The following is a 56587-nucleotide window of genomic DNA, read 5'->3' on the forward strand; positions in this document are numbered from 1 at the left end:
GCTTGACGAAGGCCGTCCCGACGATGACCCCGTCCGCGAACTGCGCGACCTCCGCGGCCTGTTCGGCGTTGGAGACGCCGAGGCCGACGCAGACCGGCAGGTCGGTGGTGGCCCGGGTGCGCCCGACCAGCCCCTGCGCCTCGCGGCCGACCGACTCACGGGTGCCGGTGACCCCCATCAGCGAGGCCGCGTACACGAAGCCGCTGCCCGCCTCGGTGATCTTCGCGAGGCGTTCGTCCCGGCTGCTCGGCGCGACCACGAACACGGTGGCCAGGCCGTGCTGTTCGGCTGCCGCGCGCCATACCCCGGACTCCTCGACCGGCAGGTCGGGCAGGATGCAGCCGGCCCCGCCCACGGCGGCCAGGTCGGCGGCGAAGCGCTCGACGCCGTACGCGTCCACCGGGTTCCAGTACGTCATGCACAGCACCGGCGCGCCGGTCGCCGCGTGCGCCTCGCCGACCGTGCGGATGACGTCCTTGATCTTGACGCCGCCGCGCAGCGCGATGTCGTCGGCGGTCTGGATGACCGGGCCGTCCAGGACCGGGTCGCTGTGCGGCAGCCCGACCTCGACCACGTCGCAGCCGCCCTCGATCATCGCGGTGACGGCCCGTACCCCGCCGTCCACGGTCGGGAAGCCGGCCGGCAGGTAGCCGACCAGGGCGGCCCGGTTCTCCTCCTTGGCCGCGGCCAGGGTGCTGCTGAGCAGCCCGACGTTGCCCGCCATCACTTGCTCCCCTCGTCGTGCGCGCCGAGCGCGGTGTCGGTGGCGTCGGTGTCATCGGCCTCCACCGTGTCGTCGGCGGGCGCCCCGTACAGCCCGAAGTAGCGGGCCGCGGTATCCATGTCCTTGTCGCCGCGCCCGGACAGGTTGACCAGGATCAGCCCGTCCGTGCCCAGGTCACGGCCGATCTCCAGGGCGCCCGCCAGCGCGTGGGCGCTCTCGATGGCCGGGATGATGCCCTCGGTCTGCGACAGCAGCCGCAGTGCCTGCATGGCCGCGTCGTCGGTGACGGCGCGGTATTCGCCGCGTCCGGAGTCCTTCAGGTAGGAGTGCTCCGGGCCGATGCCCGGGTAGTCCAGCCCGGCGGAGATCGAGTACGGCTCGGTGATCTGTCCGTCCTCGTCCTGGAGGACGTAGGAGCGGGAGCCGTGCAGGATGCCGGGGGTGCCCTCGGTGAGGGTGGCGGCGTGCTCGCCGGTCTCGACGCCGTGACCGCCCGGTTCGCAGCCGACGAGGCGTACGGAGGCGTCCTGGAGGAACGCGTGGAACAGGCCGATGGCGTTGGAGCCGCCGCCGACGCAGGCCACCGCGGCGTCCGGGAGGCGCCCGGCGCGCTCCAGGATCTGGCGGCGGGCCTCGACGCCGATGACCCGGTGGAAGTCGCGGACCAGGGCCGGGAAGGGGTGCGGCCCGGCGACCGTGCCGAAGAGGTAGTGGGTGCGGTCGACGTTGGCGACCCAGTCCCGGAACGCCTCGTTGATGGCGTCCTTGAGGGTACGGCTGCCGGACTTCACGGCGATGACCTCGGCGCCGAGCATCCGCATCCGGGCGACGTTCAGGGCCTGCCGCTCGGTGTCGATCTCCCCCATGTAGACGGTGCATTCGAGGCCGAAGAGGGCGCAGGCGGTGGCGGTGGCCACGCCGTGCTGGCCGGCGCCGGTCTCGGCGATGACGCGGGTCTTGCCCATGCGCCGGGTGAGCAGCGCCTGGCCCAGCACGTTGTTGATCTTGTGCGAGCCGGTGTGGTTCAGGTCCTCGCGCTTGAGGAAGATCCGGGCGCCGCCGGCGTGCTCGGCGAACCGCGGCACCTCGGTCAGGGCGCTGGGCCGCCCGGTGTAGTTGACCATGAGGTCGTTCAGCTCGGCGGCGAAGGCCGGGTCGGCCTTGGCCTTCTCGTACTCGGCGGCCACCTCGTCCACCGCGGCGACCAGCGCCTCGGGGATGAACTTGCCGCCGAAGTCACCGAAGTAGCCCCCGGCGTTCGGGACCTGGCCCTCCGGGTCCGGGATGAAGAAGTCAGAAGACATCCGTCGTACTCCTTGATCGGGGCAACTGCCCCGGAAGTATGGATATGCGGGCATCACGGTATGCGGCGCGCCCGCGCCCGATGCGCTCTCTCGCGCGCGGCGTCGCGGAACGGCGCACGGACACGAGGTGGAGGCGGAAAGGCGGAGACGGGACCGCGGGAACGCTGCGCACGCCACGGTCTGCGGGCACACGGCCCGTCCGGGACAGCCCGCCGGACAGGCAGGGAGCAGCGGGACGGGCAATACGGCACACAGACCGAAGGGCGACATGGCGCGAACGAGCGGGCGCCGGGGACGAGGCCCCATAGAGGGACCAATCACCCACGCCCGGCAACGAGCGGCTACGGCGCGCCGTTACGACGCCATCGCCTGCCGTTGATCTGGCCCGGCTCCGCGCCGATGTGATACCTGACGCGCCGCCCGCGCACCCGGCGGGCCGGCGCCCGGCAGCCTCGCGGCCGGCACCCGCGCCCCAGCGCCGCGTGCGGATCGCGCGCGGCACCGGCCGCGGCGAGCACGCCGGCCGGTCCCGGGAGGGTTCCCGGGCCGGGGCGGTGGAGGCGGGCGGTGGCCACGGTGGGCGTCAGCCCCGTCCGTGCCGGATGGCGGGGTGAGAGCCGGCCGCGACCAGGTCGGCGACGGCGGTCTTCGGGTCCTTGCCGGTGACCAGCGACTCGCCCACCAGTACGGCGTCGGCGCCCTCGTTGGCGTAGGCGATCAGGTCGTGCGGCCCGCGCACACCCGACTCGGCGATCTTGACGATGTGGTCCGGGATCTCCGGCGCGATCCGCGCGAAGTTCCCGCGGTCGACCTCAAGGGTCTTCAGGTTGCGGGCGTTGACCCCGATGATCCGCGCACCGGCGTCCACGGCCCGCTGGGCCTCTTCCTCGTCGTGCGCCTCGACCAGCGGCGTCAGGCCGATCGACTCGGCGCGCTCGATCAGCGAGACCAGCGCCTCCTGCTCCAGCGCGGCGACGATCAGCAGCGCCAGGTCGGCGCCGTACGCACGGGCCTCCCACAACTGGTAGGCGGTGACGATGAAGTCCTTGCGCAGGACGGGGATGTCGACCCGGGCCCGTACGGCCTCCAGGTCGGCGAGCGAACCGCCGAACTTCCGCTGCTCCGTCAGTACGGAGATGACCGCCGCGCCGCCCGCCTCGTAGTCGGCGGCGAGGCCGGCCGGGTCGGCGATGGCGGCGAGCGCGCCCTTGGACGGGCTGGAGCGCTTGACCTCGCAGATCACCGTAACGCTGTCGCCCTTGAGGGCCGCCACTCCGTCCTTGGCCGGGCGCGCCTTGAGGGCCCGCTCCTTGAGCTCGTCGAGGCCGACGCGCGCCTGCCGCTCGGCAAGGTCGGCGCGGACTCCCTCGATGATCTCGTCGAGCACACTCACGCGAGCGGCCTCCTTCTTGAGCGGTGGAGGGTGACAGTCGCCCTCCGGGCCAGTGTCACCCCGTCAGGCTCTCCGATGGTATCCGGCGAGGGGCAAAGGTCTCACATCCGGTTGACGGCAGTCCCACCAGGTGGACGGAGGCGCCTCACCGCGGACGGGAAAACAGCAGGTCGGGCGAGCTTTCGGCGCTGCGAGGCAAGGATCTCGCGACCTTGATCCAGATGCCGTGCCGGGCTTCCCGTACCGCGTCCGGAGGCGGTACGGAAACGGAGGGAAACCCTCCTGCCCACCCCGCCCCGGCCCCCGGGCGGCCCCGGTCCGTCAGGGAGTCAGCCCCTCCCCCACCGGAAGATTCCGTACGACTGTGAAGACGAGGAGCAGCCCGGCCAGCGCCCACCAGTGCGCCGCTCCGGGCCGTGGGCCCGCCGTCGGGAGCCCGCGTGCCGCCCGTATGGTCCAGGCCGCCCAGAAGAGCACGAAAGCCGCGTAACCGGCGACTGCCAGCACGTTGGCGCCGGCGGCCGTGGCGAAGTCGCCGTGCGCGACGGCGTGCGCGCTGCGCAGTCCGCCGCAGGCCGGGCAAAAGATGCCGGTGAGGGCGAGGAGGGGGCAGGCCGGGTAATGACCGGGCTCGTTGGGGTCGACGAGCCCCACGAAGGCGAAGGAGGCGACGACGGCCGCCATGGCGCCGAGCGGCGCAGCCAGCCGCCGGACGGGGCCACGCCGCCCGTGCGGGCGGGCGGAGCCCTGGCGGGCGGCTTCCAGGTGCGCAGGCCCCGGACGGCCGGGCCAAGACACGGAGCCCGGCCCGCCGGCCGGTGCCACGGGTTCACTCACGTGGCGATTGTGCGGCCGTACCGGCGGGGACGCAGCGCGGCGGCCGCCGTACGGGCGACCGTCCAGACCGTCCCGACCGCCCCGACGCCGCCGGACAGGCGAACGGCGCGGTCCCGGGCCGCCGCACGGGTGGCGCCACCGGGGCACCTCTCCGTACGGGCCACGAGGCCGCGCCGTCGCAGGATCCGCTGTCGCCGGGCCAGGCCCGGCGGGGACTCAGCCCTCCTGGGGCCGGACCCTGGCCTGACCGTGGGCGGTCGAGCCCTTCTTGCCGCCCTGGCCCATCCCGGCCAGGCGCATCACACCGCCCACGACGGCACCGAGGCCGATCAGGACCATGCCCGCCCAGAAGCCGGGCACGTTCGCCAGCACGATGAAGGCGCCGGCGACGCAGAAGCCGATGAACGAGATGATGACGCCGGTCCAGGCGGCGGGAGTGTGTCCGTGGCCACTGCTCGACATGAGTGCTCCTCGTAGCTTTTTCGCGCCTGAGTCGGGGCGCGGTGATCCCTCGCGGTCCATTGTCCCCGATGGCCGGGGTGCGGCCACTACCGGGTCGGGTCCTCGCCCCGGTCCAGGGACTTCCACATCTCTTCCGGGCGGTCCGGGTCGGCGGCGGCGGAGCGGCGCGGGCCGCGGGGAGCCGCGCCGGCGCGCTCGTAGCGCGCGGACATCGCGGGCCAGTGGCGCCCGTACAGCAGCGCCAGCACCCCCGCGACCAGCAGCAGGAGGCCGCCGGCGACCGCCACCCAGGGCCAGAAGGTGTGCGAGACGTCCTGCACGCCGGCGTCGGACAGTCCGGTCGCGGTGGCCGCCTTCTCGCGGAGCGCGGCGGTGTCGGAGATACCGAGGTACGCGCCGACGACGGTGCCCAGGCCGCTGAGGGCGAGCAGCACGGCGACCGCCGTCCGGCCCGCGCCGCGGACGGCGAAGAGGGCGACCAGGGCGGCGAGCCCGACGATGGCGAGCGCCCCGGGCACGCCCGTGACGTCCTGCCCCGACGCGGTCTGCGGCAGTTGCCCCTGGGCGACGACGGCGGTGGCCTTCGCCCAGGTGCGGCCGGAGGCCAGCAGCACGACGGCGGCGCCGGCCGCGCCGGCGATCAGCGCGAGGGCCAAGCTCCTGCCGCTGCGTGCGGGCTTGGGCGGCGAGGACGACAAGGACGACGAGGACACTGTCGCGCCGGTACGGGAAGGGTCTACGGCAGTCACACCCACCACTGTACGGAGGCGGCGCGCCCGCTTCCTCCGCGCGGTCCCCCCACCCCGTGCGGGCCCTGCTCAGGCACCGGTCCGAAGACCCTTGCCCATGACCCGCTCAGGCCCCCAGTCCGTTGGCCGTGTGCACGGCCCGCAGCACGGCGGCCGCCTTGTTGCGGCACTCCGTGTCCTCCGCCACCGGGTCGGAGTCCGCGACGACGCCCGCGCCGGCCTGGACGTACGCGGTGCCGTCCCGCAGCAGCGCGGTACGGATCGCGATGGCGGTGTCGGAGTCGCCGGCGAAGTCCAGGTAGCCGACGCAGCCGCCGTACAGGCCGCGCCGGGTCGGCTCCAGCTCCTCGATGATCTGCATCGCGCGCGGCTTGGGGGCGCCGGAGAGGGTGCCCGCGGGGAAGCAGGCGGTGAGCACGTCGAAGGCGGTACGGCCGGGCGCCAGCCGCCCGGTCACGGTGGAGACGATGTGCATGACATGGCTGTAGCGCTCGACGGACATGAAGTCGACGACCTCGACGCTGCCGGGCTCGCAGACCCGGCCCAGGTCGTTGCGGCCGAGGTCGACGAGCATCAGGTGCTCGGCGCGTTCCTTGGGGTCGGCCATCAGCTCGTCGGCGAGGGCCTGGTCCTCGGGGACGGTCGCGCCGCGCGGCCGGGTGCCCGCGATGGGGTGCAGCGTGGCCTGCCCGTTCTCGACCTTGACCAGCGCCTCGGGGCTGGAGCCGACGATGTCGATGCCGTCCTCGAAGCGGAGCAGGTACATGTACGGGCTGGGGTTGGTGGCCCGCAGCACCCGGTAGACGTCCAACGCGGAGGCGGTGCAGGCGGTTTCGAAGCGCTGCGAGGGCACGACCTGGAAGGCGTCGCCCGCGCGGATGCGCTCCTTCACGTCCTCGACCGCCTCCTGGTAGGCGGGGCCGCCCCACTGCGCGGTGTACGGGGGCAGTTCGGAGGGCGGCAGGGCCGCGGCGCTCGCGGGGGCCGGGCGGGCCAGGTCGTAGGCCATCGCGTCCAGCCGGGCCACGGCGTCCGCGTACGCCTCGTCCACGCCGGTGTCCAGGTCGTTGTGGTTGATGGCGTTGGCGATCAGCAGGACCGTGCCGTTCCAGTGGTCCAGTACGGCCAGGTCGGAGGTGAGCAGCATGGTCAGCTCGGGCAGGCCGAGGTCGTCCGCGGTGCTGTCGCCGATCTTCTCCAGCCGGCGCACGATGTCGTAGCCGAGGTAGCCGACCATGCCGCCGGTGAAGGGCGGCAGGCCCTGGCCCTCGATCAGGTCGCGCGGGGTGTGCAGCGCCTCGACGGTGGTGCGGAGCGCGGCGAGCGGGTCGCCGCCGGCGGGCATGCCGACCGGCGGGGTGCCCAGCCAGTGGGCCTGCCCGCCGCGCACGGTCAGGGTGGCGGCGCTGCGGACGCCGATGAAGGAATACCGGGACCAGGTGCGGCCGTTCTCGGCCGATTCGAGCAGGAAGGTGCCCGGACGTTCGGCGGCCAGTTTGCGGTAGAGGCCCACCGGGGTGTCGCCGTCGGCGAGCAGGCGCCGGGTGACGGGGATGACCCGCCGGTCCTTGGCGAGCGTACGGAAGTTCTCCAGGTCTGGCGTGGCGGTGCCGGTGGTTCCCGAGGTCATGGCGCGGAGCCTACTGCCCTTCGGTGAGCACATCCTCATCGAAGCAGGTACGGGCTCCGGTGTGACAGGCCGCGCCGACCTGGTCGACCTTGACCAGGACCGTGTCCGCGTCGCAGTCCAGGGCGACGGACTTCACGTGCTGGACGTGGCCGGAAGTGTCGCCCTTGACCCAGTATTCCTGGCGGCTGCGGCTCCAGTACGTGCAGCGGCCGGTGGTGAGGGTGCGGTGCAGCGCCTCGTCGTCCATCCAGCCGAGCATCAGCACCTCGCCGGTGTCGTACTGCTGGGCGATGGCGGGGACCAGACCGTCGGCGTCGCGCTTGAGGCGGGCGGCGACGGCCGGGTCGAGCTGGGAGTTCAGGACGCGGCTGCTCATACGTCCATTGTGCCGTGCGCCGGCGGCGCGCGGTGCGGGTGGCGTACGGCATCCTGCCTCCATGACCCGCCAACCGCCGCCTCCGGACGCCGACCGCACGGCGAAGGTCGCGTCGGCGGTGCTGTTCGCGATCTTCGCCGCCGGGCTGCTGGTCACGGTCGTCCTGCTGCTGCGGGGCTGACGCCGTACGGCCGGGACGCGGGGCCGGCACCGTACGGTGGGCCGGTGTCCGGCCGCGCATCCGGACAAACCCGGCGCCGTGTCCGGAGCGCGGCGCCGTGGCACCCGCCGCGCCCCGGTCGTAGGGTGGGCGTATGTCGACCCATGCGAAGCGCGAACGGCTGCTGCTTGCCGACCTGTTGGAGAGCGCCGGGCCCGAGGCGCCGACGCTGTGCGAGGGCTGGACCGCACGGGACCTCGCCGCACACGTCGTGGTGCGCGAGCGGCGTGCGGACGCCGCCGGCGGCCTGGTCCTCAAACCGCTGGCGAGCCGCCTGGAGCGGGTGCAGCGGGAGTTCGCCGCCAAGCCGTTCGAGGAGTTGCTGCAACTGATCAGGACCGGTCCGCCCAAGCTGTCGCCGTTCTCGCTCAAGCAGCTCGACGAGGCGTCCAACACGGTCGAGTTCTTCATCCACTCCGAGGACGTACGGCGGGCGCGGCCCGACTGGACGCCGCGTGAGCTGGACCCGGTCTTCTCGGACGCCCTGTGGTCCCGCCTGGAGAAGATGGCGCGGCTGCTGGGGCGCAAGTCGCCGGTGGGGCTGGTGCTGCGGCGGCCGGACGGCCGGACCGCAGTGGCCCACCGGGGCACGCCGGTCGTCACGGCCACCGGCGAGCCGGGCGAGCTGCTGCTGTTCACGTTCGGACGGCAGACGGTGGCCGATGTGCAGTTGGACGGGGACAAGGACGCGGTGGCCAAGGTTCTGGAGGCCGGGCTCGGCCTGTAGGCAGGCGGGCCCGGGGGCCGCTCCGACGGCCCCCGGGCACCGCGTTCACCGTTCCCTGTCGACCTCGTAGAGCCCGCCCGTCTCCTGGAGTTCCAGCGCGCGCAGCCGCCGGTAGTCGGTCTCGATCTGCCGCTCGTCCTCGTGCAGGAGGTAGCAGACGCCGGGTGACGTCGCCGAGTCCACCGTGGGGCTGAGGAAGTCGCCGGCCCGGACGCCGAGGTGGTGGTCGGCGTACGACGGCAGCTCGCGCAGCCGCTCGAAGCCGTCCAGGGACGTCAGCCGCCCCGCGAACGGGGAGATCAGCGAGACGTAGCGCAGTCCGGTGCGCGGCTCGGCCGGGACGGCGGTGCGGGCGGCGAAGGCCGCCGGGTCGCTGCCGGCCAGGGCGGTCAGTTCCACGTGGTTGGTGCCGAAGCAGCGGCTGACCACGTGCGGCAGGATGCTGCCGGCCAGCCGGGCGCCGGTCTCGATCAGGACGGGCCCCTCGTCGGTCAGCATGACCTCCGAGTGTGCGGGCCCCCACCGCACGCCGAGCGCGTCCAGGACGCCCAGCAGGTACGGGGCGAGGGCGGCGGCAGCGGGGTCGTGCGCGGTCAGCGGCTCCTCGTAGTCGTAGATCGCCGCCCCGCTGCGGCCGCGCCGCTTGTGGTAGCGCCAGATCTCGGCGATGTGGTGGCGGCCGTCGGCACTGACGGTGTTGGCGAAGTACTCGGTGCCCGTCAGGTGTTCCTGGAGGACGACGGTCCTGTTGCGGTTGCCCTGGATGTTGGACGAGCTGAGGATGTGGCCGAAGGAGGTGCACAGTTCGACCGGGTCGGCGCAGAAGAAGACGTTGTCGGTGCCCGCGCTGTCGGCGGGCTTGACGACCAGCGGCCAGCGGCCGTGGGCCCGTGCCCAGCCGAGGGCGGTGTCGAAGCGGGAGGTGCGCAGGGTGTCGGGGGCGCGCAGCCCGTGGGCCCGGACGGCCATCGCCATGTCGTACTTGTCACGCCGTACCCGCCGCTCGTCCGGGGCGTTGCCGGGCAGGCCGAGGCGGCGGGCGAGGGTGTCGGCGAGGTCGACGCCGCTCTCGTTGCCGGGCAGGACGAAGGCGGGGGCGGCCGGGCGCACCGCGTCCAGCAGCGCCTCCAGGTCGCCGTCGTGCACCAGGCATTCGGTGAAGGCGCCCTGCGGGAAGGTCCGCAGGAGGTGGGCGGGAAGGGCCGGGGTGCTCTGCACGTGGACGCACTTGACGCCGTGTCCGGCGAGGGCGGCGGGCAGGAAGCGGCCGGTGGAGTAGGCGTCAACGATCAGACACTGCATGGGTCCTGCTTTCCTGCGCCACCGCGGCCGGGGGCGCGCCCCGGCGGGCCAGCAGCCCGATCGCGATGAAGACGGTGATCACGGCGATGCCGAGGGTCGACGGCACCGAGAACGTCAGCCGGGAGTCGGCCAGCTGGACGAGGAGGGTCATGGCGGGGGCGAGCGCGCAGATCATGGAGGCGGTCATCGGCGTCACCTTCCGCACCCCGATCTGCACCAGATAGGCGGGGATCGAGACGCCGATGACGGCCACCACCGCGCCGGGCACCAGCGCCCGGCCCAGTTGCTCGGCCCCGGAGAAGGACGCCAGCGTCCAGCCGACCGCCGCCACCAGGCCGAACCGCAGCCCCATGACGGTCGGTACGTCCACCCCGGCCGCGCCCAGGCGGGCGGAGAAGACGACGTTGGCGGCCCCGCCGGCGCCGGAGGCGACCGCGGCGCACAGGCCCAGCGTCATGGCCAGGGCGGCCCGGTCGCCGACGCCGCTGCGGCCGTCCAGCGACGCCCAGACCAGCCCGGCCAGGGTGAGCAGGATGCCGATCGCGGACAGCAGCTCGCCGGGCAGGACGCGGTCCCGCTTCCACCACAGGGCCTGGAGGAGGACGGTGAAGGCGGGGCCGATGGCGATGGACACGACGTTGGTGACGGCCGGCTCCATGAGCTTGAGGGCGTACAGGAGCGTCAGCCAGGTCACGGCGGTGGTGATGTTGAGGACGAGGAGGTCGACGGCGTGCGCCCGGACGACGGCCAGCAGCCGGGCCGGGCGCAGCCGGACGGCGGTGAGCAGGCAGAAGAACGCCCCGGTCAGGGTGAAGGCGACCGCGGCCACACTCCCCGGGTCCACGTGCTGCAGGCGTTCGGAGGCGAAGACGTCCACCAGGGCGGAGAACAGGCTGAAGACGAACAGCGCGGTCACGGCACCTCCTCAGTACCGCGGGCGCGGCCCGAAGACCGCCTCGCCGACCCGCACCGTGGTCGCGCCCTCGGCCACCGCGGTCTCGAAGTCGGCGCTCATCCCCATGCTGAGCTGCCGCAGGCCCGACGCGGCCGCCAGCGCGCGCAGCGTCCTGAAGTGCGGGCGGGGGTCGCTCCCGTAGGGCGGGATGCACATCAGGCCGACGACGGGCAGGCCGTAGGTGTCCACACACTCCGTGACGAACGCGTCCGCCTCGGCTACGGGCACGCCGCTCTTGTGCGGTTCACCGCCGGTGTTGACCTGGACGAAGCAGTCCGGGCGGCGCCCGGTGCGGTCCATGGCGGCGGCCAGGGCCGCGGCCAGGCGCGGCCGGTCCACACTGTGCAGCACGTCGAACGCGCGGACGGCCGCCGCGGCCTTGTTGGTCTGCAACGGGCCGATGAGGTGGAGCAGGGTGCCGGGGTGGCGCTCGCGCAGCGGCGGCCACTTGCCCTGCGCCTCCTGCACCCGGCTCTCGCCGAAGTGCCGGTGCCCGGCCTCCAGAGCAGCGGCGATCGCGGGCGCGCCGTGGAACTTGCTGACGGCGACGAACCGTACGTCCCGGGGCGGCACCCCGGCCCGCGTACAGGCCAGGTCCAGCCGGGCGGTGACGGCGGCCAGGCGCGCCGCGAGGTCCGGTTCCGCCGTGGAGAGCTGCTCGGCGCTCATGAGTCCGTCCCCGCCCCGTACTGCTCGTAGCGGCCGTCCCAGATGCTGAGGTACTTCCAGGCGGAGTCGAACAGCACGGTGAGCACGATCTCTTCGGGCGGCAGGGTCCTGGCCAGCCGCTGGGCGGCGAAGATGTTGCCGCCCGCGGTGGGCCCGACGGGCAGCCCTTCCTCGGAGATGAGGCGTTTCATGGTGTTCCAGCCGTCGTCGCCGGTGATCAGTTCGACCTCGTCGACGAGTTCCTCGCGCAGGTTGGCCGGTACCTTGCCCGGTCCCAGGCCCATCAGGTTGTGGCTGTGGTGCTCGAAGGGCAGGCCGTGGCGCTTGGCGTACAGGGCGGCCGAGCGGTCCACCTCGACGGCCCGGGTCCGCAGGGCGGGGTACGTGCTCTTGAGGACGTCGGCGATGCCGGTGAAGGTGCCGCCGGTGCCGACGGAGCAGACGAAGTGGCCGGGAGTCCCGCCCGCCGCGCGCAGGTCGGCGACGAGTTCGCGGCCGCAGGAGCGCCAGGCGCGCCAGTTGAGCTGGTTGGTGGACTGGTCGAGGAAGTGGCTGCCGAGATGTTCGGCCACGTACCGCCGGGCGGTCTCCTCGCCCTCCAGCAGGAAGCCGTCGGCGGAGGTCTCCACGACCGTCCCGCCCCAGGACGCGATCTGTTTCCTGCGTTCTTCGGTCATGCCTTCCGGCATGATGATGACAATGCGGTATCCGCGTTGGGCGCCGACCCGGGAGAGGGCGGCGCCGCCATTTCCGGTCGAACATTCGACCAAGGTCATTCCGGGGCTGATCGTCCCGGCCCGCTCCAGTTCATCGATCATGTAGGAGAAGACCCGGTCCTTGTGACTTCCGGTGGGATTACGGAATTCGCATTTGGCGAATATGCGGGCGGCTCCGGGCTCGGCGATGTGGCGTAGTTCGTACAGCGGCGTGCGGCCGGTCTCGGCGCCGGGGCTGGTCGTGCTCACACGAAACTCCTCGGGCGGGTGTGAACGGTGGTGTTCCGGCATACGTGCGGAAAGCGGGGACACGCGGCGCACGGGCGTACGGCGGCTGCCCCGCGCGGCGTCCTCCGTGCGGCGTCCTCCGTGCGGTGTTCAGCCCAGGACGGCCACGCGTCCGGACTCCGGGTCGACCGCGATGCGGATGACCGAGCGGACCTCGACGCCGAAGCGCTCGGCGACCCGCTGCCGGCCGCCGTTCTCCGGTTTCTCCACCGCCACCAGGACTTCCTCCACCCGGGCACCGGCCGCCCGGACGGCCTCGATCAGGGCGATCAGGGTGCCGCCGGTGCTGATGGTGTCGTCGACGATCGTCACCCGGTCGCCCGGCTCGACACCGTTGACGTAGAGCGTGCCCGCGAAGTACTCGCTGTCCAGGGGCACCGAGATGCCGTGCCCGCTCAGGTCGTAGGTGTACCAGCGGGCGACGGCGAGCGGCAGCCCGACGGCCAGCGACACCGCGCTGCCGAGAATCGCGCCCTTGTCCTCCTCGACCAGGATCTTCCCGGTCTCGAAACTGCCCAGTTCGATCAGTCGGCTGGTCGCCTCCGCGAGTACTTCCGGGCGGAGTGCGGGTGACTGGTCGGTGAATTCGTTGACCGTGGTGAGATGCCGCCCCGATTTGACGGTCGGCGCGCCCGCGTAAACCTCTTCCAGCAACATCGGCTGTCCTGTGCCTTTCCCCCGTGGCGCCCATTGCTGTGCCGTTGTTCGGCAAGTGCAGCTTTTTTACCGCCGCAAACGTAGAAAGGGCAATGGTCGCCCTGGATTGTGCCCGGAAACAGCCTGTTCTCGCTGGGACCACTGTGCCGCGCGCCGGTTCGCGCCCCCTGCCACCTGGGCAGCACCCCGGGTGGGGGCGCGTATTTTCTCGGCCGCATGGCTGAAAAGCGCTCTGCGCCCGGGCCCCGGCGGGGCCGGCGGCACGCCATGACACGTCGTGGCACGTCAGCCACCCGGCCGCGCCAGCCCCAACTGCGTCAGCAGGATGCGCCGCAGTTCCCGGGCGGCCCGCGGCGGTGAGACGTCCCCCCGGTGTGCCACCGAGATCACCCGGTGCATGCCCGGCGTCGCGAAGCGGGTGACGTGCAGCCCCGAGCGTTCGGCGACCATGCTGGGCACGACCGCGACGCCCAGCCCGGCCCGTACGAAGCCCAGTACCGCGTCCATCTCGCCGCCCTCCACGGTGAAGACCGGCTCGAAGCCGGCCGCCCGGCACGCTGCCGTGGTGAATTCCCGCAGGTCGTAGCCGCGCCGGAACATCGCCAGCGGCCGGTCCCGCAGATCCTCGACGCGCATCCGGCGGCGGCCGCCCACCGGGGCCGGGCGGTCCGGCGCGGAGACCACGACCAGTTCCTCGCGCAGCAGTTCGGCGGTGGCCAGCGCCGGGGCCTGTTCCGGCAGGGGCGTGATGATGAGGGCGAGGTCCAGCTCGCCGGCCGCCAGGACCCGGACGAGATCCTGCGAACCGTCCTCGTGGACGACCAGTTCCACGCCCGGATAGGCGGTGTGGAAGACGCTCAGCACGTCCGGGACCAGGCTCGCGCACAGGCTGGGCGGCGCGCCGAGCCGCAGCCGGCCGCGCCTGAGCTGCGCGACCTCCTGCACCTCGCGCCGGGCGGTCTCGGTGTCGGCGAGGATGCGCCGGGCCAGCGGCAGCAGGGTGCGGCCCGCGTCGGTGAGGGTGATGTGGCCGCGCGCCCGGTGGAACAGATCGGCGCCCAGTTCCCGCTCCAGGGCCTTGATCTGCTGCGAGAGAGAGGGCTGAGCGACGTGCTCGCGCTCGGCGGCGCGGGTGAAGTGGCGGGTGTCGGCGACCGCCACGAAGTAGCGGAGCTGCTGCGGCTGCATACGGCCGATGATAGGCGGCGATAGAGAGAGCCTATGGAGATGAGCCGGACCATGTCTTGGACTGATGGGCCGACCGGTCCTTACCGTCGGGACTCATGGCACTGGACACCCGGACGGAACGACGGCCGTCCTTCGCGGGCCTACTGTGGCGCTCGACCGTCGGCAAGAAGACCGCGATGGCGGTCAGCGGCATGGTGATGCTGCTGTACCTGGTCGCGCACATGCTGAGCAACCTCAAGATTTTCTTCGGGCCCGACGAGCTCAACGGCTACGCGCACTGGCTGCGGACCGTCGGCGAACCCTTCCTGCACCACGAGTGGTTCCTGTGGATCGCCCGGGTGGTGCTGCTGGCCGCCGTCGTGACGCACGGCGTGGCCGCCTTCCAGCTCAGCCGCCGCGACATCAGGGCGCGACCGAGCACGTACGTGCACAAGAAGCCGCGGCAGAGCTACGCCACCCGCACCATGCGCTGGGGCGGCGTCATCCTCGCCCTGTTCATCGTCTGGCACATCCTGGACCTGACGACGCTGACGGTGAACCCGCGGGCCGAGGCCGGACACCCGTACCAGAACCTGATCGCCTCCTTCGACCGCTGGCCCGTCACCACGCTCTACATCGTGGCGATGCTCGCCCTCGGCCTGCACGTACGGCACGGGTTCTGGAGCGCCGCGCAGACGCTGGGCGTCGGCAGCGCCGCCCGCGACCGGGTGCTCAAGACCGTCGCCAACCTCCTCGCCCTGGTGCTGACGGCGGGTTTCGTCGCCGTACCGGTGGCCGTCGTGACCGGAGCAGTGAGCTGACCATGACCACGTACACCGATTACCGGACCGGGGAGCCGGTCGCCGACACCAAGGCGCCCGAGGGCCCGGTCGCCGACCGCTGGGACACCCGCCGCTTCCAGGCCAAGCTGGTCAACCCGGCCAACCGCCGCAAGCACACCGTCATCGTCGTCGGCACCGGCCTCGCGGGCGGCTCGGCAGGCGCCACCCTCGCCGAACAGGGCTACCACGTGGTCCAGTTCTGCTACCAGGACTCGCCGCGCCGCGCCCACTCGATCGCCGCGCAGGGCGGCATCAACGCCGCGAAGAACTACCGCAACGACGGCGACTCCGTGCACCGCCTGTTCTACGACACCGTCAAGGGCGGCGACTTCCGGGCCCGCGAGTCCAATGTGCACCGCCTGGCGCAGATCTCCGTGGAGATCATCGACCAGTGCGTGGCCCAGGGCGTGCCCTTCGCGCGGGAGTACGGCGGCCTGCTCGACACCCGCTCCTTCGGCGGTGTCCAGGTCTCCCGTACGTTCTACGCCCGCGGCCAGACCGGCCAGCAGCTCCTGCTCGGCGCCTACCAGGCGCTCTCCCGGCAGATCGCCGCCGGAAACGTCGAGATGCACCCGCGTACGGAGATGCTGGACCTGATCGTCGTCGACGGCCGGGCCCGCGGCATCGTGGCCCGCGACCTGATCACCGGCCGGATCGACACGTACTTCGCGGACGCCGTGGTCCTCGCCACCGGCGGCTACGGCAACGTCTTCTACCTGTCGACCAACGCCATGAACTCCAACGCCACCGCGATCTGGCGCGCCCACCGGCGCGGCGCGTACTTCGCCAACCCCTGCTTCACCCAGATCCACCCCACCTGCATCCCGCGCACCGGCGACCACCAGTCCAAGCTGACGCTGATGAGCGAGTCGCTGCGCAACGACGGCCGCATCTGGGTGCCGAAGACCAAGGGGGACGACCGCCCGCCCCACAAGATCCCCGAGGCGGAACGCGACTACTACCTGGAGCGGATCTACCCCTCCTTCGGCAACCTCGTCCCCCGCGACATCGCCTCCCGCGCCGCCAAGAACGTGTGCGACGAGGGACGCGGCGTCGGCCCCGGCGGCCAGGGCGTCTACCTGGACTTCGCCGACGCCATCGCCCGGATGGGCCGCAAGGCCGTCGAGGACAGGTACGGCAACCTCTTCGACATGTACGAGCGGATCACCGCGGAGAACCCGTACGAGGTCCCGATGCGGATCTACCCCGCCGTGCACTACACGATGGGCGGCCTGTGGGTCGACTACGACCTCCAGACCACCGTGCCCGGCCTGTTCGCCGTCGGGGAGGCCAACTTCTCCGACCACGGCGCCAACCGGCTCGGCGCGTCCGCCCTCATGCAGGGCCTCGCCGACGGCTACTTCGTGCTGCCGTCCACGATCAACGACTACCTGGCCCGCAACCCGCACCACGGCGAGATCACCGCCGGCCACCCCGCCGTCCAGGAAGCCCTCGCCGAGACGGAGGACCAGCTCAACCTCCTCCTGGCCGTCGACGGCGACCGCACCCCCGACTCCTTCCACCGCGAACTGGGCGAACTGATGTGGGAACTGTGCGGCATGGCCCGTACGGAGACCGGCCTGCGCAAGGCGCTCGACCGCATCCCGCAGATCCGCGAGGAGTTCTGGCGCCGGATCAAGGTGCCCGGAACCGGCGAAGAGCTCAACCAGTCCCTGGAGAAGGCCAACCGCATCGTCGACTACCTGGAACTGGCCGAGCTGATGTGCCTCGACGCGCTGCACCGCGCCGAGTCCTGCGGCGGCCACTTCCGCGAGGAGTCGCAGACCCCCGACGGCGAGGCCGAGCGCCGCGACGAGGCGTTCTCCTACGCGGCCGCCTGGGAGTTCACCGGCACCGGTGCCGCACCCGTCCTGCACAAGGAAGACCTGGTCTTCGAGTACGTCCACCCCACCCAGCGGAGCTACGCATGAAGCTCACCCTGCGCGTCTGGCGGCAGCGCGACGCCGACGCCGACGGCGGCATGTCCACCTACGACGTGGACGGCATCTCCCCCGACATGTCCTTCCTGGAGATGCTCGACACCCTCAACGAGGAACTCATCCTCAAGGGCGACGATCCCGTCGCCTTCGACCACGACTGCCGCGAGGGCATCTGCGGCGCGTGCAGCCTGGTCATCAACGGCGAGGCGCACGGCCCGGAGCGCACCACCAGTTGCCAGCTCCACATGCGGTCCTTCCGGGACGGCGACACGATCGACGTCGAGCCGTGGCGCGCGGCCGCCTTCCCCGTCGTACGGGACCTGGTCGTCGACCGGTCCGCGTTCGACCGGATCATCCAGTCCGGCGGCTACATCACCGCGCCGACGGGCGCAGCGCCCGAGGCGCACGCCACGCCCGTACCGAAGCCGGACGCCGACTTCGCCTTCGAGCACGCCGAGTGCATCGGCTGCGGCGCGTGCGTGGCGGCCTGCCCGAACGGCTCGGCGATGCTGTTCACCTCGGCGAAGGTCAACCACCTCAACGTCCTCCCGCAGGGCACGCCCGAACGCGAGTCCCGGGTGCTGGACATGGTCACCACCATGGACGACGAGGGCTTCGGCGGCTGCACCCTCGCCGGGGAGTGCGCCACCGCCTGTCCGAAGGGCATCCCGCTGTTCAGCATCACCAAGATGAACCGCGAGTACGTACGGGCGGCCCGCAAGGGCAGGCGGTGAAGCGCAAGCCTTCACCTCAGTCGAACGCCCCGTGCCGGCGCAGCCAAGCCATCGGGTCCACCGCCGACCCGTAGGCGGGCGTCGACCGTACCTCGAAGTGCAGATGCGGTCCGGTGACGTTGCCGGTGGCGCCGGACCGCCCGATGCGCTCACCGGCGCCGACGGTGGCGCCCACCGGCACCCGGATCTGCGACAGATGCGCGTACTGCGTGTACGACCCGCTGTGGTGCCGGATGACGACCTCGTACCCGAACGCGCCGCCCCAGCCCGCCTTCACGACGGTCCCGCCGCGGGCGGCGCGGACGGCGGTGCCGACGGGCACGGCGAAGTCCTGCCCGGTGTGCCCGTTGGCCCAGTGGCCGCCACCGGCCCCGAACCCGGCGGTGAGCGTGCCCGCTCTGACGGGCCGTACGGCGTCCCCGCCCGCGGCACGCGCGGCGGGCCGCTCGGCGGCGCGGGAGGCGCGCCGTTGCGGGGCCGCGGCCGTACCGCTCAGCTTCAGTTTCGTACCGACCTTGATCAGGTCCGGATCACCGCCGACCGCCGAGCGGTTGCTCGCGTACAACTTCGTCCAGCCCCCCTTGACCCCCTGCTTCGCGGCGATCTCGGAGAGGCTGTCACCGGGGGCGACGGTGTACGTCCCGCCGTCCGCGGCGGAGGCGACGGACGCGCCGACGACCGGCAGCGCGAGGGTGGCGGCCGCGGTCGAGGCGCGGGTGAGTAATCGGCCCGCACCGCTGCGGCGACGGGGTGCTCGGTGACGGCCGGTCGGGGAGAACATCATGGCGGGGCGTCCTTCCGGTGGGCATCCGGGATCCGAACGCGAGAACGGTAGGGAGCCCCCGTCCATGAACACAAGCACCACGGGAGAATCGGTCAGCGGCTGTCCCGATGGGCCCGTTACGCGCCGGGGTCCGCGCGGTCACTCACCGCGCGAGCCGCACCTGGTTACGTCCTACTTCACTTTCCAGTCACGCAGGCGCAGTGCCGTTTCCAGCAAACCGGCTTCACCGCTGCGCAACTCGCGCACCAGATGCGCCATCGCACCCAGCGGCGGAGCAACCGGTTCACCGGACTCCGCCATGTATGTTTCGGCACAGGCCGCCCCGATCGCGGCGTTGTAGTCCGAGAACGGCTGCAGGAGCAGCGCCGTGTGCAGGAAGCTGGCGGCCCGGGTGGCCGTTTCCTCGTAGTACGCCTCTCCCGCGAAGCGTTCGTACTGATGACGCTGGGCCATGCAGTACAGAGCACCCCAGTCCCGTACGGGGGTGTTCTCGGGCGAGACCTCGATCTGTACGTTGAGGATCCACCCGGCGTCGGCGTGGAGGATCACCGCAGGCCTTCCGGGAAGACCTGCTCGAATTCGGCCTTGTACTCCAGCGCCTTCTTCGTGGCTCCCTCGACGAACCGCTGCTTCTGCCGCCGCCGCACCACGCTCTCGGTCAGTATTCCGTGCGCCAGCCGCTTGATCGCGACGCCCTGCTCCTTGGCCTCGGCGCGCAGCTCGGCCAGCTCTTCCTCGGTGAACTCAATCGTGATTCCAGGCATGAGCGCAGGCTAGACCCGGCGCCACCTTGATCACTACCAGATTCACTACCAGGGGTGAACCGAGGGTGCGCCGACCCCCACGCCCCTCACCGCACCGGATGCCCAGCCCCCCGCAACGTCTCCTTCACCTCACCGATCCGCAGATCCCCGAAGTGGAAGACGGACGCGGCCAGCACCGCGTCGGCACCGGCCTCGACCGCGGGCGGGAAGTCCGCCAGGCGGCCCGCGCCGCCGCTGGCGATGACGGGGACCGTGACGTGCTTGCGGACGGCGGCGATCATCTCCGTGTCGTAGCCGTCCTTGGTGCCGTCGGCGTCCATGGAGTTCAGGAGGATCTCGCCGGCGCCCAGTTCCGCGGCGCGGTGGGCCCACTCGACGGCGTCGATGCCGGTGCCGCGGCGGCCGCCGTGCGTGGTGACCTCGAAGGAGCCGGTCTCCGTGCGGCGGGCGTCGACGGACAGGACCAGGACCTGGCTGCCGAAGCATTCGGCGATCTCGCGGATCAGGTCGGGGCGGGCGATGGCGGCGGTGTTGACGCCGACCTTGTCCGCGCCGGCGCGCAGGAGTTTGTCGACGTCCTCGGGGGTGCGGACGCCGCCGCCGACCGTGAGGGGGATGAAGACCTGTTCGGCGGTGCGGCGGACCACGTCGTAGGTGGTCTCGCGGTTGCCGGAGGAGGCCGTGATGTCGAGGAAGGTCAGCTCGTCGGCGCCCTCCTGGCCGTAGACCTTGGCCATTTCGACGGGGTCGCCGGCGTCCCGCAGGTTCTTGAAGTTGACGCCCTTGACGACCCGGCCGTTGTCCACGTCCAGGCAGGGGATGACTCGGACCGCCAGGGTCATGTGCTCGTGGCCTCTCTGAATGCTTCGAGTTCGACTTCGACCAGTACGCGCGAGTCGGCGAAGCCGGAGACCACGACCAGGGTCGCGGCGGGCCGTACGGTGTCGAAGAGTTCCTTGTGGGCGCGGGCCGCCTCGTCCACGTCCCGCGCGTGGGTCAGGTACATCCGGGTGCGGACGACCGAACCGGCCCCGAGCCCGAACGGCTCCAGGGCCACCAGCGCGTTGGAGAAGGCGACCTTCGTCTGTTCGTACGGGTCGCCCTCCCCGTACAACACGCCGTCGACCAGTGGCATCGTGCCGGCGACCAGGACGCGGTCGCCGGCCGCCACGGCGCGCGCGAAGCCGATGATCTCTTCCCAGGGACTGTCGGTCTGCGCGCGCTCGATGGTCATGACGACACGGCCTCCAATGCCTCTTCCAGGGTGAACGCCTTGGCGTAGAGCGCCTTGCCGACGATGGCGCCTTCGACGCCTTCCGGTACCAGGGTGGCGATCGCGCGGAGGTCGTCAAGGGAGGAGACGCCGCCGGACGCGACGACCGGCTTGTCGGTCGCGGCGCAGACGCCCCGCAGCAGTTCCAGGTTGGGGCCCTGGAGAGTGCCGTCCTTGTTGATGTCGGTGACGACGTAACGGGCGCAGCCCTCGGAGTCGAGGCGGGCCAGCGTCTCGTAGAGGTCGCCGCCGTCGCGGGTCCAGCCGCGGCCGCGCAGCGTGGTGCCGCGGACGTCCAGGCCGACCGCGATCTTGTCGCCGTGCTCGGCGATGACCTTGGCGACCCACTCGGGGGTCTCCAGCGCGGCCGTACCGAGGTTGACGCGCTTGCAGCCGGTGGCCAGCGCGGCCTCCAGGGAGGCGTCGTCGCGGATGCCGCCGGAGAGTTCGACCTTGATGTCCATGCTCTTGGCGACCTCGGCGATCTGCGCGCGGTTGTCGCCGGTGCCGAACGCCGCGTCGAGGTCGACCAGGTGCAGCCACTCGGCGCCGGACCGCTGCCAGGCCAGCGCGGCCTGGAGCGGGTCGCCGTAGGACGTCTCGGAGCCGGACTCGCCGTGCACGAGGCGGACCGCCTGGCCGTCGCGGACGTCGACGGCGGGGAGGAGTTCGAGCTTGCTCATCGCGGAGGGTCCTAGAGGGTCTTGGTCCAGTTGGACAGCAGCTGGGCGCCGGCGTCGCCGGACTTCTCGGGGTGGAACTGGGTGGCCCACAGCGGGCCGTTCTCGACGGCGGCCACGAACGGCTCGCCGTGCGTGGCCCAGGTGACCTGGGGCGCGCGCATGTTGGGATTGCCGACTTCCAGCTCCCATTCGCGTACGGCGTAGGAGTGCACGAAGTAGTAGCGGGCGTCGGCGGGCAGGCCGTCGAAGAGCCGCGTGCCCTCCGGTGCCCGTACGGTGTTCCAGCCCATGTGCGGCACGACGTCGGCCTTGAGCGGGCCGACCGTGCCGGGCCACTCGTCCAGGCCCTCGGTCTCCACGCCGTGCTCGATGCCGCGGGAGAAGAGGATCTGCATACCGACGCAGATGCCCATGACCGGACGTCCGCCGGACAGCCGGCGGCCGATGACCCAGTCGCCGCGGGCCTCGCGCAGGCCCTTCATGCAGGCGGCGAAGGCGCCGACGCCGGGGACCAGCAGACCGTCGGCGTTCATCGCCTTGTCGTAGTCACCGGTGATCTCCACGTCCGCGCCGACGTGGGCGAGGGCGCGCTCGGCGGAGCGGACGTTGCCGAAGCCGTAGTCGAAGACGACGACCTTCTTGGCGGGTGCGGCACTCAATTCCAGACCTCCAGGCGGAGGATGCCGGCGACCAGGCACATGGCCGAGCCGATGCCCAGCAGGACGAGCACGCTCTTGCCCATCCCCTGCTTCCAGAAGGAGTAGAGCCCGCCGAGCAGGAAGAGGCCGAGGACGATGAAGACGGTGGACAGGCCGTTCACAGCGCTCCCTTGGTGGACGGGAGGATGCCGGCGGCGCGCGGGTCGCGCTCGCTGGCGTAGCGCAGCGCGCGGGCCAGCGCCTTGAACTGGCACTCCACGATGTGGTGGGCGTTGCGCCCGTACGGGACGTGGACGTGCAGGGCGATCTGCGCCTGCGCGACGAAGGACTCCAGGATGTGCCGGGTCATCGTCGTGTCGTACGTGCCGATCATCGGCGCGATGTTCTCCGGCTCGGTGTGCACCAGGTAGGGGCGGCCCGAGAGGTCGACGGTCACCTGGGCCAGCGACTCGTCCAGCGGGACGGTGCAGTTGCCGAAGCGGTAGATGCCGACCTTGTCGCCGAGGGCCTGCTTGAAGGCGGCACCCAGCGCGAGGGCGGTGTCCTCGATGGTGTGGTGGGTGTCGATGTGCAGGTCGCCGTCGGTCTTGACCTTGAGGTCGAAGAGGCCGTGCCGGCCGAGCTGGTCGAGCATGTGGTCGTAGAAGCCGACGCCTGTCGACACGTCCACCTGGCCGGTGCCGTCGAGATCGATCTCGACCAGCACCGAGGTCTCCTTCGTGGTGCGCTCCACGCGCCCAACGCGGTTCATCGGTTCTCCTTCAGTACTGCACGGACCGCGTCGAGGAACGCGTCGTTCTCGGCGGGGGTTCCCGCGGTGACCCGCAGCCAGCCCGGTACGCCGTTGTCACGGACCAGGACGCCCTGGTCGAGGATGGCCTGCCAGGCCGCGTGCTGGTCGTCGAACCTGCCGAACTGCACGAAGTTGGCGTCGGAGTCGACCACCTGGCAGCCGGCCGCGCGCAGCTCGTCCACCAGCCGGTCGCGCTCCGCCTTGAGCTCTTCGACGTACTTCAGGAGCGTGTCGGTGTGCTCCAGGGCGGCCAGCGCGGTGGCCTGGGTGACGGACGAGAGGTGGTACGGCAGGCGGACGAGCTGGACGGCGTCGACCACGGCCGGGTCGGCGGCCAGGTAGCCCAGGCGCAGCCCGGCGGCGCCGAACGCCTTGGACATGGTGCGCGAGACGACCAGGTTGGGGCGGCCCTCGATCAGCGGGAGCAGCGAGGGGCGGTGGCTGAACTCGCCGTACGCCTCGTCCACGACGACCAGCGCGCCGCCGGTGTCCGCGCGGGCGGCCTGCGCGGCCTCGTACAGCGCGAGAACCGTTTCGGCGGCGACGGCGGTGCCGGTGGGGTTGTTGGGCGAGCAGACGAAGACCACGTCGGGCCGCTGCTCGCCGATGGCCGCCACGGCCGCCTCGACGTCGATGGTGAAGTCGTCGTTGCGCGGCCCGGAGATCCAGCCGGTGCCGGTGCCGCGCGAGATCAGGCCGTGCATGGAGTACGACGGCTCGAAGCCGATGGCGGTGCGGCCCGGCCCGCCGAAGGTCTGGAGCAACTGCTGGATGACCTCGTTGGAGCCGTTGGCGGCCCAGACGTGGGCCGCGGTGACCTCGTGGCCGCCGGTGCGCGTCAGGTAGGCGGCCAGTTCGGTGCGCAGCTCGACCGCGTCCCGGTCGGGGTAGCGGTTCAGCTCGCGGGCCGCCTCGGTGACCCGCTCGGCGATCCGTCGCACCAGCGGCTCGGGCAGCGGGTACGGGTTCTCGTTGGTGTTCAGGCGGACGGGGACGTCAAGCTGCGGCGCGCCGTAGGGGGACTTGCCGCGCAGCTCGTCCCGGATGGGGAGGTCGTCGATCTTCGTCACGTGCTCGCTCACTTGCCCTGCGGGATCTTCCAGGCGAACCTGGCCTTCAGCGCGGCGCCGTGGGCCGGGAGGTCCTCGGCCTCGGCGAGGGTCACCACATGGTGGGCGACCTCGGCCAGCGCGTCACGGCTGTAGTCCACGACGTGGATGCCGCGCAGGAACGACTGGACGGACAGGCCCGAGGAGTGGCAGGCGCAGCCGCCGGTGGGCAGGACGTGGTTGGAGCCGGCGCAGTAGTCACCGAGCGAGACGGGCGCGTACGGGCCGACGAAGATCGCGCCGGCGTTGCGCACCCGGGCGGCGACCGCGGACGCGTCGGCGGTCTGGATCTCCAGGTGCTCGGCGCCGTACGCGTCGACGACCTTCAGGCCCTCGTCCACGCCGTCCACCAGCACGATCGCGGACTGCCGCCCGCCCAGCGCGGTGCTGATCCGCTCGGTGTGCTTCGTCGCGGCCACCTGGGTCTTCAGCTCGGTCTCGACGGCGGCGGCCAGTTCGGCCGAGTCGGTGACCAGGACGGCGGCGGCCAGCGTGTCGTGCTCGGCCTGGCTGATCAGGTCGGCGGCGACGTGCGCGGCGTCGGCGGTGGCGTCCGCGAGGACCGCGATCTCGGTGGGGCCGGCCTCCGCGTCGATGCCGATGCGGCCCTTGAGCAGGCGCTTGGCGGCGGCGACGTAGATGTTGCCGGGGCCGGTGACCAGGTTGACCGGGCGGCACTCCTCGGTGCCGTACGCGAACATGGCGATCGCCTGGGCGCCGCCGGCCGCGTACACCTCGTCCACGCCGAGCAGGGCGCAGGCGGCGAGGATCGTCGGGTGCGGCAGGCCGCCGAACTCCGCCTGCGGCGGGGAGGTGACGGCGACGCCTTCGACGCCCGCCTCCTGCGCCGGAACCACGTTCATGACGACGGAGGACGGGTAAACCGCCAGGCCACCGGGTACATACAGGCCGACGCGCTCGACCGGGACCCAGCGCTCGGTGACCGTGCCACCGGGGACGACCTTGGTGGTGACGTCCGTGCGGCGCTGCTCACGGTGGACGATCCGGGCGCGCCGGATCGACTCCTCCAGGGCGGCCCGGACGGCCGGGTCCAGCTCCGCGAGCGCCCGCTCCAGCGCCTCGGCGGGCACGTGTACCCGCTCGATGGCGACCCCGTCGAACCGATGGGCGTACTCGATCAGCGCGGCCGTCCCACGATGGCGCACGTCCTCGCAGATGGGCCGCACCTTCTCCAGGGCGGCTTCCACGTCGAACTCGGCACGGGGCAGCAGGTCGCGCAGGGCGCCGCCCTCGGGGAGGGCGGCACCGCGCAGATCGATTCGGGAGATCACCCCTCCAGTGTCTCAGACCCGTTCCCGGGGCCGAGCGCCCGTATCAGCCGGTGATACACAGCTCAGTCGGTGACGCACGGCACCGGGACCGGGCCGGGGCTGGGCCTCACAGCCGTCCGCAGGACCGTCTCGAAGTGAACCTCACCGCGCGTGTTCAGGCGGTCACGTAGCGGGCATGGGGTTCGTACGGGCGTACGGGCGCAGGGAGTGACGGGGCGGACGCGCGGGGGACAGGTCGCGGAAGCGGCCCCCGGGGCCGGTCCGGCCCGTACGGCGGCACGCCTCAGCGGGCCGGCGGCGTGCACAAACGGTTGGACGCGGGCCCCGCACACGCGGGACCGTACGGACCCGCTCGGGGGAGCGGGGAAAGGGGGAAGGCACGGTGGCCACGCCGGAGGAGGGCGACGCACCCGCGGCCCTGATGCTGAACCCTGCCGAGTGGAGCCTGTGGCAGGCGTTCCGCAACGGCAGCACCTGCGACCTGCGCACCGGCGACCCGGCCAGGGACGACCCGCACGGGCAGTTCCGGTGGGGCCCGGAGCGGCGGGTGCGCGCCCGGATCGTCGCGCTCCTGCTCCTGGAAGGGCCGCCCGCGCAGCCCGGACGGGTCTCCGCGCTGAAACTGGCCGGTGCGTACATCACCGACACTCTCGACCTCGCGGGCGGCACGATCAAGCCATTCGTGGAGCTGCGCGACTGCCGCTTCCAGAACGAGGTCGTCCTGCCGGAGAGCCGCTTCACCACCCTGCGGATGGTCGGCTGCGCCATCCCCCGGGTCGAGGCCGCCCGGCTGCACACCGAAGGCGACCTGCACCTGCCGCGCTGCGTCGTCCGCTCCGGCATCCGCCTGACGGACGCGCACATCGGTACGGACCTGCTGCTCAACCAGACCGTGGTGCACAAGGACCGGCAGGGCCGCTCCGTGATGGCGGACGGGCTCACCGTCGCCCAGGACCTCCAGGCCGAGATGATGGAGTCCTACGGTGAGCTGTCGCTGCGCGGCGCGACGATCGGCGTGTCGCTGAGCCTGCGCGGCAGCCGGCTGAGCAACCCGTACGGTCGGCGCGCCCTGAACGCCCCTCAGATGACGGTCGAGCGCACCCTGTACCTGACCGGCGCCGGCCTGGCCAGCTCGCCGTTCTCCAGCACCACCGCCACGCCCCCGTACGGCATCGCCCACACCCCCACCCGCGGCACCCGTATGCAGCGCTTCGAGTGCGAGGGCGGCATGCGGCTGGACGACGGGCGGTTCGGCGACGCCGTCGACTTCGAACAGGCCCGCTTCATCATGGAGGCCGACCAGGAGCTGTCGTTGCGCCGCATCCAGACGCCGGAGCTGCGCTTCCTGGGCGAGCGGCCGCAGCGCGGGCGGGTCATCCTCTCCGGCGCGCGGGTCGTCAACCTGGTCGACAAGGCGGCGAGCTGGCCCGGCCTCGGCGGCCTGTGGATGGCGGGCTTCAACTACGAGACGCTCATCCCGCGCGGCCACTTCCCGCTGTCCCGGCGGCTGGAGTGGGTGGCCGCCGCCACGCCGGAGTACGCGCCGGAGCCCTACGAGATGCTCGCCACCGCCCTGCGCGGCAGCGGCGAGGACTCCGACGCCCGCGAGGTACTGCTCGCCAAGCAGCGACGGCGGCGCGAGACCCTGCCGATGGCCGCCAAGCTGTGGGGGTTCCTCCAGGACTGGACGGTGGCGTACGGCTACCGGCCCGGGCGGGCCGCGGTGTGGATGGTGATCCTGTGGGCCCTCGGCACGGTGTACTTCGCCCAGTCCCCGCCCCCGGCCCTCAAGCCCGGCGAGGCGCCGCCCTGGAATCCGTACCTCTACTCCCTCGACCTGCTGCTGCCGGTGATCGATCTCTACCAGGGCTCGTCGTGGAAACCGGACGGCGGCTCCCAGTGGGTCGCCGCGGTCATGATCCTGGCCGGGTGGGTCCTGGCGACGACGGTCGCGGCGGGCGCGTCGCGGCTGCTGCGGCGGCAGTAGCCGGGGGCTGCGGCGGGGCGCCGCGGCGAGCGCGGCACGGCGGGCGCGGCACGGCGGGCGCGGCACGGCGGGCGCGGCACGGCGGGCGCGGGAGTGCGCGGGGGCGCGCGGATCGGGCCGGGCTCCGGAACACCTACGCGGGGCCGGTCCGGGCCGTACGCCGCCGGAAGAGGGGCCGCTCGCCCCTTCCCCGCGCGTCCCGGATCGCGGGCCGCGAACCACTCCCGTCTCCACAGGCTCTAGGCTTACGGGCTGTGACCTCCGTGCGCCTACCGCTCTTCCCGCTGAACTCGGTGTTGTTCCCGGGACTCGTCCTCCCGCTCAACGTCTTCGAGGCGCGGTACCGGGCGATGATGCGCGACCTCCTCGCCCTGCCCGAAGACGAACGTCGTTTCGGGGTCGTCGCGATCCGCGACGGCCGCGAGGTGGCGCCCTCCGCCCCCGGCCTGCCGGACAGCACCGCGCTGCCCGCCGGCGGTCCCGGCGCCGGTTTCGGCCCCGACCCGATCAGCGCCTTCCACACCGTGGGGTGCGTGGCCGACGCGGCCACCATCCGGGAGAAGAGCGGCGCCCCCGGTTCGGCCCTCGCCTCCGACGAGGGTGCCGAGGCCGCCGCGGACGCGGCGCTCTCCCCCGGCGCCGGGGCCGAAGCCTCCGGGTACGAGGTGCTGGCCACCGGCACCACCCGCTTCACGCTGCTGTCGGTGGACGCCTCGGGCCCGTACCTGATGGGCGAGGTGGAGGAGCTGGCGGAGAGCGAGGGCGAGGGCGCCGGAGCGCTGGCCTCCGGTGTCGTACGGGCCTTCCGCACCTACCAGAAGCGGCTGGCCTGGGCGAACGAGCGTACCCTCGCCGGCGGCCAGGACCTGCCCGGCGAGCCGTCGGTGCTGTCGTACCTGGTGGCGGCCGCCGCCGTGCTCGACATCCCGGCCAAGCAGCGGCTCCTGGAGGCGCCGGACGTGGCGGCCCGGCTCACCCAGGAGCTGAAACTCCTTCGCCAGGAGACCGCGGTGATCGGTAAGCTCCCGTCGCTGCCCGCGGTGGACCTGACCCGCCACCCGACCAGCCCCAACTGAGCGCGGGGGCATCGCCCCTGCCTCCACCCCCGCACCCGTCCCCGTACCGACGACCTTACGAGCGAGCCGAGGCGCGACGACCATGTCCAAGAAGCCGAAGCGGACCAAGCAGCCGAAGAACGGGAAGCAGCCGGCCGGCGGCACCCCGGCGACGGTCGCCCTCACCGAGGCGGGCGTCGACTTCACCCTCCACGCGTACGAGCACGACCCGGCCGCCGCCTCGTACGGCGAGGAGGCCGCCGAGGCGCTCGGGGTCTCCCCCGACCAGGTCTTCAAGACGCTCCTCGCCGAGGTGGACGGCGCGCTGACGGTCGCCGTCGTACCGGTCTCCGGCTCCCTGGACCTCAAGGCCCTGGCCGCCGCGGCCGGCGGCAAGCGCGCCGCGATGGCCGACCCGGCCGCCGCGGAACGCAGCACCGGCTACGTACGCGGTGGTATCTCCCCGCTCGGCCAGCGCAAGCGCCTGCGTACGGTGCTCGACGCGTCGGCGGCCGCGCACGGGACGGTGTGCGTGTCGGCCGGGCGCCGCGGCCTGGAGGTCGAGCTGTCCCCCGCCGACCTCCAGCAGCTCACGGAGGCGACGCTCGCGGACATCGCGCGCGACTGAGTCCGCACGCGGCCGAGGGCGGCCGAGGGCGAGGGCGCGGCTCTGCCAGGTGCGCGCGCTCCGCGTGCGCCGGGGTGCCGGGAAGCGCTCCACGCGCCGTACGCCGTGCCGCGCGCGGCCGGATGTGCCCCGTACGCCCCGCCCGTCACGACGCCGGGCCTTTACGCCTGCCCCGTCCTCCGCTACGACCCGTGGAGGAGGTTCGCCCATGTCGAAGAAGACCCGTAAGCGGAAGTGGCGCATCAAGAAGGGCAAGGCCAACCACGGCCGTCGGCCCGCCTGAGCGAGCGGACGGACCCGACGCGCGACGGGACCCCGTCAGCCGCCGGCTGTCAGCTGTCCGAAGGCGGCGGGGCCTGCGGGCTCTGCTGCCCTCCGGGGTACCACTCCGGCTGCGGCGGCTCCGGGTCGCGGGGGCCGAAGAGGCCGGTCAGGAGCAGATGCGCGATCATGGCGCCGGCCGGCCAGGCGATCAGCGCGCCCTTGGCCTGGAGGCGCAGCGGCGCGTCGAACGGGACGCCCTTGCGGACCTCCGCCGCGAGCTCAGCCAGGTCCGACGTCGGGCCCAGCCAGATACCGAACCGCCAGGCTGCCACGGAGCCGAGCAGTCCGCCCACCACCAGCGCCACCACCAGCGGGATGCCCCCGCCCCGGCGGAAGAGGAACGCGCCCGCCGCGCACACCACCCCGAAGCCGAGGGCCAGCAGGATGAACGTGCCGTCCCCGCCGATGGCCTCCTCGCCCTCGACGTTCTGGAGGTAGACGTTGCCACTGCCGTCCGCGATCAGCGGGACGCGCGGTGCCAGCCACGCCCACAGGGCGCCCAGCAGCACACCGCACACCGTCACCACGAGCGCGATCAGCGCGGTCTCGAACAGTTCACGGCGGAACTCGGCCCGGTCCTGCACGGCGGACCCCCCGGAGGTCGGATGGTCGGACGTCGCCCCGGACGGACTGGCCCAGGGGTTGTACGTCTGCTCGGTCGCCCGGTTGTCGTGCGGCTGGTTCTCGTGCGGCTGCGGCGTCTGCGGTGCGGTCACCCTGTCATCGTGCCAGGTGGGCACGGTGCCGCTGTCGGCAGGACGGCCGAGCGGCCGGTTCCGGCCGGTCTGCCCGGCACCGCCCGGGGGGCCTGCGGAGGCCCCGCGCCCCGCCGGGCCGTCCGCCGGGTCCGTCACCGTACGGCCGCCCGGCGGTACGCCCACGTCGCCACGGCCAGCGACAGGACGCCGACCGCCGCGCAGACCCCCAGGTCCGTGAGGACCGCCAGCCAGTCGGGTCGGGCGTCGAACCCGCGGGCCAGGGCCTCGACGCCGTACGTCGACGGCAGCAGGTCCCGCGCGTACGAGATCGGTACGGGCAGCCGGGCGGCCGGCAGCACGCCCAGCAGCAGGGCCGCGGACATGCCCAACTGGCCGCATAGGGTGGCCAGTTCCGGTCGCGGCGCGAGCAGGCCCAGCGCCGCGCCGAGCCCGGCTAGGGCCGCTCCGGCCAGCGGGATCACCGCGATCAGCACCCACAGGTTCGTCATCGGAAGCTGGAACAGCAGACAGCCGGTCACGGCCGTGACCACGGTCCCCGGCGCGGTGAACGAGGCGTACGCGGCGGCCGCGCCGAGCACCACGGCGGCGGGCGGCACCGGCAGCGTGGCGTAGTGGTCGAGCCCGCCGCTGGCGCGGAGCTGCCCGAAGTACTGGGCCAGCAGGTTCAGCGCCACGAACGCCACGACCAGCACGCTGGAGCCGGCGACGACGGCCCGCGCGGCGTCGCCGCCGTCGACCACTCCGCGCATCAGGACCATGATCCCGACGGACTGGAAGGTGGCCACGAACAGCAGCGGAATCCGCGCCACCCGGGCCCGGGACAACTGGGCCCGGTACACGGCGGCGAGAGCGGGCAGCAGACGGGCGGCGGGCGCCAGGGGCGCGGCGGCCGGGACGTCCGGGTCCGGGCGCGGCCCGGCGGCGCTCTCCGGTCCGGCGGCAGGCCCGGCCGCGGCCGGTCCCACCGTCCGAGCCTCCGTCTCCGCCTGCTCCGCCGCCTTCGCCTGCGCCTCCGCGGGAACCACGCTCACGCCTTCACCAAGCCTTCCTCCGTACGGCCCCCCAGCGCGAGATACACATCTTCCAGGCTCGGCGTCGCGAGCGTGAAGTCGTCCAGCGCGGCGAAGGCCGGGCCGGCCGTCACGGCGGCCACCGCCTCCCGCGCCCGGTCCGGGGCCAGTCTCAGGGTCCAGCGCCGTCCGTTGGTCCGCGCGGCCTCGCCCAGGGCGGCCACCTCGGGCACGTCCAGCGGCGCCCGCTCCCGCCACACCAGCTCCAGCCGGACCTCTTCGCCCACCAGGTCCTTCAGCCCGCCGGGCGTGTCGCAGGCGATGACCTTGCCGCGGTCGATCACCGCGACCCGGTCCAGGACGCTCTCCGCCTCGATGACGTTGTGGGTGACGAGCAGCACGGTGGCGCCGCGTTCCGCCCGGCGCCGGTCCACGGCGGCCCACACGGCGCGGCGCGCCACCGGGTCCATGCCGGTGGTCGGCTCGTCCAGGACCAGCAGCGGCCGTTCGCCGACCAGGACGGCGGCGAAGCACGCGAGGCGGCGCTGGCCCCCGGAGAGCCGCTTGAGCGGGCGCCCGGCGAGGTCGCCGAGCCCCAGCTCCTCGACGACGGCGTCGCGCTCGGCTCGGGCCTCCCGGGCCGGCAGGCCGCGCAGCCGGCCGGTGGTCTCCACGGCGAGGGCGACCGTCATCTCGTCCAGGGCGCTGGACTCCTGGCCCAGGTAGCCGAGCAGGCGGGCGGCGCGCTCCGGATGGCGGACGAGGTCGTGGCCCAGCACGGTGACACGGCCGGAGTCGGGACGCAGCAGCCCGGTGAGCTGGCGGACCAGCGTCGACTTGCCGGCTCCGTTCGGCCCGAGCAGCCCGAAGATCTCCCCTTGGCGCACGTCCAGACTGATCCCGTCACTGGCCCGTACGGCCGGTGCCCCCGCCGCTCCCCGCCGCCCGCGTACCGCGGGGTACGTCTTGACCAGGTCGCGCACGGCACACACCGGCTCGCCGCACTCCACCCGCTTCGCACCCATCCTCACGAGCAACGAGCGTACGCGCTGCCGGGGCCGCGACTGCCCGCACCCCCTGCTCGCGGCGGCCGCGGCCCGCCGCTCCGCCCGGCGGTCAGGAGCGCGCCGCCGCCCGCCGGGCAGCGGCTGCCGCCTCCGTCACCGGGACGCGGGCCTCGCCACCGGGTGAGGCGCCCACCCGGGTGACCGGCGCCCGCCCCCACCGGTCAGGGCCGGGCGACGCGCGGGGCTCCCGTACCCGGTCCGCCCCCACCGGGGCCGTTCCTACTCCCCCACCGGCACGTGCGACGCCGCCGTCCGAAGGTCGACTTCGCGCCAGAATCCGGCGCGAATCGCATAGCGGTCGTGTTCGTCGATCTGGTCGTCCTTGTGGGCGAGCAGGCCGAAGCGGGCGGCATAGCGGAGAAGTTCGCCGTCGATGCGGTGCGGGATGCGGGGATACTCCGTGGAGATCTGCTGGAGGTGGGCCGTGTCGGAGAGCCGTTCCGTCCAGCGGCGGGCGAAGACCTGGCCCACTTCGAAGGGGTCGCCGCTGACGGCCGTGATGTCCTCCTCCCGGTCGGCCCAGCGCTGCTCGGCGCTGGTGAGCTGGGCCAGGGTCGGGAGCGAGGCGGTCTCGGGCGGTTCGCCGACCGGACCGCCGCGCTCGACCCAGCCCTTGTCCGAGGACCAGCGCAGCGTCGCGCTGGGCACGGGCGCCGGGGCGGAGCCGCCCGGTCCGGCGCCGGGGCCGCGGTTCAGGTCGGCGAGGTCCTTCGGGGTGGGGACCGGCGTGCCCCGGCCGCCCGCCGTGCCGCCTTCGCCGTCCCGCTCGGCGGCGGGCCCCGGCCGGTCGCAGGCGTCCGCGGGGCCGGTCCGCTCCGCGGGGGCGGCCGCCGGCCGTGCCGCGCCGTTCGCGCCGTTGCGTTCCCGGGCGGCGGTCCGTTCCGCGTCGTGTGCGGCGGAGGCCGCGGCCGCGGCGGCCGCGACGGCGGACTCGGGCAGCGGCGCCGAGAGGATGGCGGCGATCTCGGGGCGCGGTGCGGGCGGCGGCGCGCAGGGGCCGCCGAGCTCCTTCAGCCGTACGGCGCGGGTGATCCACGCGCGGTCGAGCACCCGCCGCTCGTCGGCCTCGGCGACGAGGTCCTCCGACTGGTTGTAGTCGCCGTCGGCGGCCTGCACGGCCCACAGGTGTACGGCGACGCCGTGCTCCTTGGCCGACATCAGGCCGGGCAGCAGGTCACCGTCGCCGGTGACCAGGACGATGTCGGAGCAGGCGCGGTTACGGGCCAGTTCGGTCAACTCCGCGTGCATCGCGGCGTCGACGCCTTTCTGCGCCCAGCGGCCGTCACTGCGGGTCAGCGCGCCGAGCCGGACGGTGACCCGGGGCATGACGCGCAGCCGGCGGTGCTCGGGCTGCGGTACGCGGTCGGGCGCGCCGTCGAACCAGTAGATGCGCAGCAGCGGCCGTTCGGTGTCGGCTTCGGCGCGCTGCCGCAGACCCTGGATGAGGGCGGCGTGATCAACGGTGATCCGGGACCGGGTGGGCTCTCCGGCGAGCAGGCTCGCGGCGGCGCCCAGCAAGTATCCGGCGTCCACCAGGACGACGCAGCGATCCACGTTCCACCCTCTTCCCTGAGGTGCTGAAGTCGGACGCCCCCCGGCTCGGCCTGTGGCACGAGGTTTCCTCCCGCTTTACCTTCGAGTCTGCCCGACCGCGCGGGGGTTAACTGCCCGAACTCGATCATCGGCGTGGCGGATTCGGCATCCAGGGCGAACACCGCACGCGACACGGCGCATTACGCACGGTAATTGCCCGAAATGCGCGCATCAACGGTCCGTGTAAGCCTGGTCACGGCCCCGATCCCAGGATCCCCTTCAGGAGGCACGGTCATGGCCAAGAACAAGAATCGCGACCGCAATCAGCAGCAGAAGGGCGCTCAGTCCGCCGAGCGCAGCCGCCAGGACGCCGAGCGGTCGGCGATGGAGGCCCAGACGTCGGCTCAGTCCGTGGACGCGACCCCGCGCGACGTCGCCCGTAAGCACCAGCGCCGTTTTGGTCACAACTGACCTTCGCCGTACAGCAGTAGAGGGGCGCACCCGTGCGGGGTGCGCCCCTCCTGCGCGCCGTGCGCCTCCTGCACGCCGGCGGCTGCCGGAGAGCAGGCCCGCGCCGCCCCGGCCCGTGAAGCCGTGCCGCTCGTGGGCCGAAAATTCGTTCCCGCGAGGAGCGCCACTCGCGTAGACATCCGGTTCACGCCATGCCCTGTCACCAGTTGGGCCCCTGCGTTGCGCGGTGGTACGCGGTCGGGTAGCGCGCGACCGCGCTGCCCGGAGCCGGGGCCCCGGGCAGCGCTCACCGGCTCAGCCCGCCAGGCAGGACGGCCCCAGCAGCACCTTCAGGTCACCGAAGAGCGACGGGTCCGGGGTCACCCGGTGCCGGTCCAGCCGGAGCACCGTCGTCTTGCGCGCCCCCTGGAGCTTGATCCGTACCTCGGTCGCGCCGCGGTGGCTGGTGAGGACCTCGCCCAGCTTCTCGACCAGCGGCGGGGTGACCTTGACCGTGGGGATCGTGATCGTCACGGGGGCGTTGGCGCCGGCCTCCGAGAGGTCGGGGACCATCATCTCCATGGCGACCAGCCGCGGGATGTCCTCGCGCTTGTCCAGCCGCCCCTTGACGAAGACGACGGTGTCCTCGACGAGTTGGGTGGAGACGAGCTGGTAGGTCGCCGGGAAGAACATGCACTCGATGGAACCGGCCAGGTCCTCGACGGTGGCGATGGCCCAGGCGTTGCCCTGCTTGGTCATCTTGCGCTGGAGGCCGGAGATGATGCCGCCGATGGTGACGATCGAGCCGTCGGAGTAGTCACCGCCGGTGAGCTGGGAGATCGCCGCGTCCGCCTTGTCGGACAGCACGTGCTCCAGACCGAACAGCGGGTGGTCGGAGACGTACAGGCCGAGCATCTCGCGCTCCTGGGCGAGCAGGTAGGTCTTGTCCCACTCGATGTCGGAGAACTCGATGTCCAGGCCGAAGCCGGGGCCGTCGTCGGCGCTGTCGTCGCCCATCCCGCCGAAGAGGTCGAACTGTCCCTCGGCCTCCTTGCGCTTGACCTGCACCACGTTGTCGATCATGGCTTCGTAGTGCGCGGTCAGGCCCTTGCGGGTGTGCCCCATCTCGTCGAAGGCGCCCGCCTTGATCAGCGATTCGGTGGTGCGCTTGTTGCACACGACCGCGTCGACCTTGTCGAGGTAGTCGGGGAAGGAGGTGTACTTCCCCTTGGCCTTGCGGCAGCGGATGATCGAGTCCACCACGTTCTGGCCGACGTTGCGGACGGCGGTGAGGCCGAAGAGGATCACGTCGTCGCCCTGGGCGGCGAAGTTCGCCAGCGACTCGTTCACGTTCGGCGGGAGCACCTTGATGCCCATGCGGCGGCACTCGTTGAGGTAGACCGCCGACTTGTCCTTGTCGTCGCGCACCGAGGTGAGCAGCGCGGACATGTACTCCGCCGGGTAGTTCGCCTTCAGGTAGGCGGTCCAGTACGTGACGAGTCCGTACGCGGAGGAGTGCGCCTTGTTGAACGCGTAGCCGGCGAACGGGACCAGCACGTCCCACAGGGCCTGGATCGCCTCGTCGCTGAAGCCGTTCTTCCGGGCACCGGCCTGGAAGAGGACGAAGTTCTTCTCCAGTTCCTCGGGCTTCTTCTTGCCCATCACGCGGCGCAGGACGTCGGCCTCGCCGAGGGAGTACCCGGCGACGATCTGGGCGGCCTTCTGGACCTGCTCCTGGTAGACGATCAGGCCGTAGGTCAGGCCCAGGACCTCCTTGAGCGGCTCCTCCAGCTCCTTGTGGATCGGCGTGATCTCCTGGCGGCCGTTCTTGCGCTCCGCGTAGTTGATGTGCGAGTTCATGCCCATCGGGCCCGGACGGTACAGGGCCGATACGGCGGAAATGTCCTCGAAGTTGTCGGGCTGCATCTGGCGCAGCAGCGAACGCATCGGACCGCCGTCGAACTGGAAGACGCCGAGGGTGTCACCGCGGCAGAGCAGCTCATAGGTCTTGGGGTCGTCCAGCGGGAGCTCCAGGAGCTCCAGCTTCTTGCCCTTGTTCGCCTCCACCATCTTGACGGCGTCGTCCATGATGGTGAGGTTGCGCAGGCCCAGGAAGTCCATCTTCAGCAGGCCGAGCGACTCGCACTGCGGGTAGTCCCACTGCGTGATGGTCACGCCGTCGGTGTGCCGCGTCCAGAGCGGGGCGTGGTCGACGATCGGCTCGCTGGACATGATCACGCCGGCCGCGTGCACACCCATCTGCCGGACCAGGCCCTCCACACCCTTGGCGGTGTCGATGACCTTCTTCACGTCCGGCTCGTTCTCGTACATCCCCCGGATCTCGCCGGCCTCGCTGTAGCGCGGGTGCTGGGGGTCGGTGATGCCGGAGAGGTCGATGCCCTTGCCGAGGACGTCGGCGGGCATGGCCTTGGTGAGGCGGTCGCCCATGGCGTACGGGTAACCCAGCACACGGGCCGAGTCCTTGATCGCGTTCTTGGCCTTGATCTTGCCGTACGTACCGATCATGGCGACCTTGTCGGCGCCGTACTTCTCCGTCACGTACCTGATCACTTCGACGCGCCTGCGCTCGTCGAAGTCGATGTCGACATCGGGCATGGAGACGCGCTCGGGGTTGAGGAACCGCTCGAAGATCAGTCCGTGGGTGATCGGGTCGAGGTCGGTGATGCCCATGGCGTACGCGACGATCGATCCGGCCGCGGAGCCTCGGCCCGGACCCACCGCGATGCCGTTGTTCTTCGCCCACATGATGAAGTCCGCGACCACGAGGAAGTACCCCGGGAACCCCATCTGCAGGATGATGTCCATCTCGTACTCGGCCTGCCGCTGCCGGTCCTCGGGGACCCCGTCGGGGTAGCGGCGGGCCATGCCGCGCCGCACCTCCTCCTTGAACCACGTGACCTCGGTGTAGCCCTCGGGTATGTCGAACTTCGGCATCAGGTCGCGCTTCTCGAACATGCCGGTGGTGTCGATCTGCTCGGCGACCAGGAGGGTGTTGCGGCAGCCCTCCTGCCAGGCGTCCGAGGAGTCGATGGCGTACATCTCGTCCGTGGACTTCAGGTAGTAGCCGGTGCCGTCGAACCGGAAGCGGTCCGGGTCCGAGAGGTTCTTGCCGGTCTGGATGCACAGCAGGGCGTCGTGGGCGCTCGCCTCGTGCGCGTAGGTGTAGTGCGAGTCGTTGGTGACCAGCGGCGGGATGCCGAGCTTCTTGCCGATCTCCAGCAGGCCGTCGCGGACCCGGCGCTCGATCTCGATGCCGTGGTCCATCAGCTCCAGGAAGTAGCGGTCCTTGCCGAAGATGTCCTGGTACTCGGAGGCGGCCTTCAGGGCCTCGTCGAACTGGCCGAGACGCAGCCGGGTCTGGAGCTCACCGGAGGGACAGCCGGTGGAGGCGATCAGGCCCTCGGACCACTGGGAGATCGTCTCCTTGTCCATCCGGGGCCACTTCTGCAGCCAGCCTTCCTTGTACGCGTCGGAGGAGAGCTTGAAGAGGTTGTGCAGCCCGGTGCTGTTCGACGCCCAGATCGTCTTGTGGGTGTAACCACCGGAACCGGAGACGTCGTCGCGCTTCTGGTGCGGCTGGCCCCACTGGATCTTGCGCTTGGTGCGCCGCGACTCGGGCGCCACGTACGCCTCGATGCCGATGATCGGCGTGATGCCGGCCTTCTGGGCGGAGTGGAAGAAGTCGTAGGCCCCGTGGAGGTTGCCGTGGTCGGACATGGCGATGTGGGTCATCCCCATCTCCTTGCACGCCTCGAACATGTCCTTCAGCCGCGCGGCGCCGTCCAGCAGCGAGTACTGGGTGTGCACGTGCAGGTGCGTGAAGGGCGGCTTGGCCACGGCGGAAGACCTCCGGAGACTGGGTACTGCGGGCACGCCGACGCCTCGGCCGAGCCGGGACCGGGCCGCGGCGGGCGAGAACGGGGACGGTCTCGAAGTCTACGACCCTCCGCCGACAACCTGACGGGGACGGCGGCCGCTCCACGAAGAGAATCCGCCCGGGCGGCGGCGGGCAGCGCCTCCGTGAGGGGCGGGGGGTCGGGTGACGGGCGAAGAGCGGGCAGCGGCGCGCAGCGCCTCCGTGAGGGGTGGGGGTCGGGTGACGGGCGGGCACTCGTGAGTAGCCTCGGCCGTTGGAAGAGACGGCACCCCCGTCCGCAGCACCTGCCTCAGGAGGCACCCCGCGATGTCGTCCCAGCTCGTCCCGGCGCCGGACGCCGCTCAGCGCGGCGAGGAGATCCTCGCCGTCTTCGACACCGCCTTCGGGGAGCTGCTCGCCGCCGACCCGTCGGCCTTCCGTGTGAAATTCCGGAAGATGGCCGCCTCCGCCTTCGCCTTCTACCGGGGCACGGCCTGCCTCTTCTACCACGACCTCCACGCCCTGGACGGCGGCCCGGGCAGCGGCCCGTACGAGGACGAGCGCACCGGCCAGGTGTGGATCCACGGCGATCTGCACGCCGAGAACTTCGGCACGTACATGGACGCCACCGGCCGGCTGATCTTCAACGTCAACGACTTCGACGAGGCGTACGTCGGCCCCTTCACCTGGGACCTCAAGCGCTTCGCCGCCTCCGTCGCCCTGATCGGCTACGCCAAGGCGCTGAGCGACGAGCAGATCAGCGAGCTGGTGGGGATCTACGCCGCCGCCTACCGTGAGCGCATCCACGCCCTGGCCACCGGCGCCAAGGACGACGACGTGCCGCCCTTCACCCTGGACACCGCCGAGGGGCCGCTGCTGGGCGCGCTGCGGATGGCCCGCTCGCTGACCCGCTTCGGCCTGCTGGACTCGATGACCGAGATCCGCGACTTCGAGCGCCGTTTCACCGCGGGCAGCGGCACGGTCGAGCTGGACGCCGCGACCCGCTACAAGGTCCTGGCGGCCTTCGACGGCTATCTGGAGACGCTGCCCGAGTCCAGCCTGACCCGCCCGGACTCCTACCGCGTCAAGGACGTGGTGGGGCGCCGCGGCATCGGCATCGGCTCGGCGGGCCTGCCCTCGTACAACATCCTGCTGGAGGGCAACAGCGACGCCCTGGAGAACGACGTCGTGATCTACATGAAGCAGGCGCAGACCCCGGCGGTCTCCCGGCACATCACCGACCCGCGGGTGCGCGGCTACTTCCGGCACGAAGGGCACCGCACGGTGATCTCGCAGCGGGCCCTCCAGGACCACGCCGACCCGTGGCTGGGCTGGACCGAGCTGGACGGCGCCGGCCAGCTCGTGGCCGAGATCTCCCCGTACGCGGTCGACCTGGACTGGTCGGACATCGACGACCTGGCGGAGATCGCGGCGGTCGTCGCGGACCTGGGCCGGGCGACCGCCACGATGCACGCCGCCGCGGACGACGAGAGCGGCCACTCCCTGGTGCCGTTCTCCACCGAGCGCGCCATCGACGCGGCCATCGCCGCCGACGAGGACGGCTTCGGCCGCCTGCTGGTGGACTTCGCGCACGCGTACGGCGCCCGGGCCCGCGCCGACCACCAGACGTTCGTGGATCTCTTCCGCAACGGCCGCATTCCCGGCCTGTGAGCCGCGCCACCGGGTGAGGGGGCGGAGAAGCGACGGGTTCGCGCCTCTTAGTGCCCACTTACACCGGACCATGGCAGACTCGCTGCAATGGACATCTCGGCGGCACACCTGCGGGCACTGCGCGCAGCGCTCTTCACGGCGCTGTGCGTGACGCTGTCCGCTGCGGGTCATGTGCTGCTGTCCCGGATGCCGCTGCCGCTGACCACCGTCGCCCTCCTGTCGGCCGCCGTCTTCGCCGTCGCGTACGCGCTGGCCGGCCGGGAGCGCGGCTACTGGCGCATCGCCGCCCTGCTCGTACCGCTGGAGCTGGCCGCCGACACGGTCTTCAGTGCCGGCCAGCACACCTGTTACGGGCGGGCCGGCGGTCCGGTCACCGGGCCGTTGCGGTCCCTGGGCGTGGATCTGCTGTGCGGCGGCGGTGACGTGGGCACGCCCCTGGCGCACCTGGCGCCGGAGGACCGGACGCCCGTCGCGACCTGGCTGCTGCTGCTCGCCGTGCACGTCGCCGTCGGGCTGCTCGCGGCGGCCTGGCTGCGGCGGGGCGAGGCGGCGCTGGCCCAGTTGCTTGGGGCGGTGACGGCGTTCGCGTTCCGGCCGCTGCTGCTGGCGGTGGCGGTCGTCCGGGCGCTGCCCGTGCCGCTCCGTCCGGCCGCCCGGCCCGCGCGTACGGAACCGGCTCCGCGGGCCGTCCCGCTGCTCGTGCACTGCGTCGTACGGCGTGGACCGCCCTGCTCCCTCGCCGCGTAGCCTTCGGGCCGCGGCTTATGGACAGGCACCCGTTCACACCTTTCCCAGGAGCAGGACAGTCATGAGCAACCGCAACAGCCAGGCCAACAAGCAGGCAGCCCGCGAGCGGCTGCGCGTCGAGCGCGAGCGGCAGAAGAAGAAGGAGAAGGTCCGCCGGCAGTTGACCGTCGGCGGTTCGATCGTCGCCGTGCTGGCCGTCGCGGGCGGCATCGGCGTCGCCGTCGCCAACTCGGGCGGCGGCGACTCGGGCGGCGGCTCCGCCAAGTGGTCCGACGCGGCGAGCGCCAAGCTGGTGCAGCCGGCCAACACCTCCGGCAAGAACGGCACGGAGATCACCGTCGGCAAGAAGGACGCCAAGCACACCCTGTCGCTCTTCGAGGACGCCCGCTGCCCGGGCTGCGCGAGCTTCGAGCAGAACGTCGGCGAGACGATCCAGAAGGACCTGAAGGAGGGCAAGTACAAGGCCTCCATCCACCTGGGCACCTTCCTGGACAACAACCTCCAGGGCACCGGCTCCAAGAACGCGCTCAGCGCGATGGGTGCCGCGCTCAACGTGGGTCCGGACGCGTTCCTGAAGTACAAGGAAGCGCTGTTCTCGAAGGAGTTCCACCCCGACGAGCGGCAGGACAAGTTCGCCGACAACGACTACCTGCTCAAGGTCGCCGACACGGTGCCCGCGCTGAAGGGCAACGCCAAGTTCCAGGACGCGGTGAAGGCAGGTACGTACAACCGCTGGGCGATGGAGATGTCCGAGGCCTTCAACGGCTTCAAGGACGTCAAGAGCACTCCGACGGTCAAGCTGGACGACACGGTGCTGGGCACCGACTCCGCGAACGGCAAGGTCGCGCCGTCCACGCCGGACGCGTTCACGGCCGAGGTCGACAAGGCCATGAAGGGCTGACGGAGCTTTTCCCGGAGCCCTGGCCCGGGGCTCCGGTCCAGGTTTCCGGCGTACGGCAGCGGCCGGCGTGCATCTCGCGCGCCGGCCGCTGCCGTACGTACCGGTCACCGCCCCTGCCGATGCCAAATCTTGACCCGGCAAGTCGCCGTGCCCATGGCAGACTCCGGGCATGGAGCGGACCGGAGCACGGCCGTGGACACCCTCCGGCGCCCCCCTGCGCGCGGTACGCGCCGCGGTGGCCACCGCGCTGGAGCGGCTGCTGCGCGCCGTGCCGAGGTTCGCCTTCCGGCCGCTGCGGCTGGCGGCCGCGGTGGCAGCCGCCGGACCCGGCCCGGAGCACCGCCGGGCCCGGCCCGTACGCCAGCTCCCTCTTCCCCGGCCGCTCCCCCGGCTCGGACACTGCGTCGTGCGGCGCGGCCCTCCCTTGCCCGGCCCCTGCGCCGCGTACTGACGCGGCGTGCGGGGCGCCCGTACGACGGGGGGTCCACCACGGCACGTACCAGGAACAGGGAGTCGGTAAGCACCATGAGCGACCGCAACAGCCAGGCGAGCAAGCAGGCGGCCCGCGAGCGGATCCGTGCCGAGCGCGAGCGGCAGAAGAAGAAGGAGAAGATCCGCCGGCAGCTCGTGGTGGCGGGCTCGGTGGTCGGTGTCCTCGTCATAGCCGGCGGCATCGGCTTCGGGGTCATGAAGGCGAACGAGCCCACCGGCTGGGAGGCGGCCAAGGAAGCCGACCTGGTCAAACCCGCCAACACCAGCGGCAAGAACGGCACCGAGATCGTCATCGGCAAGCCGGAGGCGAAGGAGACCCTGGAGGTCTTCGAGGACATCCGCTGTCCGGCCTGTGCGGGCTTCGAGCAGAGCGCGGGCCCGGCCCTCCTGAAGGGTATGGAGGACGGCCGCTACAAGGTCCGCTTCACGATGTACACCTTCATCGACGGCGGGCAGGGCGGCGAGGGTTCCAAGAACGCGCTCAGCGCGCTCGGCGCGGCCCTGGACGTCGGTCCGGAGGCGTTCCTCAAGTACAAGACCGCGCTGTACGCGGAGAAGAACCACCCCGAAGAGGCCGACGACGCCTACGCCAAGGACACGAAGCTGATCGAGGTCGCCGATCAGGTGCCCGAGCTGAAGAACAACAAGAAGTTCCAGGCGGCGGTCAAGAACGGTACGTACGACCGCTGGACCATGGAGATGACCGCGCTCTTCGGCCGGAAGGGCGTGACCGGGACGCCGGCGTTCCTGCACGGCGACAAGAAGCTGACGCTGCCGCCGGTCCCGCAGAAGCAGATGACCAAGGAGCAGTACCACGAGCTGGCCACGGCCAACTTCAACAAGATGATCGACGACGAGTTCGGGCCCGCGAAGGACGCGAAGAAGTAACCGCGGAGGCCGGAGCACCGGCCCGGTGGCCAGGTGCTGACGGGAGGGCGAACTTCCTGCGCGAGCCCTCCCGTAGCGCCCTACCCGACAGTATGGTGATCGGCCGTGACCGATCATGACCAGATATCACGTCGCACCGCTGTCACGGCCGCGGCCGCCTCCGCCGCCCTGCTGCCCTTCGCCACCGCCGCCCCCGCCCGTGCCACTCAGACCGGCCCGGACACCCGGACCGGCACGGACGCCCGCCCCCGTACGGACGCCCAGGTCTTCCGGCACGGCGTGGCCTCCGGCGACCCGCTCCCGGACGGCGTCCTGCTGTGGACCCGGGTCACGCCCGAGCCCGGCGCGGTGCCCGGCTCCGGCCGTGGCCCGGACACCGCGGTGGACTGGGAAGTGGCGACCGACAAGGACTTCAGCTCGGTGGTCGCGCGGGGAACCGCGACCACCACGGCCGCGGCCGACCACACCGTCAAGGCCGACGTACGCGGCCTGGCGCCGGCCACCGCCTACTACTACCGCTTCACCGCCGTCGGCGCCCGCTCCCCCGTGGGCCGCACCCGCACCGCCCCCGCCCACGACGCGAAAGCACCCAGCATCCGCTTCGGCGTCGTCTCCTGCGCCAACTGGGAGGCGGGCTACTTCTCCGCGTACCGGCACCTGGCGGCCCGCCGCGACCTGGACGCGGTACTGCACCTCGGCGACTACCTCTACGAGTACGCGACCGGCGGCTTCCCCGCCTCGGGGAAGGTCGTACGGCAGCACTCCCCCACCCACGAGATCATCACGCTCGCCGACTACCGCACCCGGCACGGCGTCCACAAGACCGACCCCGACCTGCGGGCCATGCACGCCGCGCACCCGCTCATCGCGATCTGGGACGACCACGAGTTCGCGGACAACGCCTGGTCCGGCGGCGCCGTGAACCACACCCCCGGCGCCGAGGGCGACTGGGCGACGCGGATGGCCGCCGCCAAGCGCGCCTACTTCGAGTGGATGCCCGTGCGGACCTCCACGGCGGGCACCACCTACCGCAGGCTGCGCTTCGGCAAGCTCGCCGACCTGCACCTGCTCGACCTGCGGACCTTCCGGGACGAACAGGCCGAGCCGGGCAGCGGGACGGTGGACGACCCGGGGCGCTCGATCACCGGGCGCGCCCAGTTGGACTGGCTCAAGGCCGGGCTGGAGCGCTCGGACACCGCCTGGCGGCTGGTCGGCACCTCCGTGATGATCTCCCAGGTCGCCTTCGGCTCCGTACCGGCCCACCTGCTGGCGCCGCTCGCCGAACTCCTCGGCCTGCCCAAGGAGGGCCTGGCGGTCAACACCGACCAGTGGGACGGCTACACCGACGACCGGCGCGAGCTGCTGACCCACCTGCGCGACCGGGGTATCGACAACACCGTCTTCCTGACCGGCGACATCCACATGGCGTGGGCCAACGAGGTGCCGGTGAAGGCCGCGACCTACCCGGCCACGCCGCCGGTGGCCACCGAGTTCGTGGTCACCTCGGTCACCTCCGACAACGTGGACGACTTCCTGCACGTCGCGCCGCACACCGTCTCGCTGGTCGGCGTCGCCGCGGTCCGGGCCGCCAACCGCCATGTGAAGTGGCTGGACATGGACTCGCACGGCTACGGCGTCCTGGACGTCAGCGCCGAGCGCACACAGATGGACTACTTCACCGTCTCCGACCGGACCGATCCGCACGCCACCACCGCACTGGCGCGCTCCTACCGGACCCTGTCGGGGACCCAGCGGGTGGAGCGGGTCCGGCAGCCGGTGCGCTGACCCGCCCCGTACCCCCCTCTACAGCGAGTCGAGGAAGCCGAGGGCGACCTTCCAGGCGCTCTCGGCGGCCTCCTCGTCGAAGTCCGGCAGGTCCGGGTCGGTGAACAGGTGTCCGGCGCCCGGGTAGCGGTAGACCTCCACGTCCGCGCCGGCCCGCCCCATCCGCAGGTACCAGGCGTTCAGCCAGTCGTGCGGCTCGAACGGGTCCGGGTCGGCGACGTGGAGCTGGACGGGCAGCTCGTCGACCGCCGCGTCGTCGGCGATGTCCGAGGTGCCGTGCATCAGCAGCAGGCCGCGCGCCTTCTCGTCACCCAGGGCGAGGTTCTGCGCGACCGCGCCGCCGAAGGAGAAGCCCGCGTAGACCACGCCCCGGTCGGAGTACGGCGCGGCGGCGGTCACCGCGCGGCGCAGCAGCTCGTCCTTGCCGATCTCGTCCTTGATCACCACTCCGTCCTCGACGGTGTCCGCGGTCCGCCCGTCGAAGAGGTCCGGTACGACGACCTCGTGGCCGGCCGCGCGCAGCCGGTCGGCGGCGGCGTGCACCGCGGGCCGCAGACCGCACACCGAATGGAACAGAACCACCGTCGAGGGTTTCGCGGACGGCGCGGACGGCGAGGCGGGCGAAGAGGCCACTGAATTCACTTCCCTGTCATTGGATCGCACTTCCACCATCGTGCCAGTTACGGTCAGTAGGTACCGGCACGAAGCTGACCACACCTAGGAGGACCGGAAGTGTCCATGGAGGACGTGCTTCGTCCGCTCATCGTCGTAGGCGGCTCCATAGTCGTGACGCTCGTCCTGGGCTGGCTGGCCGACCTGGCACTGCGCCGGGCCGACACGGCCCGCCCGGACACGCCACTGTGGGGACTGCTGCGGCGCTGCCGCGTCCCCCTGCAGGTGGTGCTGGTCACCGCGCTGCTGCGCGGTTTCTACGACAGAACGGGCCTGGCGTTCATCGAGGACCACGAGGCGGGCCTCGGCCAGATTCTCTCCCTCGTCCTGATCGCGGCCACCGCCTGGCTCGCCATCCGGGCGTCGGCGGCCATCGTGGAGTCCTCGTACTCCCGGTACGCGGCCGGCGCGCGGGACGCGGCCCGGGTCCGGCGGGTCCGTACCCAGGTCACCCTGATCCAGCGGGTGGTCACGGCGATCGTCATCGTCGTCGCCGCGGCCTCGATGCTGCTGACCTTCCCGAAGATGCAGACGGTCGGCCAGTCCATGCTGGCCTCGGCGGGACTGGTCGGCATCGTGGCCGGTGTCGCCGCGCAGTCCACCCTCGGCAACCTCTTCGCCGGCCTGCAGATCGCCTTCGGCGACATGGTCCGCATCGGGGACACGGTGGTCGTGGACAAGGAATGGGGCACCGTCGAGGAGATCACCCTGACCTTCCTGACCGTACGGACCTGGGACGAGCGGCGGATCACCATGCCCGTGTCCTACTTCACCAGCAAGCCGTTCGAGAACTGGTCACGCGGGGGCGCGCAGATGACCGGGACCGTCTTCTTCCACCTGGACCACGCGGCCCCCGTGGAGAAGATGCGCGAGCGGCTGCACGAGATCCTGCAGAACAGCACCGACTGGGACGGCCGCGGCTGGAGCCTGGTGGTCACCGACACCACCCCGACCACCATCCAGGTACGCGCCCTGGTCACCGCCCGGGACTCGGACTCCATCTGGTCGGTGCGCTGCGAGGTCCGCGAGCGGATGATCGACTGGCTGCGCGCGGAACACCCGTACGCGCTGCCGCGGGTGGTCACCGCCGCCGCGCCCGACAGCGGGGAGGACACCGCCCGGCTGGCGCGGACGGACGGGGAGCGGCGCCCGGGGACCCTGGACAAGGGGCCGGGGCTGGACGGCTGACAGCACCCGGCTGCCGATGCCGGGGCGCGGTGCCGGGGCAGGCGCCGCACCCGGTCCTCGCCCTACGGCAGCGGAGCGCCCCGCAGACTGCGCATGTCCAGCTGGCGCAGCACCCGGTCCACGATCTCCGGGTCGGCGCCCGGCTCGCTGCGCGCCGCCAGCACCTCGTGGCGGGCGGCCGAGAGCATCTCGCTCTGGATGCTCTGCACCTTCTTCATCCGGGTGATGCGCTTCTCGAAGTGCTCCCGGCGGTCGTCGTCCACGATGTCCGGCGCGATGCGTGCACCCATGTCGTAGGCGCGCCGGGCGAGCTGCTCGCTGATCTCCTCCGGCAGCTCCTCGACCTCCAGGATCTCCTTCAGACGCCGTTTGGACGCCTTGATCACCCGGAGCGCCAGCTCGTGCTCCAGCTTCTCCTCGGCCTCCGAGTCGGCCTTGACCCGCAGCTTCTTGACCAGGGTGGGCAGCGACAGGCCCTGGACGACGAGCCCGGAGAGCACCACGGCGAAGGCGATGAACAGGATCTCGTCACGGGCCGGGAAGTCCGCGCCACCGTCGATCGTGTACGGGATGGCCAGCGCCAGCGCGACGGACGCCACACCGCGCATCCCGGACCACCACATGATCACGGTCTCCCGCCAGCTCAGCGGGATGTCCTCGTCGAAGTCGCGGCGCTTGTGCATCCGCTTGGCCAGCCAGGCGGCGGGCAGCAGCCACAGCAGCCGGACGCCCACCACGACCACCACGACGGCGGCGCCGACGCCGAGCATCTCGCCCCAGCGGCCGGAGGCCACCTTGATGACGTTGTGCAGTTCCAGGCCGATCAGCCCGAAGGCGACACCGGTGACGAGGGTGTCGACGATCTCCCAGAAGGTGTAGCCGGCCAGCCGACCCATCACGTCGTCGGCGTCCACCGCGTACTCGGCGAGGAACAGCGCGGTGGTCAGCACCGCCAGCACTCCGGAGCCCTCGAACTCCTCGGCGAGGACGTACGCGACGAACGGCACCAGCAGCGTCAGGCCGATCTGCAGCGTCGGGTCGCCCAGCAGGCCCATCAGCTTGTTGGTGATCCAGCCCAGCACCAGCCCGACCGCTATCGCGACCACGGCGGACAGCACCAGCGAGCCGATTGCGGAGGGTACCGAGAAGGAGCCGCTGACGGCGGCGGCGAGCGCGACGTGGTACAGCACGATCGCGGTGACGTCGTTGAACAGCCCCTCGCCCTCCAGGATGGAGACCATGCGGCGGGGCAGCCCCAGCTTGCCCGCGACGGCGGTCGCGGCGACCGGGTCGGGCGGTGCGACGAGCGCGCCGAGCACCACCGCGGCGGCGATCGGCATCCCGGGGACGATGGCGTGCGCCACGGCGGCGACGGCGGCCGTGGTCGCGAAGACCAGGGCCACCGCCAGCAGGAAGATGGGCCGGATGTTGGCCGTGAACTGCCGCCAGGAGGTGCGCTGCACGGCCGCGTAGAGCAGGGGTGGCAGCACCAGCGGGAGGATGAACTCCGGCGGTACCTCCACGTTCGGCACGAACGGCAGCAGCGCCAGCACCGCGCCGGCGAGCGTCATCAGGACCGGCGACGGCAGGCCCAGCCGGTCACCGACCGGGACCATGACCACGGCCCCGAGAAGTAGGACGAACATCAGGGCCAGCTGGTCCACGGTGGCTGCACTCCGGGGTCGAGATCGATCACGTACCGACCCAAGCCTGCCATGAAGCGCACAAAAACCGCTCGGACGAGCGGTCCGGCCGCTCGGCCGTCCGGCCTACCCGCGCACGGCGCCCGGACGGCCGGCGCGGCGCGTACCGCCCGGACGGCCGGGTCGGAGCGTCCGGCTCAGGCGCTCTCGGCCCGCACCCGGTCCAGGGCGCGCTGAAGATCCTCGGGGTAGGCGCTCTCGAACTCCACCCACTGCCCGTCGGCCGGGTGCTCGAAGCCCAGCCGCATCGCGTGCAGCCACTGCCGGGTGAGGCCCAGCCGCTTGCCGAGCGTCGGGTCGGCGCCGTAGGTCACGTCGCCGACGCACGGGTGGCGGTGCGCGGACATGTGGACCCGGATCTGGTGCGTACGCCCCGTCTCCAGCTTGATGTCCAGCAGGCTGGCCGCCCGGAACGCCTCGATCAGGTCGTAGTGGGTGACCGACGGCTTTCCGTCGGCCGTCACCGCCCACTTGTAGTCGTGCTGCGGGTGCCGGCCGATGGGGGCGTCGATGGTGCCGCTCATCGGGTCCGGGTGGCCCTGCACCAGGGCGTGGTAGCGCTTGTCGACCGTACGCTCCCGGAACTGCTGCTTGAGCAGGGTGTACGCGCGCTCGGACTTGGCCACCACCATCAGGCCGGAGGTGCCGACGTCGAGGCGGTGCACGATGCCCTGGCGCTCGGCGGCGCCGGAGGTCGAGATACGGAAGCCCGCGGCGGCCAGCCCTCCGATGACGGTGGTGCCCGTCCAGCCGGGGCTGGGGTGCGCGGCGACGCCGACCGGCTTGACGATCACGACGATGTCGTCGTCGTCGTGCACGATCTCCATGCCCTCGACCGGCTCGGCGACGATCTCCACCGGCGGCGCGGCCTGCGGCATCTCCACTTCCAGCCAGGCACCGCCGTGCACCCGCTCGGACTTCATGACTTCGGCGCCGTCCACCCGGACCTTCCCGCCGGCCGCCAGCTCGGCGGCCTTCGTACGGGAAAAGCCGAACATACGGGCCAGCGCGGCGTCGACGCGCTCGCCCTCCAGGCCGTCCGGTACGGGCAGGGTGCGGATCTCGGGAATCGTGCTCACATCACCGAGTATGTCAGCCCGCTGTGACACTCCCGCCGGCCCCGTCGCCCGGACCCCGTACGTACGGGGTCCGGCCGCCGCGAAGCCGCTGTCAGTCCTTGTGGACCGTGCCGTCCGGGTCCAGGCCGCGGAAGGACAGGATCACGATCAGGATGCCGCCGCAGACGATCGCGGAGTCCGCGAGGTTGAAGACCGCGAAGTGGGCGGGGGCGATGAAGTCCACCACCGCGCCCTCGAAGACGCCCGGCGTACGGAAGATCCGGTCGGTGAGGTTGCCGAAGGCGCCGCCCAGCAGCAGGCCGAGCGCGATGCCCCACGGCAGGCTGTAGAGCTTGCGGGCGATCCGGATGATCACCACGATCACGATCGCCGCGATGATGGTGAGGAAGATCGTCAGTGCCTCGCCGATGCTGAAGGCGGCACCGCGGTTGCGGATCACCTCCAGGCGCAGCAGCGAACCGATCACCTCGATGGGGGCGTGGTGCTCCAGCTTCGCGACCACCAGCGCCTTGCTGCCCAGGTCGAGAAGGTAGACGACGGCCGCGACCAGGAACAGCGTGCCGATCCGCCGCTTGCCCCGGCCCTTGGCCTTCGCCGCGGTGGCGCCGGCCTCGCCGCCGTCCGCGTTCTCGTCCCGGTCCTCGTCCGGCTGCCGCTCCCGCGACGCCGTCCCCTCGGCGCTCCCCCCGGCTCCGGGCACCGCCGCCGTCCCCGGCTCGGAATCCGGTCCGGTCTCCGGCGTACCGGTGATGCGCTCCGCCTCTGCCACGTTGTGAGCCCCTCAGCCCGTCGAGTCCCGCACGCCAGGCCGCCCCCGGCTGAGGACGAGGGTACGGCACAGGCGTACGGACACCGCGGGTACGGTCCCCTCGGCCTCGGGTGATTCATCCGGAGGCGGTCACCGGCCACGCGCCTCTCACCGTCCCGGCCGGCCTCCCGGCACCCTCCACCCCCACCGCGGCTCCCGCCTCTACCGCCCTCCCGCCCCTCTCGTCCCTACCGCCCCTACCTCCTCTCCTGCCGCTGCTTGCACTCCACGCACAGCGTCGCCCGGGGGAACGCCTGCATCCGGGCCTTGCCGATCGGCTTGCCGCAGTTCTCGCACAGGCCGTACGTGCCCGCGTGCAGGCGCTCCAGCGCGCGTTCGGTCTGGAGCAGCATCTCGCGGGCGTTGGAGGCCAGCGCCATCTCGTGTTCGCGGGTGATGTTCTTGCTGCCGGTGTCGGCCTCGTCGCCGGTGCCTTCGCCGGAGTCCCGCATCAGCCCGGCGAGCGCGTCCTCGGACGCCTCGATCTCGGTACGCAGCCGGGCGACCTCGTCGTGCAGTTCCGTGCGGGCCTCGGCCACCTCGGCCGGCGTCCAGGGGTCCTCGCCGGGCCGTACCGCCAGCTCGCCGGGGTCCGCGGCGCGCGCCTTGGGCACCGCGCCCGCCGTCCCGTCCTGCTCCGCCTCGGCGGCCGGTGCCCCGCCCGGAGTCTGCTTCTCCACCACCGTCTTGGCTCCCGTCTTCTTCGCGGGCACCGCCTTCTCGGCAGGTGCGGTCTTCTTGGCCGCCTTCTTCGCGGCGGCCTTCCGGGGCGCGGGCCCGCCGTCCGCAGGAGGCTCCCCGGCCTCCTGCGCCGCCCTCTTCGCGGCGGCCCTCTTCCCTGGCGTCTTCCCCGGCGTCTTCTTCGCCGCCTTCTTGGCCGCCTTCTTGGCCGCCTTCTTGGCCGCGGGCGGGTGCTCCGGCTCCTCCGCCGGGGCGTCCGGCACGGCCTCCGCGCTCATCGCCGTGGCGGACACCCGCTTCTTCGCCGTGGGCTCGGGCTTGTCGGCCACGGCCTTCCCGGCGTCCGCCGTGCTCTTCTTCGCGGCGGTCTTCTTCGCCACCATGGCCGCGACCCCTTCACGTATGTGATCATGTTCGCGAATCGTGACCGGAACGATAAATCGCCTCAAGGCACGCGGCAACGGGACGCACCGCCCTTTCCCGCCCGGTCTCCCCCACGGCAGCCGGGTCTGCATCCGTTGTGCCCCCCTGCCCGCGCGGTAATCCGCCAGCCCACGGCCCGCCGGAAGCCCGCCACGGGCCGCCCGACGCGCGGGCGCCGACTCCCGCGCCCTGCGTATCGCCATTCGGGTCACGCTCTCGGCGCCCGCTACCTCACTCGGCGCAGCCCGGAAAACCGGTCGGTCCGCCCCGTCGGTGCCCCGTACACTGTGGGCAGCGAAAGGCGCCGACGGGACGAGTAGCGTCGTACGCAGCGATGAGCGATCCGGGGACGGTGCGAGCCCGGAGGCGTGCGCGACGTGAAGATCACCCCCGAGCCGCCGGAAGAACGCCCACGGGCGGCCCGCAAGCGGCCCACGGGTCAGTAGAACCGGCCTCGCGACCCCAATGAGGGGGCGGTGGAGCACGCACCGCCAAGGAGGGTGGTACCGCGGGAGCCCAGGCTCTCGTCCCTCCGGACGGAGAACGCAGCAGGTGTCCGCCGGAGGAACGCCCCGATGTCACAGCCTCAGTACCGCCAGGTACCCGCCCAGGTAGACCTGCCCGCCCTTGAGCACGCGGTGCTCGATTTCTGGCGCGAGCAGAAGGTCTTCGCCCGTACCCTCCAGCAGTCCGAGGGACGCCCCGAGTGGGTGTTCTACGAGGGCCCGCCGACCGCCAACGGCATGCCCGGTGCCCACCACATCGAGGCCCGCGTCTTCAAGGACGTCTTCCCGCGCTTCCGCACCATGCGGGGCTACCACGTCGGCCGCAAGGCCGGCTGGGACTGCCACGGCCTGCCGGTCGAGCTGGCCGTCGAGAAGGAGCTGGGCTTCAACGGCAAGAAGGACATCGAGGCGTACGGCATCGCCGAGTTCAACGCCAAGTGCCGCGAGTCGGTGACCCGCCACACCGACGCGTTCGCCGACCTGACCACCCGGATGGGTTACTGGACGGACCTGGACGACCCGTACCGCACCATGGACCCCGACTACATCCAGTCGGTCTGGTGGTCCCTCAAGCAGATCTTCGACAAGGGCCTGCTGGCGCAGGACCACCGCGTCGCCCCGTGGTGCCCCCGCTGCGGCACCGGCCTCTCCGACCACGAGCTGGCCCAGGGCTACGAAACCGTCGTCGACCCCTCGGTCTTCGTCCGTCTCCCCCTCACCTCGGGCCCGCTGGCCGGCGAAGCGGCCCTGCTCATCTGGACGACCACCCCCTGGACGCTTGTCTCCAACACCGCCGTGGCCGCCCACCCCGACGTCACCTACGTCGTGGCCACCGACGGCCGGGAGAACCTGGTCGTCGCCGAACCCCTCCTCGAAAAGGCCCTCGGCGAAGGCTGGACCACGACCGGACAGACCTTCACCGGCCGCGACATGGAGCGCTGGGCCTACCGCCGCCCCTTCGACCTGGTCGAGCTGGAAGACGCCAACTTCGTCGTCAACGCCGACTACGTCACCACCGAGGACGGTACGGGCCTGGTCCACCAGGCCCCCGCCTTCGGTGAGGACGACCTCAAGACCTGCCGCGGTTACGGCCTGCCGGTCGTCAACCCGGTACGCCCCGACGGCACCTTCGAGGAGGGCCTCGCCCTCGTCGGCGGCCAGTTCTTCAAGAAGGCCGACGAACACCTCGTCGCCGATCTCGACGCCCGCGGCCTGCTCTTCCGGCACGTCGCCTACGAGCACAGCTACCCGCACTGCTGGCGCTGCCACACCGCGCTCCTCTACTACGCCCAGCCGTCCTGGTACATCCGGACCACCGCGGTCAAGGACGCCCTGCTGCGCGAGAACGAGGGCACCAACTGGTTCCCCGAGTCGGTCAAGCACGGCCGCTTCGGCGACTGGCTCAACAACAACATCGACTGGGCGCTGTCCCGCAACCGCTACTGGGGCACCCCGCTGCCCATCTGGCGCTGCGCCGAGGACCACCTGACCTGCGTCGGCTCCCTCGCCGAGCTCACCGAGCTCACCGGCACCGACCAGTCCGGCCTGGACCCGCACCGCCCCTACATCGACGCCGTCACCTTCCCCTGCCCCACCTGCCAGGGCACCGCGACGCGCGTCCCCGAGGTCATCGACGCCTGGTACGACTCCGGCTCCATGCCGTTCGCGCAGTGGGGCTACCCGTACAAGAACAAGGAACTGTTCGAGAAGCGCTACCCGGCGCAGTTCATCTCCGAGGCCATCGACCAGACCCGCGGCTGGTTCTACACCCTCATGGCCGTGGGCACCCTCGTCTTCGACAAGTCCTCCTACGAGAACGTGGTCTGCCTGGGCCACATCCTCGCCGAGGACGGCCGCAAGATGTCCAAGCACCTGGGCAACACCCTCGACCCGATCCCGCTCATGGACCAGCACGGCGCCGACGCCGTCCGCTGGTTCATGGCGGCGGGCGGCTCCCCCTGGGCAGCCCGCCGTGTAGGCCACGGCACCATCCAGGAAGTGGTCCGCAAGACCCTCCTCACCTACTGGAACACGGTCGCCTTCCAGGCCCTGTACGCCCGCACCTCCGGCTGGTCCCCCAGCCCGGCCGACCCCGCACCGGCCGACCGCCCCCTCCTCGACCGCTGGCTGCTGTCCGAACTGAACGCCCTCACCCGGGACGTCACCGACGCCCTCGAAACCTTCGACACCCAGCGCGCCGGCAAACTCCTCTCCTCCTTCGTCGACGACCTCTCCAACTGGTACGTACGCCGCTCCCGCCGCCGCTTCTGGCAGGGTGACAAGGCGGCCCTGCGCACGCTCCACGAGGTCATCGAGACGGTCACCCGGCTGATGGCTCCCATCACCCCGTTCATCACCGAACGCGTCTGGCAGGACCTGGTCGTCCCGGTCACCCCCGACGCTCCCGACTCGGTCCACCTCTCCACCTGGCCCGAGGCCGACACCGCCCTCATCGACCCGACGCTCTCCAGCCAGATGCAGTTGGTGCGGCGCCTGGTAGAACTGGGCCGCGCGACCCGCGCGGAGTCCGGCGTCAAGACCCGCCAGCCCCTCTCCCGCGCGCTGGTGGCAGCCTCCGGCTTCGCAGCACTCTCTCCCGAACTGCGCACCCAGATCACCGAAGAGCTGAACGTCTCCACCCTCGCCTCTCTCTCCGAGGTGGGCGGGAGCCTGGTCGACACGACCGCGAAGGCCAACTTCCGCGCCCTGGGCAAGCGCTTCGGCAAGGGCGTCCAGGCAGTGGCCAAGGCCATCGCCGCAACCGACGCCGCAGCCCTCTCCGTCGCCCTGCGCGAGGGAACCGCCACCGTCGAGGTGGACGGCGAAACGGTCGCCCTCTCCCCCGACGAGGTCATCATCACCGAGACCCCGCGCGAGGGCTGGTCGGTGGCCTCCGACGCGGGGGCCACCGTGGCCCTCGACCTGGAAATCACCCCCGACCTGCGCCGCGCGGGGCTGGCCCGCGACGCCATCCGCCTCATCCAGGAAGCCCGCAAGAACAGCGGCCTGGACGTGGCCGACCGCATCGCCCTCCGCTGGCGGACCACCGACGAAGAGGTCCGCACCGCTCTGACCGACCACCAGTCCCTCATCTCGGACGAGGTTCTGGCCACCGACTTCGCACAGGACGAGGCCGACGCCACGTACGGCCAGGCGTTCGAGGACGAGAGCCTGGCCCTCACGTTCCGCCTCAAGAAGACCGAGGCGTAGTCACCGAACCGGTGTAGCAACACCACGGCCCCCGACGCACCACGCGTCGGGGGCCGTTCCCGTACCAGCACTTGGGCGTTTCTATGCGACATCAGCCCAATTCGCACCGAAAGCTGCCGAACGGCCAGAGCTCGGGGGCACGCAGGGGTCTCGCCGCAGGCGGTCCGGACGCTGGCCCACGAATCCGATTCACTGAAGCTCAAGGATGCCGTGGGGACCCCGGCCGAAGGCTGGGGGAGAGTGACCACGCTGGCGTGGCCCTGAGCCCCCCACCACCGGACAGACCGCGCAGCACACGCACCCCTACCGGGGCCGGGCCGCAGGCCGCAGGCCGCAGGCCGCAGGCCGCAAACAAAAGAACCGGGCCCCCGGGGAATCACCCCAGGGGCCCAGCCCTGATTGCCGACCACGCGCTACACGCGACGACTACGCGCGAAGCGCGGCTCCGCTCAGTTGTCGTCCTCGTCGATGAGGAACCCACGCATCGGCGACGGCGCCTGCTGCATGGGCTGCTGCCCCTGCGGCCGCACCGGAGCCATCGGCTGCGTCATCGCCGGCGACATCTGCTGCTGCCCGCCGTACGACGGCGCGCTGCCCGAGCCACCACCGTGACCACCCATCGACTGCCCGCCACCCATGGAGTGGTTGCCCCCCATGGACCCGGCACCGGCCGAAGCCATCGACGGCGACGGCGGCAGCGAGGCGGTCGCCGGCGTCCGCGGCGGCGCCAGCGAGTCGTCGGCCTGGTTCTCCAGCTGGCGCAGCTGGCTCTCCAGGTACGACTTCAGCCGCGTACGGTACTCGCGCTCGAAGCCGCGCAGGTCCTCGACCTTGCGCTCCAGCGTGGCGCGGGCCGACTCCAGCGACCCCATCGCGACGCGGTGCTTCTCCTGCGCGTCCCGCTCCAGTGCGTCCGCCTTCGCACGGGCGTCCCGCTCCAGCCCCTCCGCACGCGAGCGCGCCTCGCCCACGATCTTGTTGGCCTCGGAACGGGCCTCCGCGATCGCCTGGTCGGCGGTCTGCTGCGCGAGCGACAGCACGCGAGCGGCACTGTCACCGCCCGGACCCTGGCCCGGCTGCGGCAGCTGCGGGCCGCCGTGTCCACCGGGGCCACCCATCGGGCCGCCCAGCGGACCGCCGGGCCCCATCGGGCCGGGGCCGTGCGGGCCCTGCGGGCCGTGGCCACCGGGCCCGGCCGGGAGCTGCGGGGCTCCTCCGGTCAGCTGCGGTGGGCCGCCCAACTGCTGCTGTTGCTGCTGTTGCTGCGGCGGCACCGGCTGCGGACCGGATATGGCGGCGGGCACAGGAGCGCCGGGCCTGCCCTGCTGGTGCTGCTGCCCCTGGTCCTGCTGCTGCTCCTGCTGCTTGCGCATGTTCTGCTGCTGGTTCTGCGCGGCGGCCCGCGTCGCGGCGGCCAGCTTGGCGCGCAGGTCCTCGTTCTCCCGCAGCAGTCGGGTCAGTTCGGCTTCGACCTCATCGAGGAAGGCATCGACCTCGTCCTCGTCATAGCCTTCTCGGAGGCGGACGGTCGTGAACTGCTTGTTCCGCACGTCCTCGGGGGTCAACGGCATCTCTACTTCACCTCAACGTAGTCGTCGGCAATCGGCAAGACCGTATCGTTCACACCAACAACACCGACCTCACGACGGTGATCAGGATGTAGACGATGATCATCAATACGAAGAAGGACAGGTCGAGCGCCACGCCCCCGAGACGCAGCGGCGGAATGACCCGCCGCAAGAGCTTGAGTGGCGGATCAGTGACAGTGTAGGTGGCCTCCAGAACGACCACCATCGGCTTGCCGGGTTGCCATGAACGGGCGAACTGGAAGACATAGTCCATCACCAGCCGGAAGATCAACACGATGAGGAAGCAGTACAACGCGATGTAGATCACCTGTCCAGCGATGCTCATCCGCGGTGTCCTCTCCCCTTGCCATGCTGTCGTGTTGGGCGCTTTCGGCCCGGTGTGCCCGGTGTTGCGTCTCAGCTCTGGTTGAAGAACCCGCCCTCTGCGATACGGGCCTTGTCCTCCGCCGTGACATCGACGTTAGCAGGCGACAACAGGAACACCTTCTGCGTCACCCGCTCGATGCTGCCGTGCAGGCCGAAGACGAGACCGGCCGCAAAGTCGA

General features: G+C 71.8%; 54 protein-coding genes (2 of these 54 only partly in view). 16 read left to right on the forward strand and 38 right to left on the reverse strand.

Features of this window, described 5'->3' with window-relative positions:
• From trpA to hisI, 8 genes are all read right to left on the reverse strand, one after another.
• A protein-coding gene (trpA, locus tag AB0A97_RS01255) for a tryptophan synthase subunit alpha (RefSeq protein WP_361142781.1) crosses the window boundary here: on the reverse strand, positions 1 to 724 show its 5' portion. 95 nt of this gene lie to the left of the window's left edge; only the first 724 of its 819 coding nucleotides appear in the window; its start codon is at positions 722 to 724; its stop codon lies beyond the left edge, outside the window.
• Complete coding sequence (trpB, locus tag AB0A97_RS01260) at positions 724 to 2028, reverse strand: tryptophan synthase subunit beta (protein WP_361142784.1); 1305 nt, start codon at positions 2026 to 2028, stop codon at positions 724 to 726. The genes trpA and trpB overlap by 1 nt, the downstream gene beginning before the upstream one ends.
• 583 nt (positions 2029 to 2611) lie before the next feature.
• Positions 2612 to 3421, reverse strand: coding sequence for an indole-3-glycerol phosphate synthase TrpC (trpC, locus tag AB0A97_RS01265; RefSeq protein WP_361142787.1), 810 nt, complete (start codon positions 3419 to 3421; stop codon positions 2612 to 2614).
• 321 nt (positions 3422 to 3742) lie between these two features.
• Positions 3743 to 4186 carry a DUF2752 domain-containing protein gene (locus tag AB0A97_RS01270; RefSeq protein WP_361145124.1) on the reverse strand — a complete coding sequence of 148 codons (444 nt, stop codon included), beginning with the start codon at positions 4184 to 4186 and terminating at the stop codon, positions 3743 to 3745.
• Positions 4187 to 4474: 288 nt separating this feature from the next.
• Positions 4475 to 4720, reverse strand: coding sequence for an HGxxPAAW family protein (locus tag AB0A97_RS01275; RefSeq protein WP_361142790.1), 246 nt, complete (start codon positions 4718 to 4720; stop codon positions 4475 to 4477).
• A gap of 86 nt (positions 4721 to 4806) precedes the next feature.
• Complete coding sequence (locus AB0A97_RS01280) at positions 4807 to 5433, reverse strand: TIGR02234 family membrane protein (protein WP_361145127.1); 627 nt, start codon at positions 5431 to 5433, stop codon at positions 4807 to 4809.
• A gap of 142 nt (positions 5434 to 5575) precedes the next feature.
• Positions 5576 to 7099, reverse strand: coding sequence for an anthranilate synthase component I (locus AB0A97_RS01285; protein WP_361142792.1), 1524 nt, complete (start codon positions 7097 to 7099; stop codon positions 5576 to 5578).
• A 10-nt stretch (positions 7100 to 7109) separates the two neighbouring features.
• Complete coding sequence (hisI, locus tag AB0A97_RS01290; protein WP_125056869.1) at positions 7110 to 7475, reverse strand: phosphoribosyl-AMP cyclohydrolase; 366 nt, start codon at positions 7473 to 7475, stop codon at positions 7110 to 7112.
• A 314-nt stretch (positions 7476 to 7789) separates the two neighbouring features.
• Here hisI and AB0A97_RS01295 point away from each other — a divergent pair, with 314 nt between their 5' ends.
• Positions 7790 to 8422: a TIGR03085 family metal-binding protein gene (locus tag AB0A97_RS01295; protein ID WP_361142796.1), complete on the forward strand. Its 633-nt coding sequence runs from the start codon at positions 7790 to 7792 to the stop codon at positions 8420 to 8422.
• Between the two features lie 45 nt (positions 8423 to 8467).
• On the opposite strand, the gene AB0A97_RS01300 is transcribed toward AB0A97_RS01295, so the two are convergent.
• The 6 genes from AB0A97_RS01300 to AB0A97_RS01325 form a co-directional block, all read right to left on the reverse strand.
• Positions 8468 to 9724, reverse strand: coding sequence for an ATP-grasp domain-containing protein (locus AB0A97_RS01300; protein WP_361142799.1), 1257 nt, complete (start codon positions 9722 to 9724; stop codon positions 8468 to 8470).
• A complete protein-coding gene (locus AB0A97_RS01305; RefSeq protein WP_361142801.1) occupies positions 9705 to 10640 on the reverse strand; it encodes an EamA family transporter in 936 nt (311 codons plus the stop codon). Before AB0A97_RS01305 ends, AB0A97_RS01300 begins: the two co-directional genes overlap by 20 nt.
• Before the next feature lie 9 nt (positions 10641 to 10649).
• Positions 10650 to 11348 carry a YggS family pyridoxal phosphate-dependent enzyme gene (locus AB0A97_RS01310; protein ID WP_361142803.1) on the reverse strand — a complete coding sequence of 233 codons (699 nt, stop codon included), beginning with the start codon at positions 11346 to 11348 and terminating at the stop codon, positions 10650 to 10652.
• Positions 11345 to 12313: a cysteine synthase family protein gene (locus AB0A97_RS01315; RefSeq protein ID WP_361142806.1), complete on the reverse strand. Its 969-nt coding sequence runs from the start codon at positions 12311 to 12313 to the stop codon at positions 11345 to 11347. Before AB0A97_RS01315 ends, AB0A97_RS01310 begins: the two co-directional genes overlap by 4 nt.
• Positions 12314 to 12442: 129 nt before the next feature.
• Positions 12443 to 13009, reverse strand: coding sequence for a phosphoribosyltransferase family protein (locus AB0A97_RS01320; protein ID WP_361142809.1), 567 nt, complete (start codon positions 13007 to 13009; stop codon positions 12443 to 12445).
• A 285-nt stretch (positions 13010 to 13294) separates the two neighbouring features.
• Positions 13295 to 14197, reverse strand: coding sequence for a LysR substrate-binding domain-containing protein (locus AB0A97_RS01325; protein WP_361142812.1), 903 nt, complete (start codon positions 14195 to 14197; stop codon positions 13295 to 13297).
• 95 nt (positions 14198 to 14292) lie between these two features.
• Between AB0A97_RS01325 and AB0A97_RS01330 the strand changes: the two genes are divergently transcribed.
• From AB0A97_RS01330 to AB0A97_RS01340, 3 genes are read left to right on the forward strand one after another with little or no spacing between them, the layout of a single operon-like run.
• Entirely contained in the window at positions 14293 to 14997 is a 705-nt protein-coding gene (locus tag AB0A97_RS01330; protein ID WP_361142815.1) for a succinate dehydrogenase cytochrome b subunit, read from the forward strand.
• Positions 14998 to 14999: 2 nt separating this feature from the next.
• The gene (locus AB0A97_RS01335; RefSeq protein WP_361142818.1) at positions 15000 to 16949 is read left to right on the forward strand and encodes a fumarate reductase/succinate dehydrogenase flavoprotein subunit; all 1950 of its coding nucleotides are present in this window, start codon (positions 15000 to 15002) and stop codon (positions 16947 to 16949) included.
• Positions 16946 to 17692, forward strand: a complete 747-nt coding sequence (locus tag AB0A97_RS01340) for a succinate dehydrogenase/fumarate reductase iron-sulfur subunit (protein WP_361142821.1) — start codon at positions 16946 to 16948, stop codon at positions 17690 to 17692. Before AB0A97_RS01335 ends, AB0A97_RS01340 begins: the two co-directional genes overlap by 4 nt.
• 16 nt (positions 17693 to 17708) lie before the next feature.
• Here AB0A97_RS01340 and AB0A97_RS01345 read toward each other — a convergent pair whose 3' ends face one another.
• From AB0A97_RS01345 to hisD, 11 genes are all read right to left on the reverse strand, one after another.
• Positions 17709 to 18476, reverse strand: coding sequence for a LysM peptidoglycan-binding domain-containing M23 family metallopeptidase (locus AB0A97_RS01345; RefSeq protein WP_361142824.1), 768 nt, complete (start codon positions 18474 to 18476; stop codon positions 17709 to 17711).
• A 171-nt stretch (positions 18477 to 18647) separates the two neighbouring features.
• Positions 18648 to 19025, reverse strand: a complete 378-nt coding sequence (locus AB0A97_RS01350; RefSeq protein ID WP_361142827.1) for a hypothetical protein — start codon at positions 19023 to 19025, stop codon at positions 18648 to 18650.
• Positions 19022 to 19240, reverse strand: a complete 219-nt coding sequence (locus tag AB0A97_RS01355; protein WP_030375788.1) for a hypothetical protein — start codon at positions 19238 to 19240, stop codon at positions 19022 to 19024. Before AB0A97_RS01355 ends, AB0A97_RS01350 begins: the two co-directional genes overlap by 4 nt.
• 86 nt (positions 19241 to 19326) lie before the next feature.
• Positions 19327 to 20082 (reverse strand): imidazole glycerol phosphate synthase subunit HisF, encoded by a 756-nt coding sequence (gene hisF / locus AB0A97_RS01360; protein ID WP_361142830.1) that lies wholly within the window; start codon positions 20080 to 20082, stop codon positions 19327 to 19329.
• Positions 20079 to 20474: a RidA family protein gene (locus AB0A97_RS01365; RefSeq protein ID WP_361142833.1), complete on the reverse strand. Its 396-nt coding sequence runs from the start codon at positions 20472 to 20474 to the stop codon at positions 20079 to 20081. Before AB0A97_RS01365 ends, hisF begins: the two co-directional genes overlap by 4 nt.
• Positions 20471 to 21196 carry a bifunctional 1-(5-phosphoribosyl)-5-((5-phosphoribosylamino)methylideneamino)imidazole-4-carboxamide isomerase/phosphoribosylanthranilate isomerase PriA gene (gene priA / locus AB0A97_RS01370; RefSeq protein ID WP_361142835.1) on the reverse strand — a complete coding sequence of 242 codons (726 nt, stop codon included), beginning with the start codon at positions 21194 to 21196 and terminating at the stop codon, positions 20471 to 20473. The genes AB0A97_RS01365 and priA overlap by 4 nt, the downstream gene beginning before the upstream one ends.
• Before the next feature lie 11 nt (positions 21197 to 21207).
• Entirely contained in the window at positions 21208 to 21855 is a 648-nt protein-coding gene (gene hisH / locus AB0A97_RS01375; protein WP_361142838.1) for an imidazole glycerol phosphate synthase subunit HisH, read from the reverse strand.
• Positions 21852 to 22016: a hypothetical protein gene (locus AB0A97_RS01380; RefSeq protein WP_199930901.1), complete on the reverse strand. Its 165-nt coding sequence runs from the start codon at positions 22014 to 22016 to the stop codon at positions 21852 to 21854. The genes hisH and AB0A97_RS01380 overlap by 4 nt, the downstream gene beginning before the upstream one ends.
• The gene (gene hisB / locus AB0A97_RS01385; protein WP_003984418.1) at positions 22013 to 22606 is read right to left on the reverse strand and encodes an imidazoleglycerol-phosphate dehydratase HisB; all 594 of its coding nucleotides are present in this window, start codon (positions 22604 to 22606) and stop codon (positions 22013 to 22015) included. Before hisB ends, AB0A97_RS01380 begins: the two co-directional genes overlap by 4 nt.
• Positions 22603 to 23718, reverse strand: coding sequence for a histidinol-phosphate transaminase (locus tag AB0A97_RS01390; RefSeq protein WP_361142842.1), 1116 nt, complete (start codon positions 23716 to 23718; stop codon positions 22603 to 22605). Before AB0A97_RS01390 ends, hisB begins: the two co-directional genes overlap by 4 nt.
• An 8-nt stretch (positions 23719 to 23726) precedes the next feature.
• Entirely contained in the window at positions 23727 to 25049 is a 1323-nt protein-coding gene (hisD, locus tag AB0A97_RS01395; protein WP_361142845.1) for a histidinol dehydrogenase, read from the reverse strand.
• Positions 25050 to 25431: 382 nt separating this feature from the next.
• Here hisD and AB0A97_RS01400 point away from each other — a divergent pair, with 382 nt between their 5' ends.
• The 3 genes from AB0A97_RS01400 to ybaK all read left to right on the forward strand — a co-directional run bounded on the left by AB0A97_RS01400 (position 25432) and on the right by ybaK (position 28719).
• Positions 25432 to 27036, forward strand: coding sequence for an oxidoreductase (locus tag AB0A97_RS01400; RefSeq protein WP_361142848.1), 1605 nt, complete (start codon positions 25432 to 25434; stop codon positions 27034 to 27036).
• 254 nt (positions 27037 to 27290) lie between these two features.
• Positions 27291 to 28112, forward strand: a complete 822-nt coding sequence (locus tag AB0A97_RS01405) for an LON peptidase substrate-binding domain-containing protein (protein ID WP_361142851.1) — start codon at positions 27291 to 27293, stop codon at positions 28110 to 28112.
• A gap of 82 nt (positions 28113 to 28194) precedes the next feature.
• Complete coding sequence (gene ybaK, locus AB0A97_RS01410) at positions 28195 to 28719, forward strand: Cys-tRNA(Pro) deacylase (protein WP_361142854.1); 525 nt, start codon at positions 28195 to 28197, stop codon at positions 28717 to 28719.
• Positions 28720 to 29051: 332 nt separating this feature from the next.
• Here the strand turns inward: ybaK and AB0A97_RS01415 are convergent, their stop codons facing one another.
• The 4 genes from AB0A97_RS01415 to AB0A97_RS01430 form a co-directional block, all read right to left on the reverse strand.
• Positions 29052 to 29759: an ABC transporter permease gene (locus AB0A97_RS01415; protein WP_361142857.1), complete on the reverse strand. Its 708-nt coding sequence runs from the start codon at positions 29757 to 29759 to the stop codon at positions 29052 to 29054.
• Between the two features lie 134 nt (positions 29760 to 29893).
• A complete protein-coding gene (locus AB0A97_RS01420) occupies positions 29894 to 30640 on the reverse strand; it encodes an ABC transporter permease (protein ID WP_361145130.1) in 747 nt (248 codons plus the stop codon).
• 149 nt (positions 30641 to 30789) lie between these two features.
• Positions 30790 to 31797, reverse strand: a complete 1008-nt coding sequence (locus AB0A97_RS01425; RefSeq protein ID WP_361145133.1) for an ABC transporter ATP-binding protein — start codon at positions 31795 to 31797, stop codon at positions 30790 to 30792.
• 261 nt (positions 31798 to 32058) lie between these two features.
• Positions 32059 to 33393 (reverse strand): NYN domain-containing protein, encoded by a 1335-nt coding sequence (locus tag AB0A97_RS01430; protein WP_361142860.1) that lies wholly within the window; start codon positions 33391 to 33393, stop codon positions 32059 to 32061.
• 273 nt (positions 33394 to 33666) lie between these two features.
• Between AB0A97_RS01430 and AB0A97_RS01435 the strand changes: the two genes are divergently transcribed.
• On the forward strand, positions 33667 to 33843 hold the full coding sequence (locus tag AB0A97_RS01435; protein WP_361142862.1) for a hypothetical protein: 177 nt from the start codon (positions 33667 to 33669) through the stop codon (positions 33841 to 33843).
• 294 nt (positions 33844 to 34137) lie between these two features.
• Here AB0A97_RS01435 and dnaE read toward each other — a convergent pair whose 3' ends face one another.
• Entirely contained in the window at positions 34138 to 37680 is a 3543-nt protein-coding gene (gene dnaE / locus AB0A97_RS01440; protein ID WP_361142864.1) for a DNA polymerase III subunit alpha, read from the reverse strand.
• 346 nt (positions 37681 to 38026) lie between these two features.
• Between dnaE and AB0A97_RS01445 the strand changes: the two genes are divergently transcribed.
• From AB0A97_RS01445 to AB0A97_RS01470, 6 genes are all read left to right on the forward strand, one after another.
• On the forward strand, positions 38027 to 39370 hold the full coding sequence (locus tag AB0A97_RS01445; protein ID WP_361142867.1) for a DUF2252 domain-containing protein: 1344 nt from the start codon (positions 38027 to 38029) through the stop codon (positions 39368 to 39370).
• Positions 39371 to 39457: 87 nt separating this feature from the next.
• The gene (locus AB0A97_RS01450) at positions 39458 to 40117 is read left to right on the forward strand and encodes a hypothetical protein (RefSeq protein WP_125056847.1); all 660 of its coding nucleotides are present in this window, start codon (positions 39458 to 39460) and stop codon (positions 40115 to 40117) included.
• 61 nt (positions 40118 to 40178) lie between these two features.
• Positions 40179 to 41018, forward strand: coding sequence for a thioredoxin domain-containing protein (locus tag AB0A97_RS01455; protein WP_361142870.1), 840 nt, complete (start codon positions 40179 to 40181; stop codon positions 41016 to 41018).
• Positions 41019 to 41187: 169 nt separating this feature from the next.
• Complete coding sequence (locus AB0A97_RS01460) at positions 41188 to 41469, forward strand: hypothetical protein (protein WP_361142873.1); 282 nt, start codon at positions 41188 to 41190, stop codon at positions 41467 to 41469.
• A 74-nt stretch (positions 41470 to 41543) separates the two neighbouring features.
• Complete coding sequence (locus AB0A97_RS01465; protein ID WP_361142876.1) at positions 41544 to 42398, forward strand: thioredoxin domain-containing protein; 855 nt, start codon at positions 41544 to 41546, stop codon at positions 42396 to 42398.
• Between the two features lie 105 nt (positions 42399 to 42503).
• Positions 42504 to 44183 (forward strand): alkaline phosphatase D family protein, encoded by a 1680-nt coding sequence (locus tag AB0A97_RS01470; RefSeq protein ID WP_361142879.1) that lies wholly within the window; start codon positions 42504 to 42506, stop codon positions 44181 to 44183.
• A gap of 18 nt (positions 44184 to 44201) precedes the next feature.
• On the opposite strand, the gene AB0A97_RS01475 is transcribed toward AB0A97_RS01470, so the two are convergent.
• Positions 44202 to 44855 carry a dienelactone hydrolase family protein gene (locus AB0A97_RS01475; protein ID WP_361142882.1) on the reverse strand — a complete coding sequence of 218 codons (654 nt, stop codon included), beginning with the start codon at positions 44853 to 44855 and terminating at the stop codon, positions 44202 to 44204.
• Positions 44856 to 44921: 66 nt separating this feature from the next.
• On the opposite strand from AB0A97_RS01475, the gene AB0A97_RS01480 reads away from it, so the two are divergent.
• A complete protein-coding gene (locus AB0A97_RS01480; RefSeq protein WP_361142884.1) occupies positions 44922 to 46043 on the forward strand; it encodes a mechanosensitive ion channel domain-containing protein in 1122 nt (373 codons plus the stop codon).
• Positions 46044 to 46105: 62 nt separating this feature from the next.
• Here AB0A97_RS01480 and AB0A97_RS01485 read toward each other — a convergent pair whose 3' ends face one another.
• The 4 genes from AB0A97_RS01485 to AB0A97_RS01500 form a co-directional block, all read right to left on the reverse strand.
• The gene (locus tag AB0A97_RS01485; protein ID WP_361142887.1) at positions 46106 to 47707 is read right to left on the reverse strand and encodes a Na+/H+ antiporter; all 1602 of its coding nucleotides are present in this window, start codon (positions 47705 to 47707) and stop codon (positions 46106 to 46108) included.
• Positions 47708 to 47883: 176 nt separating this feature from the next.
• Positions 47884 to 48825, reverse strand: coding sequence for an RluA family pseudouridine synthase (locus tag AB0A97_RS01490; RefSeq protein WP_361142890.1), 942 nt, complete (start codon positions 48823 to 48825; stop codon positions 47884 to 47886).
• Between the two features lie 91 nt (positions 48826 to 48916).
• Positions 48917 to 49594, reverse strand: coding sequence for a signal peptidase II (lspA, locus tag AB0A97_RS01495; protein ID WP_361142893.1), 678 nt, complete (start codon positions 49592 to 49594; stop codon positions 48917 to 48919).
• A gap of 236 nt (positions 49595 to 49830) precedes the next feature.
• Complete coding sequence (locus AB0A97_RS01500) at positions 49831 to 50697, reverse strand: TraR/DksA C4-type zinc finger protein (protein WP_361142896.1); 867 nt, start codon at positions 50695 to 50697, stop codon at positions 49831 to 49833.
• Positions 50698 to 51312: 615 nt separating this feature from the next.
• Here AB0A97_RS01500 and ileS point away from each other — a divergent pair.
• Positions 51313 to 54453, forward strand: a complete 3141-nt coding sequence (gene ileS / locus AB0A97_RS01505; RefSeq protein WP_361142899.1) for an isoleucine--tRNA ligase — start codon at positions 51313 to 51315, stop codon at positions 54451 to 54453.
• A gap of 449 nt (positions 54454 to 54902) precedes the next feature.
• Here the strand turns inward: ileS and AB0A97_RS01510 are convergent, their stop codons facing one another.
• The 3 genes from AB0A97_RS01510 to sepF form a co-directional block, all read right to left on the reverse strand.
• A complete protein-coding gene (locus AB0A97_RS01510) occupies positions 54903 to 56024 on the reverse strand; it encodes a DivIVA domain-containing protein (protein WP_361142902.1) in 1122 nt (373 codons plus the stop codon).
• 49 nt (positions 56025 to 56073) lie between these two features.
• On the reverse strand, positions 56074 to 56367 hold the full coding sequence (locus AB0A97_RS01515; RefSeq protein ID WP_030676138.1) for a YggT family protein: 294 nt from the start codon (positions 56365 to 56367) through the stop codon (positions 56074 to 56076).
• Between the two features lie 71 nt (positions 56368 to 56438).
• Positions 56439 to 56587, reverse strand: the final stretch of a protein-coding gene (gene sepF, locus AB0A97_RS01520; protein WP_030024677.1) for a cell division protein SepF. Its footprint extends 472 nt past the window's final position; 149 of the gene's 621 nt are visible here — the last part of the coding sequence; the start codon falls outside the window, past its right edge — the gene reads right to left on this strand; it ends in the stop codon at positions 56439 to 56441.

This window comes from Streptomyces sp. NPDC045470, from assembly GCF_040646595.1.
Classification (GTDB): domain Bacteria; phylum Actinomycetota; class Actinomycetes; order Streptomycetales; family Streptomycetaceae; genus Streptomyces.

What these genes read in the sequence shown, in the direction of transcription:
- AB0A97_RS01500 (WP_361142896.1), bottom strand. Translation starts at nt 50,697, where the DNA reads ATGGTGGCGAAGAAGACCGCCGCGAAGAAGAGCACGGCGGACGCCGGG.
- AB0A97_RS01435 (WP_361142862.1), top strand. Translation starts at nt 33,667, where the DNA reads ATGGCCAAGAACAAGAATCGCGACCGCAATCAGCAGCAGAAGGGCGCT.
- AB0A97_RS01510 (WP_361142902.1), bottom strand. Translation starts at nt 56,024, where the DNA reads ATGCCGTTGACCCCCGAGGACGTGCGGAACAAGCAGTTCACGACCGTC.
- AB0A97_RS01330 (WP_361142815.1), top strand. Translation starts at nt 14,293, where the DNA reads ATGGCACTGGACACCCGGACGGAACGACGGCCGTCCTTCGCGGGCCTA.
- AB0A97_RS01310 (WP_361142803.1), bottom strand. Translation starts at nt 11,348, where the DNA reads ATGAGCGCCGAGCAGCTCTCCACGGCGGAACCGGACCTCGCGGCGCGC.
- ileS (WP_361142899.1), top strand. Translation starts at nt 51,313, where the DNA reads ATGTCACAGCCTCAGTACCGCCAGGTACCCGCCCAGGTAGACCTGCCC.
- hisF (WP_361142830.1), bottom strand. Translation starts at nt 20,082, where the DNA reads ATGACCCTGGCGGTCCGAGTCATCCCCTGCCTGGACGTGGACAACGGC.
- AB0A97_RS01325 (WP_361142812.1), bottom strand. Translation starts at nt 14,197, where the DNA reads ATGCAGCCGCAGCAGCTCCGCTACTTCGTGGCGGTCGCCGACACCCGC.
- AB0A97_RS01320 (WP_361142809.1), bottom strand. Translation starts at nt 13,009, where the DNA reads ATGTTGCTGGAAGAGGTTTACGCGGGCGCGCCGACCGTCAAATCGGGG.
- AB0A97_RS01365 (WP_361142833.1), bottom strand. Translation starts at nt 20,474, where the DNA reads ATGACCATCGAGCGCGCGCAGACCGACAGTCCCTGGGAAGAGATCATC.
- AB0A97_RS01275 (WP_361142790.1), bottom strand. Translation starts at nt 4,720, where the DNA reads ATGTCGAGCAGTGGCCACGGACACACTCCCGCCGCCTGGACCGGCGTC.
- AB0A97_RS01300 (WP_361142799.1), bottom strand. Translation starts at nt 9,724, where the DNA reads ATGCAGTGTCTGATCGTTGACGCCTACTCCACCGGCCGCTTCCTGCCC.
- AB0A97_RS01335 (WP_361142818.1), top strand. Translation starts at nt 15,000, where the DNA reads ATGACCACGTACACCGATTACCGGACCGGGGAGCCGGTCGCCGACACC.
- AB0A97_RS01355 (WP_030375788.1), bottom strand. Translation starts at nt 19,240, where the DNA reads ATGCCTGGAATCACGATTGAGTTCACCGAGGAAGAGCTGGCCGAGCTG.
- hisI (WP_125056869.1), bottom strand. Translation starts at nt 7,475, where the DNA reads ATGAGCAGCCGCGTCCTGAACTCCCAGCTCGACCCGGCCGTCGCCGCC.
- AB0A97_RS01445 (WP_361142867.1), top strand. Translation starts at nt 38,027, where the DNA reads ATGTCGTCCCAGCTCGTCCCGGCGCCGGACGCCGCTCAGCGCGGCGAG.
- AB0A97_RS01345 (WP_361142824.1), bottom strand. Translation starts at nt 18,476, where the DNA reads ATGATGTTCTCCCCGACCGGCCGTCACCGAGCACCCCGTCGCCGCAGC.
- AB0A97_RS01455 (WP_361142870.1), top strand. Translation starts at nt 40,179, where the DNA reads ATGAGCAACCGCAACAGCCAGGCCAACAAGCAGGCAGCCCGCGAGCGG.
- AB0A97_RS01515 (WP_030676138.1), bottom strand. Translation starts at nt 56,367, where the DNA reads ATGAGCATCGCTGGACAGGTGATCTACATCGCGTTGTACTGCTTCCTC.
- ybaK (WP_361142854.1), top strand. Translation starts at nt 28,195, where the DNA reads ATGTCCAAGAAGCCGAAGCGGACCAAGCAGCCGAAGAACGGGAAGCAG.
- trpB (WP_361142784.1), bottom strand. Translation starts at nt 2,028, where the DNA reads ATGTCTTCTGACTTCTTCATCCCGGACCCGGAGGGCCAGGTCCCGAAC.
- AB0A97_RS01340 (WP_361142821.1), top strand. Translation starts at nt 16,946, where the DNA reads ATGAAGCTCACCCTGCGCGTCTGGCGGCAGCGCGACGCCGACGCCGAC.
- priA (WP_361142835.1), bottom strand. Translation starts at nt 21,196, where the DNA reads ATGAGCAAGCTCGAACTCCTCCCCGCCGTCGACGTCCGCGACGGCCAG.
- AB0A97_RS01480 (WP_361142884.1), top strand. Translation starts at nt 44,922, where the DNA reads ATGGAGGACGTGCTTCGTCCGCTCATCGTCGTAGGCGGCTCCATAGTC.
- AB0A97_RS01450 (WP_125056847.1), top strand. Translation starts at nt 39,458, where the DNA reads ATGGACATCTCGGCGGCACACCTGCGGGCACTGCGCGCAGCGCTCTTC.
- AB0A97_RS01465 (WP_361142876.1), top strand. Translation starts at nt 41,544, where the DNA reads ATGAGCGACCGCAACAGCCAGGCGAGCAAGCAGGCGGCCCGCGAGCGG.
- AB0A97_RS01475 (WP_361142882.1), bottom strand. Translation starts at nt 44,855, where the DNA reads ATGGTGGAAGTGCGATCCAATGACAGGGAAGTGAATTCAGTGGCCTCT.
- AB0A97_RS01295 (WP_361142796.1), top strand. Translation starts at nt 7,790, where the DNA reads ATGTCGACCCATGCGAAGCGCGAACGGCTGCTGCTTGCCGACCTGTTG.
- AB0A97_RS01425 (WP_361145133.1), bottom strand. Translation starts at nt 31,797, where the DNA reads ATGGGTGCGAAGCGGGTGGAGTGCGGCGAGCCGGTGTGTGCCGTGCGC.
- hisB (WP_003984418.1), bottom strand. Translation starts at nt 22,606, where the DNA reads ATGAACCGCGTTGGGCGCGTGGAGCGCACCACGAAGGAGACCTCGGTG.
- AB0A97_RS01285 (WP_361142792.1), bottom strand. Translation starts at nt 7,099, where the DNA reads ATGACCTCGGGAACCACCGGCACCGCCACGCCAGACCTGGAGAACTTC.
- AB0A97_RS01460 (WP_361142873.1), top strand. Translation starts at nt 41,188, where the DNA reads ATGGAGCGGACCGGAGCACGGCCGTGGACACCCTCCGGCGCCCCCCTG.